This window comes from Nonomuraea mangrovi, assembly GCF_042681425.1.
Taxonomy (GTDB): Bacteria; Actinomycetota; Actinomycetes; order Streptosporangiales; family Streptosporangiaceae; genus Nonomuraea; species Nonomuraea mangrovi.
The window spans coordinates 280,913-337,009 of sequence record NZ_JBHUFV010000015.1; the positions used below are offsets into that span (position 1 = coordinate 280,913).

Below are 56,097 nucleotides of genomic sequence, written 5' to 3' on the forward strand. Positions count from 1 at the left end.
GGCGGGCGCCACCCGGGGGTCGGCGGACGAGGTGGTGAACGGCACGACACCGTCGCCTCCACCACGCGGCGCGTCGTCGATGTCACGTAAGCGATCAGGCTCGGCAGCCTGCCCCCAGTTGAGCAGGCTGTCCATGCTGCGTTGTTCGCTCACCCGGCCTCCGTCCCCCGGCACTCAGTGATCCGCAACAGTAGCCCAAGTCGGGGCACTCCAGGCAGGTGGGAGAGGCGGTCGTTGTTTCCGTTGACTCGAAATCGACAGCCGGGGTCAACGGTGTGCAATTCAACTACCTGCGTGTTTGCCTGCGGGCCACTCTGATGTTATCGATCTGTGATCTGCATACTTGTTAGTTATGTTGCGACAGGGTACCTATGTGCCCTTTGATGTTTGATGCGGTGATCGCTCCCCGTCTGAGGACGGCTGAGGCCGTAACGGGGGTGGCGCCGCGCTTGGACGGAGCCGCACGGCACAGGAGGTACTGGTGGCGGAGTTCTATCAGGCGAGCGCATCTCAGATCGAGCGCGCCAAGATGCTTGTGGTGAAGGCCGAAGAGGAGATCGAGGGCCTGCGTCAGGCTGTCATCCTGACGGGTGAGAACCTCGCGACCGGCTGGGCGGGTGCCGCGGCCAAGTCCTTCGGCCAGGCCATGATCGGCTGGGACGACAACATGAGGGTCGTCCGTGACGACCTCAGGAACGTGGCCGAGAAGCTCGGCGCCAACGCGCAGACCTACGCGGCAGTCGACGACGAGAACAAGGGCGCGTCCTTCGTCCAGAACCTCATCAACCGCTAGGAGATATCGCCATGGCCATTCCGCACAACGATGTTGGCGCCAGCGACCGCGTCAAGGTCAACTTCGGGACGATGGACGTCGTCAGCGGCGACCTCGTCGCGATGGTGAACAGGTTCGAGCAGATCACCACCGACCTCATGCGCGACCTCGCGCTGGTGCTGGGCACCGGGGACGGGGACGACCAGGCAGGCGACCAGAACGCCTGGGGCGGTGGCGCGAAGACCTTCTTCGAGCAGAAGAAGGTCAAGTGGAACCAGCAGGCCGAGCAGATGCGCACGGAGCTGGGGGCCGCCCAGAAGCACGTCAACACGGCCAACGAGAACTACCAGATCGCCGAGCGGCACAACCAGTCCATGTGGACGCAGTTCTGAGGCAGATCCGGCTCACCGGTCACCGCTTCGTGTGGTGGCCGGATTTGTCGTCGTCGTGAGGATGGAAGGGCATCATGGCAGGACCTGACGGCGGATGGCCCGGACTCAACGGTGACGAGAACACCGTCGAGTTCAGTGTCGACAGGATGCGTGCGATCGCCAAGGAGATGCGCGGCATTCTGTCCGTCATGAACGGCAGGGGCATGGGCGGCCCGGCGATCCCCGGTGAGAGGTTCATGACCGGAGCGCTCGAGAGCGTCCAGGGCCACGCCAGGATCAGCCGCGACGAGATCGGCAGTTGGTCGACGGCGGCCAAGTTCGCCCACGCGGTCGGTTCGACCGAAATGGACCCCGGCGGCGTGGTCAGCCTCGAGGGCAATTCCCGTGGCTTTGAGATGGTCTACGCGAAGTTCGTCTCGACGTTCGAGTCGGTCGTGCAGGCACTCGAGGACCACGCGGTGGAGTACGAGAAGAGCAATCGCTTCAACGGCGGCTGACGTCCGCGCATTGGAAGGTTCAGGGTGGCCAGCGAGTCGAACACCTATCAGATCAAGTCCGGCGACGCTCCCGACGCTGGTGCGGTGACGGCGTCCGCCGAGACGATCAAGACGTGGCTGAACGACACCAACGCCCCTGCCGTCGTGAAGGCCGCCGACGCCTACTCCAGCGCCGCCTCGATGATCGGGCTGGCGCGGGAGTCGCTGCTCTCGGCGGCCAAGGGGCTGAGCGAGATGTGGGGCGGGCCCACCGCCGCGCTCTTCCAGGCGAGTCTGCACAAGCTCGACACCACGGGCGACCAGCTGGCCACCAAGATGAAGGCGATGTCGACGGCGCTGAACGCCTACGGCGCCACGCACCTGCCCGAGGCCATCAGGAAGGCGGAGGCCATCGAGACGGCCCCGCCGCCCACCGGCAAGTCGGAGCCGGCCCCGACCCCCACGCTCACCACTCCTCCGAGCCCGACGTCCAAGCCGACCTCGACCTCGACGCCCAAGCCCTCTCCAGGGCCCGCGCCGTACCCGCCCGGCACCGACCCGGTGGCGGAGGCCAAGGCCCGGCGGGACCAGCAGGCGCGGCAGATCCTGGACGAGCTCAACAAGGAGATCGTCTCCCTCTACAGCCAGGTTCCCGACGAGGTCTCCTACGACCTGGACATCCCCGCCCCGCCCGGCGCGGAGACCGGCTACACGCCGACCACCTACTCCGACCCGGACCGGTACCCGTCCTCCTATCGGGGCGCTCCTCCCGGCACGCCCACCTTCGACTCGGGTGACGGCTCGACCGGCGGTGGTATCAACAGGCCGGGCGGAGACGGGACAGGGCAGACCCCCGGCAGGACCGGCCCGGGCTCGGGTGACACGGGCACCGGCGGTGATGACTCCAACCCGCAGAACCCTGGCAGGCCCGGCACGCCGCCGGGCACGGACCCTCCCGGAGGCGACCCGACCGTTCCCGGCGGGAACGGCGACACGGGCTCCGGCACGGGCACCGGCAGCGGCACGGGTAGCGGAACGGGGAGCGACGGCACCGCGCCGGCGGTGATCGGCCAGGAAGACGGGTCCCGTCAGACGGAGACGGCCTCCTACAGGCCGACCCCGCCCACCAACCCCATGACGACGACGCCCACGACGACGCCGACGACGCCGTACGGGCAGATCCAGACCACCACGCCGCCCACCGTCTACCCCACGCCGGGGCGGCCCAACACCTTCGTCGGTCCGACGAGCGGCCAGCCCGGTACTCCCTCGGTGATCGGCGGCGGCTCCATGAACGGACCGAACGCCATGACCGCGGCGGCTTCGCGGGGCGCGTTCGGCGCGGGCACGCCGGTCCTGCCGCTGGGCGGGATGGGCGCGATCGGTGGCGCGGAAGCGAGCGAGGACAACTCGCGCTCGACCGACCTACGGGAGGATCGCGACCCGTGGACCTCGCCGCACGAGGTGACCACGGAGCTCATCGGCGGAACGAGTGAGTCGTGACGGGCTACCCCAACGCGGGAAACGGTTCCTGGCCGGGAATCCAGCCAGGAGTCCAGAACGCGAACGTGAACCTCACGCCGTCCTCCGGCATCTCCTTCGTCAAGGACAAGCTCAAGACGACGTCGGGCAGCCTCGACGAGGACGCTGAGAAGACCGGCACGCTCGCCACGCGCACGGGCGGCATCAGCATCTACTATCCGCTGGCCATCAGGCAGGTGGCGAGCGCGCACGACCAGGCCCGCGACCGGGACGTCGAGGGCGCCAGAGTGGCCGGGGAGGTGCTCAAGTCCTGGCGGTCCGCGCTGGCGCTGGCCGACGCCAACTATCGCAAGTCCGATGACGACAGCCAGTTCCCGCAGCAGCCCGGCGGCATCCAGCCCGCCGGGCTCGGCGACCTCGGCGGCCTGGGCGACATGGGCGGTCTGGGCAATCTGGGCGGCCCTTCCTCGCTCAACCCCGGCGACGGGGGCCTCAAGACTCCCGGGATCGACCAGCCGGACCTTCAGGGGCCGAAGGTGCCGGGGTTCGACGACCCGAACCTCAGGAACCCCAACCTGCCCAACCCCGATCTCAAGAACCCGGACCTGAGGAATCCCGATCTCAGGAATCCCGACCTCAGGAATCCCGATCTCAGGAATCCGAACCTCAACTATCCGGACCTCAGGAACCCCAACCTCGAGAACGCCGGCCTCAACACGCCGGATCTCAAGACTCCGGATCTGAACACGCCCGACCCCAGGTCGACCGGGCTGGCCGACTACCAGCAGCCGAACCTGCAGACGCCGAACCTGCGCACGCCGGAGACGCCCGTCACCTACACGGGCGACCCCGGCTCGTCGTACGGCAGGGCGGGGGCGGGCACCGGCATGGGCACCGGGACAGGCTCGGGGCTCGGCGGCGCGGGAGCCGCCGGTCTGGGCGCGCGCGGCATCAACGGCGCCGGCGGCGCCCCGATGATGCCCATGATGCCGCCGATGGGCGCCGGCGGCGGTCAGACGGATGACAAGGAGAGGGACAAGGACACCTACGAACTCCGCGAGGAGGAGGGTGTCTGGATGGATCAGGACGGGATCGCCCCGCCGACGCTGACGCACGAGGTGTGATCATGGGACCTACACTGCAGCGGTACCTGATCGCGATCAGCGTCCAGATCGGGGCGGCGATCTGGATCAGGCGTGCGTGGGCGGCGGCGGTTCCGCTGGCGTACGGGGCCATCGCGGCCGACACCGAGCCGATGGACAAGGGCAAGCAGTCCTGGCAGTCGACCGACAAGGGCGGCGAGACGACCGAGATCGCCGCCCTGCGTGAGTCCCTGGCCGACCTCAAGAAGAAGCTGCAGGCAGACGCCCTGTGGGAGGGCGGCACCTGGGATGTCGTCGAGCAGACCATGGAGCAGTTCGGGGTGGAGTGGGAGAAGAAGGGCGACCACCGCAACACCATGGGCGATGCCGCCGCCTCACCCAGGGGGATGGTCGAAGCCGGGTCCTACCTGGCTGTCGCCTCCGCTGTCGCGATGCTCGCTCTCGCGGTGTTCATGCGCGCCACGTGGGCGGCGGGCCCTGTGGGCGTGGCGGCGGGTGAGACGGCCGCGAGCACCGTCGGGCCCCAGATCGGCCGCGCCTCCACCGGAGCGCTCAAGAAGCTGACGATCGTCGGCTTCGCCCTCATGGGGATCTACTCGGGCGCCCAGATGCTGAGCCAGCAGCAGGCCGCGAAGTTCCAGGACATGAAGGCGATGCCGATGCTCGACGGCCTCGGGCTCCAGTACGACAAGGCCTCGGGTCGCCTCACGCCGAAGATGCCGACGAACAAGAACATGCCGGGTGGGCTGGACCTTCCCGACTCGTTCCCCGCGTAGTGGCCTAGCCCGGGATGGTGAGGACCTGCCCGACCCTGAGAACCTTGGGGTCGGGGCCGATCAGGTCGCGGTTGGCGTCGTAGATCTCCCTCCACCGGGAGCCGTCGCCCCACACCTTGTCGGCGACCTCCCACAGGGAGCCCTCGTTCACCGACCAGCTGTCGACGGAGGGCCGCTCCCACGACGGCAGCTGCTCGGGCACCTCGGAGGTGTTCAGCGGACGCCACACCCTGAAGGCGGCCGTCGGCGCGAAGCCCAGTGCCTGCTTCTGCGCGTCCGGTCCGAGCTTGGCCAGCCACGGCAGCTTCGAGGTGGCCCAGTTGCGGGCCGCGACGAAGCCGCCGAAGGCCATGCCGGACTCGCCGACCGCCACGCCGCTCTTGGTGAGGGTGGCCGCCCACGAGGCGGCGGAGCCGCCCTGGAACAGGCCCTTGCTGAAGGGGCCCGCGATCGGCAGGAAGACGCCCGCCAGCGTGGCGGCCGTGGTGATCCGGGCCGCCTGCGCGAACGTCAGCGGGGAGAGGTTGAAGATGCTCTCGCCCTTCATCCCCTGCGCTGCCATCTGGGTGCCGATGACGCCGCCGTAGACCCAGGCGGAGGTTTTGGCGTAGGACTTGAAGCCGGCCGAAGCCAGCTTGGTCATGGTCGTGATGTCGAAGGGCCGCAGGGCGGCCGTCTTGAGCGCGTTCCCGATCTTCGGAACGATCGTCAGGCGGCCGGCGAGCGGGAGCCTGGCCAGGAGGGTGCCCGCCGTCCTGAACAACGCCGCCAGCCGCTGGAGCAGCGTGACCGCGGCCATGACCAGCCTGGTGGTCTTGAGGTAGGCGAGGTAGGCGGCCCAGATGGAGGCGGCGAGCCGCAACGCGAAGAACAGCGCACCCCAGAGCACGGCCGTTCTGACCAGCTCGATGATGGCCTGCTTGGTCATGTTCGTGGCGTTGAGGACCGACTCGAGGACCTCGGCGACGCCCGTACAGCTCTGCCGGAGCGCGGCGCGGGCCTTCGGGTCGACCACCCTGCTCCACGCCGTTCTGAACTGGTCGGCGGCTCCGCCCTGCCAGTCCTGGACGATCTTGGCCACCGCGGGGTCGATCGCCTGGTGCAGCCGCTCCAGATCGGTGTCGAGCCGGCGGTGCGCGGCCGCGGCGCCCATCAGGCGACGCTCGATGGTGTCGTCGAACATCAGGGGCAGCGCGTGCCACATGGAGGAGAGGGTGCTGAACAGCGGGCCTGGATTGAGCACCGTGCCCGGGTTGAAGTCCCATCCCCACGAGGCGGGGTTCCAGTTCCATGTGACGGGGTTGATGCTGGGCTCGCGCGTCACCTGGGCCCCGCCTTCGCGTAGGCCGTCTCGGACTCGGCGAGCGCGGCTGCGATGAACCCCAGCGCCTGCTGCAGGTCGTTGAGGTAGGTGGCGACGCTCTCGTAGCGCCCCGGATCGCCGCAGTAGGCGTCCGCGACATCCTCGGCGCCGGGGGCGAGCCCGAAGTCCCGGCGGTTCAGCGCCGCGGGGGTGAAGACGTGCTGCATGGCGGCCACGTCGTCCACCTGGTCGGCGCACGCCCGCATGGCCCTGCGGAGCGAGTCCGGCAGGTAGGCGAACCCTTGCGAATCCTGCCCCACAAGCACCCCTTATCCCGTTTAGGGGGAGGATAGAAACTCAAGTTAACCGTGGTGAAATATTCGGTGTCAGATTTGAGGAGTTGTTGAGCATGCGGATCCTGCTCGTCGAGGACGACGACAGGTTCGCCGACGCGCTGGCGACCGCTCTGCTGCGGCACGGACACCACGTCGAGCGCGCTCGTTCGGCGGCCGAAGCACTGGCCCTGCCCGAGGTTGCGAGGGCCGAGCTCGTGCTGCTCGACCTCGGCCTGCCCGACCTGGACGGCGTCGACCTCCTGCGCCGCCTGCGCGCCGACTCCCAGATCGGGATCATCGTGGTGACCGCGAGGGGCGAGGAGTCGCAGCGCGTGCGCGGCCTGCGCGCGGGCGCCGACGACTACATCGTCAAACCGTTCGGCGTCGCCGAGCTGGAGGCGCGCATGGAGGCGGTCATGCGCAGGGTGCGCAGCCATCGCCCCTCCGCGCGTGGCACCAGCACGTACGGCCCGCTGGACGTCGACGAGGTCGGCCGCTCGGTGCGGATGAACGGCACCGACGTCCGCCTCACCCGCAAGGAGTTCGACCTGCTGCACGCCCTGGTGCGGGCCGACGGCGCGGTGATCGGCAGGGATGGGCTGCTGGCCGAGGTCTGGCAGACCACCTGGCAGGGCGGGGCGCGCACGCTCGAGGTGCACATCGCCAGCCTGCGCGCCAAGCTCGGCGACCCCGGCCTGATCGAGACGGTGCGCGGCATGGGCTACCGCATGCGAACGCTCTGACATGCGCCGCCGCCTGCTGATCAGCTACATGTCGCTGCTCGCGCTGTCCTTACTCACGGTCACCGTGCCGCTGGCGGTCAACCTGGCCGTGCGCGAGACGCAGGAGTCGTTCATCGAGCAGCAGGGCGACACCCAGCGCTTCGCCTCGCAGGCGGACCCGGCGCTCGGACCTGCCAAGAACCTGCGGCTGCGGGCCGAGCTGGTCCGCTACCACGAGCTGTTCGGCATCGGCGCCGCCGTACTCGACGGGGAAGGGAAGATCGTCGCGGTGGCCCCGCCCGCGCTGTCGCTCGACCAGGCGAGCAAGCCGATCGAACGGGCCCTGTCGGCCGACCCGCGGCAGCCGGAGACGATCTGGCCGTGGCAGGCCGCGGACCTGGTGGTCGCCGTGCCGGTGATCCAGGAGGGCGAGGTGGTGGGCGCCGCGCTGACGATCGCGCCCACGGGCCCGCTGCGCGCGAGGATCGCGCGCAACTGGGCGGTGCTGTTCGCCGGCTACCTGCTCGCCATGGTGCTGACCTGGCTCGCGGCCAGGTGGCTGGCCCGATGGACGCTTCGCCCCGTGCTCGAACTCGACGCTGTCACCCACGACATCACCCAGGGGAGGCTGGACGCCAGGGTCGCGACGAGGGAGGGGCCGCCCGAGCTCAGACGGCTCGCCCGCTCGTTCAACCGCATGGCCGACACCGTGACCGACCTGCTCGACCGCCAGCAGGCCTTCGTCTCGGACGCCAGCCACCAGCTGCGCACCCCGCTGGGCGTGCTGCGGTTGCGCGTGGAGAACCTGGCAGGCCACCTGGACGAGGGCGGGCGGCGCGAGCACGCGCTCACCGTGGAGGAGACCGACAGGCTCGCCCGCATCCTGGAGGGCCTGCTGGCGCTGGCCACCGCGGAGCGGCGTGACGACCAGGGGATCGTCGCGGTCGACGCTGAGGAGGTCGTGGACGGGCGGGTGGCGGTGTGGCAGGGGCAGGGGGTGGTGCTGCGCCGTACGGGCGGGCTGGGGGCCGCCGTGCTCGCGCTGCCCGAGGCGCTCGACCAGATCCTGGACGCGTTGATCGACAACGCGGTGAAGTTCGGCGCCGGCACGGTCACCGTCCACCTGGAGCGGGTCGACGATCACGCCGTGATCCACGTGATGGACGACGGGCCGGGACTGCCGGAGGAGGAGCTCGCGCGGGCCACGGAACGGTTCTGGCGCTCGGCCAGGCACCAGAACGTGGACGGCACGGGCCTCGGCCTGTCCATCGTGTCCGTGCTTGTCGCCGCCTCCGGCGGCTCGATCGACCTGCTGGCCCGCGAGCCCACGGGCCTCGACGTCAGGATCTGCTTTCCCTGTAGTAGCGGATCGCCCCCTTGTGCAGCGGCACAGGATCGGTGGCGAAGGCGGACCTGACGTTCAGCCTGCGCGCCTCGGGGTGCGCGCGCTCCAGCGCGTCCCTGTCGCTGAACAGCAGGCCGGTCAGCTCGTAGGAGAGGTCCTCGGCCATGTCCTGCCGTACGACGAGGTAGTCGGGCACGCCGATCGAGCCGCACGCGGGCAGGCCGTAGGCGGAGGCGGGGATGGTGCGCGGGCTGTAGAACTCGCCGTGCCTGCGGCGCATCGGCTCGGCGTGGTCGCGCAGGTCCACCAGGCGGACCAGCCGTCGCCCCGCCAGCTCGCTGATCGTCTGCGTGGGCAGGCCGCCGGAGAAGAAGAAGGCGTCGATCGAGCCCGACGCCAGCGCCGCCGCCGACCTGGCCAGGTCGAGCCGTTCGACGGTGTCGGGTTCGAGCCTCGCCAGGGCCAGCAGCCGCCTGGCGATGATCTCGGTGCCCGAGCCGGCCGCTCCGCAGGAGACCCGCTGGCCTCGCAGGTCGCCGAGCGCGACGATGCCGGAGCCCGCGCGGACCACCAGGTGCACGTAGTTGTCGTACAGCCTGGCCAGCGCCCGCACCTCCTGGGGCGCGGCGAAGGGCGCCTCGCCCGCGACGGCCAGCGCGGCCGAGTCGGCCAGCGTGAAGGCCACGTCGGCCCTGCCGCCCGCCACGAGCCTCAGGTTGTCCAGCGACGCTCCCGTGGTGATCACCTCGGGGCGCAGGTCCGGATACTCCGCCGAGATCGCCGCGGCCAGGCCCTCGCCGTAGTCGAAGTACACGCCGCCGCGCTGGCCCGTGGCGATCACCAGTCGCGTCGTCCCGCGCGGCCGCCCGCAACCTGTCGCGGCCACGAGCAGGCCGGTGAGCACCGCCCTGCGGCCGCACAGCGCCCCGCCGCTACTGTCCGGGCGCAAGATGGTCCCGCGCCTTGGCGGCATCGAGCGTGGGGCCCGGCTGGATGGCGTGGAGCAGATGGGTGGGCACCGGTGTCACATCGGCGGGCTGGTAGCCCAGCTTGCCGATCTGGTCGGCCGACTGCAGCGGGAACCTCAGGCCCTGGTCGCTGATGAGCTCGTAGGTGTTGATCGCGCCCAGCTGGCCCTCTCCGGGCAGCAGCCCGGCGAGGGCGGCCCCGCCCGCCGGCAGGATCACCTGGTCGAAGTACTGCTCGCTGCCCGTCACCGTAGGGGGCCGGATGGTGATCGTGCTGCCGATCGTCAGCTTCGCCTTGACCGAGCCCTTGGCGGTGTCGGAGTAGACCGCGCACAGCGGCGACGTCCCCTGCACCGTGATGACCTTGGGCAGAGAGGTGGGCAGGCCGCCCCCCATCAGGTGCCTCTGCGTCTTCGTCAGGTTGCTGTTGGCGGTGGCCGCGTCGATCTCGGTCGGCACGGCGTCGCGGCTGCCGTACACCGCCTTGATCCTGGGGTCCTGGAGTGCCAGGTTCGCCTGGGTCGGGGTGATGGGCGCCAGGCCGTCGGAGACCAGGACATACCACCTGGTCTGGCCGCCCGCGACGCCGGTGGTGGTGTAGATCTGGCCGATTCTCGCGTTCTCGCCGTCGGGCCCCTTCATCCGCGTGCCCATGCCGGAGGGATGCCGCGCGCGGAAGTCCGGGCCGTCAGGGATGGCGTTCAGCCAGGAGGCGGGCACCTGCCTGGGGGCACTCGCCCCGAGCGCCGCGACGCCCTCCGGCTGCACCCGCATCTTCGTGTCATTGAAGATCACGTAGGCGTTGCGCCGGGTGTCGACGACCACCATCGCGTCGCCGCCCACCGGCCTGCCGCCCACGTTGACGCCACCCACCAGCGACACGAACTGCTTGCGTTCGGCGGACGGAGCCGGGTTGTCCATGACACACGCCGACCAGGGGCCCTTGACCAGTTTCTCCGAGGGAGGCAGGGAGTCGGGCAGACCACGGATGCCGACCATCGGACCGCGGTCGAAGCGGGCCAGCGAGGCGGCGGTCACGTTGCGGACCTTGACGTCGGTGCTGTCGAGCAGCAGCCGCCCGGAGACGTAGTTGGCGACGGGCACCAACTTGCCCTGCTCCTGGCTGTAGACGAACGTGGCGCCGGTGTTCTCCTCCACCAGCAGCTGTCCTGGCTCGGTGAGGTTGGTCGCGTTGCCCGGCTTGATCAGACCCCAGATCCCGAACCCCGCGACGATCAGCACCGCGATGAGCAGTCCGCAGAACATCGCGACGTTCTGCCTGCGCATGGGTGACTCGGGGACGTCCGGCTCCGCCTGGAGCAGGGCCATGCCCATGCGCTGCATCATCAGCCGATGGGCTTGGTAGAGATCCTTGCGGGTCTGCATGGAGGCCAGCATAGGAGCCTTATGTCCAACTTCCACACGGCTTGGTCAGGTTCCACTACAGTCGAGATCACGATGACGGAGGTGAGCGAATGGCAGAGCCAAGAGACCCGGTGCCAATCGAGCACAGGTGGCCCGGCCTTGACCCGAAACCGGGGGAGATCGAGTACAGCGCTGACAAGCTCAAAGGCATCGCGAAGGCGCTGAACGACGGCCTCGAACGCCTGACGGGAATGGAGATCGGCTCCATGCAGGATCTCACCTCCCGCGGCATGGTGACCCATCCCGCGCCGAACCAGGGTTGGGAGGCCGGTGATGCCGTGTTCGACACCATCTCCGAGGCGCATCGCTTCATCATGCACGTCTACGGCGAGATCAACTTGAAGTACGGCACAGCCCTGTCGCTCGTCAACGCGGGCGCGGGTGTCTACAACGGGACCGAGCAGATCAACACGGGCACGAAGAGCGTCTGATGGACATCAAGTCGAAGCAGTACCCGGTCAAGGTCGCAGCCGATTTTAACTTGAAGGACACGCCGTCGGTCGCGCAGGCCTCGGCGGTGATGAGCGGGCTGAGCGCGCCGGACGCCCGCCGCAGCGTCGACAAGGCGGCCACCGCCTACAAGAACGCGAGCAAGCTCCTGTCGGACACCCTGACGGTGATCTCGGACGCGGCCTTCGCGATGGCGAAGGTCTGGGGCGACAAGCCGTCCGTGGAGGCGCAGCAGGCCCTGCGGGCGCTGTACATCACCGTGAGGGATCTCTCCGTCAAGACCTCTGCCGTGGGGACGGCCATGGAGCAGATCAGCCAGTCGGTCATGGGCAACATGCCGGACAACGGCAAGGGCTTCGCCGGCTGGGATGACGGTCAGTCGTGGGACGACGGCCTCTGGGACATCACCTTCGACGGAGGGGACTTCATCGAGTCCGACAGGGATCGGGCCAAACGCAATCTGCAGGTGATCAACGACCAGCTTCAGAAGGTTCACAATCTCCTGCCCGAGGAGGTGCGCGAGGACCTTCCTGACATCGGGCCGTCCAACACGCCTCCCCCTCGGATCACCATGCCCACGATCCCCCCGGGAGGAACGAAGACGCCCCCCTTCGTCCCCACTTCCTACGACCCGAACACCGGCGGCTACGGGACGGGGAACGGCGACCTGTCCGGGAAGTGGCCGGACGGCACTTTCCCCGGCGACACCGGCCAGGGCGGCACGGGCTCGGGCGGAACCGGGCGAGGAGACAACGGCACCGGCGGCAACGGGACCAGGTTCCCTGACATCCCCGGCACCGGCGGCGACGGCTCACAGAACCCCCACAACCCTCCGGGCGGCAGCGGAGTGAACAACCCGAGGTTTCCCGGCGACCCCACTTCCGGTATGAACAATCCTGACGCGCGTACCACCAAGTTGGCCGACTTCCACCAGCCGAATGTCGACAACCTGCCGAACAACCAGTCCATCGACGCCAGAACCGGGCTGCCGACCGGCACGAACACCGGCACGAACACCGGCACGAACACCGGTACTAACACCGGCACGAACTCCGGCCACGGCACGGGCACCGGCGTCGTCACGGGCGCAGGGTCCGGCGGCTACGGGACGGCCACCCAGGCCGGCGCGCGGAGCGCCAACGGGTCCGGCATGGGCATGCCGATGGTGCCGATGGGCGGCGCCCCTCCCGGCGGCCAGGAGGAACGGAAGAACGATCACTCGACCTGGCTGCTCGAGGAAGAGGACGTCTGGGGCGGCGCAGACGGCACCGTCACCGACCACACGCTGGGCCAGGCCTAGTCGGGCAGGGCCGCCTGGACGGGGGTCACGGCGCCGAGCGTCACCAGCAGCCCCCGCCCCGGCGGCCCGCCGACCGCGCCACGCGGCAGCCGTACGGTGAACAGGTCGCCGTCCGCGGGACTCTGCACCGACAGCAGCAGCCCCGTGCGCGACTTGCGCGCCTCGGCGACGAAGCCGCGGTAGGCGGTCGCCAGGTCGCCGGTCGCGCCCGCGATGATCAGGCCGTGTTCGCCGTCCCTGCCGGTTCTGAGCGTCTCCTCCATGAGCAGGCCGAGCGGCGAGTCGGGGTTGATCAGCTCGGCGTCGTCCACGACCAGGACGTAGCGCTCGCGGCCGTCGAGCAGCTCGCGCAGGCCCGCGGCGTTGCCGTCGAGGATCGCGAGCGCGCCCCGCAGATCTCGAAGCGGGCTGCGGCGGGGGACGACGGCGACGACCGGCGTGCCGTAGGCGATCAGGGACCGCGCGGCGGTCAGCAGCGCCGAGGAACGGCCCGACCTCGGCGGCCCCGCGATGACGGCACCCGGCCCGTGGGCGAGCAGGTCGACGCCCACGGGAGCCAGCGCGTCGCCGCCCACGCCGAGCAGCGCCCACAGCGGGCCCTTCGGCGCGGGCCCGAGCTCCAGGGCCTGGCCCGCGGTCATGCGCATCGGGAGCGCGTCGACGCGCAGCGGCCGCTCACCCGCGGCTTCGCGGGTGCGGGCCAGCGCCTGCAGCGCGGCCACCTGGGCGGGGCCGGACGGGTCGGGGTCGAGCAGCGCGATCTGGCTCTCCACGACGCCCTGCTCCCTGATCGACAGCGCGCGGCCCTGCGGCATCGAGGCGGGCAGTTCCTTCACCGGCAGCCCGGCCAGGCCGTAGTCGGCGGGATCGGCGAGGCGGAGGACGAGCCGCTCGTCGAAGACCGTGGACACCTGGCCGAGCAGGGCCGAGCGGTCGCCCGTCACCACCGCGCGCAACCCCACGGCGGGGCCCTCCCTCAGCAGCTGGAGCAGCGCCTCGGTGAGCCGACCGTAGTCGTAGCCCTCGAACGCGGCGACGTAGCCCTCCCACCTGTCGAGCATCAGCACCAGCCACGGCAGCCGGTGACCCGCCGCACGGTACTCGGCCAGCGAGGCGTGTCCCGCCTCGGCCAGGAGCTGCTGCCTGCGCCCGACCTCCTCGCGCAGCCTCGTGAGCAGCCGCTCGACCCTGTCGAGCTGGTCGCGCGTGACGACCGCGCCGCAGTGCGGCAGCGCGACCAGCGGCAGCAGCGCGCCCGAGCCGCAGTCGATCGCGTGCAGGTGCACGTCGGCGGGCGAGCGCGCGGCGGCGATGGCGCCCGCGATCGTGCGCAGCGCCGTGGACCTGCCGCTGCGCGCCGCGCCCGCGATCAGCAGGTGACCGCCCCGTTCGAGGTCGAGCGTCAGCGGCCGCCTCTCCTGCGCCCACGGCAGGTCGGTCACCCCGAACGTCAGGCCCTCGGGCGGGTCGAGGACGACCTGCGCGGGCAGCGGCGGCAGCCACGGGCTCGGCTGCTCGGGCACATCAGCCCGTTGCGCCGCCGCTGCGATCGTGTCGGCCAGGATCGCCAGATCGGTGATCGCCGGCCCTTCGGCGGCCTCGGGCGGGGGCGGCAGCGGCCTGCCGAGAGCGGCCCAGCCCAGCTCCACGGTCCGCAGCCGCGCCCGCGCGCCGGAGCCGCGTCCGCCCACCCTCGCCGCCTGTACGGCAACCGCCGCCCCCGCGCCCGACCTGACGTAACACCGGCCGGGCGTCGCCTTGGAGATGTGCGCGGCGTCGGGGACGTCGATCACGTCGGCCGACTCCGCCGCCTCCGTCACCCTGAGCGCGATCCGCAGCGAGGTGTTCGCCTGGATGTCGGCCGTCACCACGCCGGCGGGCCGCTGGGTGGCCAGGATCAGGTGGATGCCGAGCGAACGCCCTCTGCGCGCGATGTCGACGAGCCCCGCCACGAAGTCGGGCAGCTCGGCGACCAGCGCGGCGAACTCGTCGATGACCAGCACCAGGCGCGGGAGCGTGCCCTCGTACTCGTCGAGGTCCTTGGCACCCGCCTCCAGCAGCAGCCGTTCCCTGCGCCTGATCTCGGCGGCGAGCGAGGTGAGAGCGCGCTGGGTGAGGTGCCCGTCGAGGTCGCTGACCATGCCGACGGTGTGCGGGAGCCTGGCGCAGTCCTTGAAAGCCGCCCCGCCCTTGTAGTCGATCAGCACGAACGTGAGCTGGTCCGGCCTGTTCCTGGCGGCCAGCGCGCAGATGAGGGTCTGGAGCAGCTCAGACTTGCCCGCGCCCGTCGTGCCGGCGATCAGCGCGTGCGGGCCGTCCTTGGCGAGGTCGACGGTGAACGGGCCGTCGGGGCCGACCCCCAGCACCGCCTCGGTGCTCGGAGCGTTCCACTGGACGGGCGGGTGCAGCAGGTCGAGCAGGCGTACGGCCTCGGGCAGGCTGCCCGAGGCGTCTTCGCGGGAGACGTCGAGAAGCGGCGACAGCGCCCTGGCCAGGCGTTCGCACCACGACGGCGGCACCCGGTCGGCGATCGCGGCGCCGAGCGCGTCGAGGCCGCCGCCGCGCAGCCGTACCAGGCCGTCGAGGCCGCAGGCGGCCACGGTCTCGCACTCCTCGGGCAGGAGCCGCTGCTCCTCGTCGACGGCGAGGGTGTAGACGCCCGCGCGCGGGCCCTGACGCAGCACCTGCGGCATGCCGGGCAGGCCGCGCAGCACCTGCGCGCCGTCGAGCACCACCAGCACGTCGAAGGGCCGCTCGTCGTAGGAGGGCCGCCCGTCGGCCGTCTCGGGGCCGCCCAGGTCGTCCCAGCCGGTCGGAACCTTCCCGAACTCGGGGATCGAGGTGTTGAGCCGCTCGTCGATCAGCGCGGTCAGCTCCGCCACCCGCCTGCCCGCCGACTCGGGGTCGGCGCCGACCAGCGCCACGCAGTCCTCGCCCCTGTGGGGCACGCAGTGCGGCAACCAGCGCACCCAGCCCCACCGCTCTCGAGCGTCGGCGCTCGCCGAGATCACCACGATCGCCAGGTCGCGCGGGCTGTGCAGCGCGGCGGCCTGGGCGACCAGCCACGACACCAGGCCCGCGGCCTCCTCGCGCGGGCCCGTGACACCCGCCACGCCCAGCCTGCGCATCGGCAGCGCCACCGGCACCTTCTCGCAGACCGGAGCCTCGTACGGCACGTCGAACTCCAGCTCGGCAGGCAGGTCGGCGAGCCCGACGCGGAGCCTGAGCGCGTCTGGATCGTGGATCCTGCGCTCCCACAGCCGCCTGCGCGGTCCCGTCGCGGTCAGCAGCACCTCGGCGGGGTCGGGGGCCGCCGCCCTCCTGGCCCGCTGGTCGCTCCTGCGGGCCCGCTCGACCTCCTCGTGGAAGAGGGCCAGGTCCTCCCTGTACTTCCTGGTCGAGCGCTTGTGCTGCCTGCGCCCGTGACGCCGGTCGCTCCACCACTGGCCGACCATGATGAGCGGCGTCATGAGCGCGATGAGCAGGTAGTACCACTGGCCGGTGACGAGCATCATCGTCACGCCGAGCACGGCGGGAAGGAAGGCGGCCAGCAGCTGCAGCCGTGTCGTCTCCGCGCGCCTGGGCTCCTGCGGGACCTCGAACCTGCGCGCGGTGCCGGGCCGCTTCAGCCGGGGCGGGCGGTTGTAGGCCAGGCCGCCGTCCGGCCGGGGCGCCAGATGGGCGTCGGCCGGCTCGATCGCGGTCAGCGTGAAGAGGGAGGACCCGGCGGTGAGGAGGGCGTGCTCCGGCCAGTCGGCGGGAGCGGTGACGGGCTCGCCGTCCAGGAGGATCTCGGGCGGCTCGCCCGTCGCAGGCGTGTCCCGCAGCGCCAGCTCGTCGAGTTCCTCGGCGTACCTGCCCTTCGCCTTCTTCCTCGGCGGCTCCTGAGTCCTGGCCGGTGGCGGTTCGACGGTGATCGCGGCGGGGGTGACCCTGACGATCGCGGCCTCGGGCGCCAGAGCGGCGTCCCGTACGGCCATCGCGCACGTGGGGTCGGCGCCGATCACATGGACGCCCAGGCCCAGGCGGTGGACGGAGCCCGCGTCAGGACCGCCCACGACCCTGACCTCGGCGACCCCGCCGGGCTCGGCGACGACGGTGAGCCCGGCCAGCCCGGGGCTCAGGGTGATCGTGTCGCCGTTGCGCAGGACGGCTCGCGCGGGTGCTCGCGGGTCGACGGGCTTGCCGTCGCGCCACACCGTCGGTCCCTCGAACCCGAGCCCCGTGCCCGTCGCCCACGCGTCCTCGCCCGCCGGGGGCGCGGCCGCGCGCGCCTCGCCGCGCTGCCGGGGGACGCGGGGCGGGCCGCCGAGGCCGTACGGCGCGCGGCTCCTGGACAGCCGGACCACCTTCGCCAGCGGCTCCCCCGGCGGCTCCGTGAGGGCCTCGGCCACCCCGGCGACCGTGGTGGCCTCGTCGCCCTCGATCACGACGTCACGGTCGCCGCGCTCGTCGAGCACGGTGAGCATGATCCGCATGTGCCGTCTCCTCGGGGTCGGACCGGCCGCCACGCTAACCGTTGACCGGCGTGCGCGCCGCCCGGATGACGACACCGGCATGGATCGCCGCGCCCGGGCGGGCCGCCGGTGATCGTTCCTGGAGGGCGCCTGACCGCATGGCGTCGGCGCGAGAGATTCCTGGGGCGTGAAAGGGGGGCTGTCGTGTCAGGAAGGGGGTTGCTGGTAGGCGCGCGTGCGGTCCCTCAGCTCCTCGGCCTTCTCCTCCAGCAGCCCGGCGTAAGCGTTCACCTCGGCGGTCACCTCCACCAGGTTGGACGCCGCCCGGTGCAGGCCGCCGACCACCCGCGAGGTGGCAGGAGCGCCCGCGACACGCGAGACCCAGCGACGACGGAGCCGGGCCAAGAGCCCGCGGAGCCTGCCCATGCCACCAAGCATCGCATGGTTTGAACAGGTTCAGGTGACGAATCTGTGAATTCTGAGGCGAATGTGGTTGCTATCACTAAATAGGTGGGCATTTCAAGCAGCTTTAATTAACGGGTCTAGTTGACAGCCTCCTACCTGCGAAACGAGCATTGTTCATCGCATTCGGGCCCCGCGCCAGGCCGGTAGATGCACATAATGGCCTGAATTCCCGAAAATTCATCATGGGAGCCCCCCACCTATGAGGACCAGCGAAAAGCCCGCCGTCAACGCGGCGGGGCCCGCAGGCGTGCTCTCCAGCAGCGCGTCCCGCAAGCTCCCCGTGCCGCCACGCGAGCGGAAACCCGCGCTCGCCGCGCTTGCCGTTCTCCTCATTCTCGGTGGCGCGCTGGCCACCACATTGCTGGTCATGCGGAGCGGCGACCGCATTTCCGCGATCAGGGTCGTGCAACAGATCGGGGCGGGTCAGAAGATCTCTCCCAATGCGCTGGAAGAGGTGCAGATAGCCGATACCGGCATCGGATATGTGGCGTGGTCGCGGCGATTCGCGGTGATCGAGACGTACGCGAGCGTGACCCTCCTGCCCGGCACCCTCCTCACCGACGAGATGACCGTCACCGCCAGCAAGGAGCTCGGCCCGGGCAAGGCCAAGGTCGGGCTCGCGCTCAAACCTGGCCAGGCGCCCGCCGGCCTGAAGGAAGGCGACCGTGTGCAGGTCATCCACGTGCCTGGACGGTCGGCGACCGCGCAGAGCAGGGTGCTGGCGCCCAACGCCCTGGTCCACATCGTGGGCGAGCCCACCCGCTCCGGCTCGGCGGGCCTGATCACGGTGATCGTCGACGCGACGGTGTCGCCGCAGATCGCCGCCCACGCCTCCAGCGGCGAGATCGCGGTGGCCGAGCTGCCGGGAGCGCGCTGACGTGGCGCTGATCGTGCTGGCCGCCGACAAGGGCGCGCCGGGCGTCACCACCGCGGCGACCGCGCTCGGCGCCGTCTGGCCGCGTGCCGTCCTGCTGGCCGAATGCGACCCCGCCGGAGGCGACCTCGCCTACCGGCTGCCCGCCATGGACGGCGGCATGCTCAACCCCGGCAGGGGACTGCTCACGCTGGGCGCGACCGCCAGGCGCGGGCTCGAACCGGCCCAGATCCACGAGCACACCCAGAAGATCATCGGCGGGCTCGACGTCCTGGCCGGGCTGACCCACGGCGAGCAGGCGGCCGGCCTCACCTGGATATGGGGACCGCTCGGCCGCGCGCTGTCCGGCCTGCCGCACGCGGACGTGCTGGCCGACTGCGGCAGACTCGGCGCACACCCGCAGGTGAGCGAGCTGATCGCGGAGGCCGAACTGCTCGCGCTGTTCACGAGGGCCAGCCTCGACCACGTCGCCCACCTGCGCGAACGCCTCGCCCTCCTCCCCAAGGGTCCGCAGGTCGCGGTGGTCGTGATCGCCGACCCGCGCACCTACCGCGCCTCCGTCGACGAGGTGCGCAGGATCGTGGGCGGCCAGGCGGCGTTCGTGGCGGGACTCGCGCACGACCCCAAGGGAGCCGAACTGCTGCGCGGCCAGTGGGGAGGACGGCTCGACCGCTCCCTGCTCATCCGTACGGCCCGCGAGCTCGCAGGGCGCCTGTCCTCCCAGGTGAGGGTGTCATGACACTCGACCACTCGCTGGTGAAGCGCTTCCGGCAGGAGGTCGGCGACCGCCTGGCCCACCAGCGCCGCCTCGACCAGGCCAACGGCATGCCCGCGATGACCGGCGAGGACGAGCGGCAGTTCGCCAGGGCGCTGATCTCCCAGGTGCTGGAGGAGTTCGCGCGCGGCGAGATCGGCTCAGGCCGTACGCCGCCGACGCTCGAAGAGGAGGAGGCACTCGCCGCAGGGATCCACGCCGCGCTGTTCGGCGTCGGCCGCCTCCAGCCGCTGCTCGACGACACCGACGTCGAGAACATCGACATCAACGGCTGCGACCGCGTCTTCGTCGGCTACGCCGACGGCCAGGAGCTCACCCACGAGCCCGTCGCCGAGTCCGACGAGGAGCTGATCGAGCTCATCCAGATCCTGGCCGCCTACTCGGGCCTGTCCAGCAGGCCGTTCGACACCGCCAATCCGCAACTCGACCTGCGCCTGCCCGACGGCTCCCGGCTGTCCGCCGTCATGGACGTGACGGTCAGACCCGCCGTGTCGATCCGCCGCGCCAGGCTCGGCAAGGTCTTCCTGTCCGATCTGGTGGGCAACGGCACGCTGACCCCGAACCTGGCCCGCTTCCTCGGCGCCGCCGTCTCCGCCCGCAAGAACATCATGATCGCCGGGTCCACCAACGCAGGCAAGACGACGCTGCTGCGGGCGCTGGCCAACGAGATCCCCGCCGCCGAGCGGCTGATCACCGTCGAGCGGGCGCTCGAACTCGGGCTCGACCAGTTCCCCGAGCTGCACCCGAACGTCGTCGCCTTCGAGCAGCGCCTGCCCAACTCCGAGGGGCAGGGCGAGATCACCATGGCCGAACTGGTGCGCAGATCGCTGCGCATGAACCCGTCCCGCGTGATCGTCGGCGAGGTCCTCGGCGACGAGATCGTCACCATGCTCAACGCCATGACCCAGGGCAACGACGGCTCCCTGTCCACCATCCACGCCAACTCCAGCATGGAGGTCTTCAACCGCATCTCCACCTACGCGCTGCAGGCCGCCGAGCGACTGCCCGTCGACGCCACCCACATGCTCATCGCCGGTGCCATCGACTTCGTCGTCTTCATCGAGAAGCGCAACGACTACGCCTCGGGCGGCACGCTGCGCCGCTTCGTCTCCAGCGTCAGGGAGGTGAACGGCGTCGACGGACGCGTCCTGTCCAGCGAGGTCTTCGCGCCCGGGCCCGACGGCGCCGCCGTGCCGCACGCGCCCGTCTCCTGCCTCGACGAGCTCACCCCGCACGGCTACGTCCCCGGAGGCTGGTGATGATCGGCGTCGACCCCCTCGCCATGCTCGCGGGCGCCGCCGCAGGAGGCGGCCTCTTCCTGCTCTTCCTCTCCCTTCACGGCACGCGCCCCCGCCCCGCCTCGGCGCCTCGCCGACTGCTCAGGACGCTCTCCACGCGCACGGCGGTGGCGGCCGTCCTCGCCACGCTCATCCTCGCCGTGACCCAGTGGCCGGTGATGGCGGTCGGCGCCGCGCTCCTCGTCTTCGCCTGGCGCGGGCTGTCCGGCGGGGCGGCCTCCGAACGGGCGGCCATGGCCCGTCTCGAAGGCCTCGCCGCGTGGACCGAGTCGTTGCGCGACACGATCGCGGGCGCGGCGGGCCTGGAACAGGCCATCCCCTCGTCGATCCGCGCCGCCGCGCCGACGCTGCGCCCGCACCTGCGGGCCATGGTCGACCGGCTCCACACCAGGATGGCGCTGCCCGACGCCCTGCGGCTGTTCGCCGACGAGCTCGACGACCCCTCCGCCGACCTGGTCGTCGCCGCCCTCATCCTCAACGCCAGGCTGCGCGGGCCCGGACTGCGGGACGTGCTCGGGGCGCTGGCGGTCTCGGCCAGGGAGGAACTGGACATGCGCCGCCGCGTCGAAGCGGAACGCCGATCCACCCGCAGATCCGTGCAGATCGTCGTGCTCACCGCGCTCGGCTTCGCGGCGGCGCTCGTGGTGTTCAACCCCTCCTACGTGGCCGAGTACCGGTCGTGGCTCGGGCAGGCCGTCCTCGTGGTGGTGGCGGGGCTGTTCGGCGCGGGATTCGCGTGGATGCGACGGCTGGCCCGCTTCGACAAGCCGACCCGCCTGCTCGCCCTCGACCTCCCCCAACCCCCCGGAGCACCCCATGCATGAGCCGCTCCGCCTGCCGCTCGCCCCCGCGTGGCACGGGCACACGGTCCGCCCGCCCCTCATGGCGGCCGAACAGGCAAGCGCCCACCGGCCGGTCATCCGTTCCGCCGGCCGGCCGGGCTCGCCGTACGGGAAGGGAGGGCCCGATGGTTGAGGGTGTGCTGGCAGGAGGGGTCCTGGGGCTCGGGATCTTCCTCCTGATGCGGGCGCTCTTCCCTGCCCGTCCCGGGCTCGTCGCCCGCCTCATGGCGCTCGACGCCGCCAGGCAGGACGCCGACGCCCCGCGCCTCCAGCTGGTCCTCCCCGACGAGGAGGTCAGCGCGTTCAGACGCGGCCTCGGCGTACGGCTCGCCAGGCTCTACGCCGCGAGAGGCTGGGAGGTCCGCTCCATCAAGGCCGATCTCGCGCTCGTCGGACGCTCGTTCGAGGGGTTCCTGGCCACCAAGGCGCTCCTCGCCGCCTCGGGACTGCTCGCCTTCCCCGTGCTGGCCGGATGGCTGGTGCTGATGGAGTGGGGCGTGTCGCTCACCATCCCGTTCTGGGCGGCGCTGGCCGTGTCGCTGGTGTTCTTCCTCCTGCCCGACCTGCAGATCAGGCGGGACGCGGCGGCGAAAAGGCGCGACTTCCGCCACGTCGTCGGTGCGTTCCTCGATCTGGTCGCCATGAACCTGGCGGGCGGGCGCGGCGTGCCCGAGGCGCTCATGATGGCCGTCTCGGTGAGCGGAGACTCCCCGAACTGGGCGATGTCCCGCATCAGGGAGGCGCTCAGCGGGGCGAGGATCGTCGGCATCACCCCATGGCAGGCGCTCGGCCAGCTCGGCGAGGAGATCAACGTCGACGAGCTGCGCGATCTGTCGGCGGCGCTCGGCCTCGTCGCCGACGACGGCGCGAAGGTGCGCGCCTCGCTGACCGCCCGCGCCGCCACCCTGCGCCGCCGCGAACTCGCCGAGATCGAGGGGCGGGCGGGGGAGCGGTCCCAGTCCATGCTCGTCGCCCAGCTCCTGCTGTGCGCCGGGTTCGTGATCTTTCTCAGTTTTCCCGCCGCTATGAAGATGTTGGGGTCCTGATGAACCACCCATGGATCGTGTACCTGACGGCGTACCTCGGGGTCCGCCTCCACCGCGCCCGCACCGCCCCCTCGCGGGGGGCGTCCGCCGTCGAATGGGTGATCATCACCGCGATCATCGCCGGGGTGGCGCTCGGGCTCGCGACGCTCATCAAGACGCTGGTCGAGCAGAAGCAGGCCGACCTCCAGAACAGCTTCGGCGGGGGCGGCGGCTCCGGCGGCGGCAACGAGTGAACCTCGCCAGCGACCTGTCCCTGCACGACGCCGGTCGTTCGCCGGCCGGCGTCCTGCCGGGCCTCGGCACGCAGCCACCACGGACCTCCCCCGGAGCCACCGGTCGTCGGACGGCCGGCGGTTCCCGGGGAGGTCCGGGGCCTGCCGGTGGTGAGACGGCCGGAGCCTCGGCGGTCGGCCGGCCGCCGGACGGGGAGACACCGCCCGGTGTGGCGAGGGGGCAGCGGGGGGCGACGGTCGTGGAGCTGGCGCTCATCATGCCGGTCGTCCTCGCCGTGATCCTCCTCATCGTGCAGGTCGCGCTGTGGTTCCACGGGCGGCAGGTGGCCGACGCCGCCGCCAGGGAAGGGGCGAGGGTCGCCAGGTCGGCCCCGTTCGACTCGACGAGCTGGCAGGACGAGGCCGTCTCCAGGGCCGAGGACGTCGCCCGCGCCATCGGCCCCCGCATCCTCGACGGCGCCGCCGCGTCGGCCGTACCCAAAGGAGCCGACGAGCGCTGGGTGACGGTGACGGGCAGTGCCGTGCAGGTGATCCCGCTGCTCCCCGACCTGACGTTCACGATCACGGCGACCTCGGGAGGACCGGTGGAGTGCTTCCGCCCCGACAACGGAGGCGACGACTGCGGATGAACGCCGACAGAGGCTCGATGGCCGTCGAGACGGTGATGCTGGCCCCGGTCTTCCTGCTGTTCCTGCTGTTCCTGGCGGGCGCGGGACGGCTGGTCGAGGCGCAGGGCGAGGTGAACGGCGCGGCCATGGACGCGGCGCGGGCCGCCTCGGTCCAGCGCACGCTCGCGGACGCGGAGGGCGCGGCGGAGGACAGCGCGAGGTCGGCGCTGGAGGGGCAGTGCGCCGCGCCGCGGGTCTCGCTGTCGGGCACCAGGTGGGAGGAGGGCGGCCAGGTCCAGGCGGCGGTCACCTGCGAACTCGACCTGGAGTTCCTGGGCTTCGGCGCCTCCAAGCTGATGACGGGCACCTCGGTCGTCCCGCTGGAGCAGTTCAGGAGGGTCGATTGAGCGAGCGCGGGTCGATGTCGGTGTTCACCGTGCTGTTCTCCGTGGTGGTGTTCCTGCTGGCCGGGCTGCTCGTGGACGGCGGCGCGGCGATCAACGCCAGGCTGCGGGCGGCCGACGTGGCCGAGCAGGCGGCCAGGGCGGGCGCGGACCGGATCGACGTGGAACATCTGCGCCAGACGGGCCAGGCCCGCCTGCTCGGCCAGGACGAGGTGTGCGCGCGGGCCACGGAGGTCGTCAACGCCTACTCCTCCGACGACGTACGGCCCGGCGACTGCCGGGTGGGGGACGCCCAGACGCAGGTGACGGTATGGGTCCGGGTGAGCTGGACGGCGTACTTCCTGGGCGCGCTCGGATTCCCAGGCGCGGAGATGGAGGGGCAGGCCACCGCCGCGCCTGACGCCCGTTGAGCCAGACCGAATCGCGTCACTCGCCGGCTCGGCCCGCGGCGGGCGGCGACGCTGGATGTGAAGGAGGGAGAGGCCATGCCGACGCGAGAACCCGCGCGCGCGGACGGTCCCGCACGCCCTGAAGGCGGTGCCGCACGCCAGGCGGGCGGCCCTGCGCCCCCCGTCGATGGCCCCGTGAGACCTGTGGGTGGTCCTGCGACGCCTGCCGGTGGTCCCGTGAGACCTGTGGGTGGTCCCGCGACGCCCGTGGGTCGTCCGGTGAAGGCCACGGGCGGTTCGCAACGGCCCGCAGGGGGGAAGAGGCCCGCCGGTCAGCGGCCCAGGCCCGCGCCCGTGCGGATCCCGTCGAAGCGGACGCCCGGCGACATCCTCGCTGGGCTGGGCGCGCTCATGGTGCTGGTCGCGCTCGTGGGCGGCGTGCCGTACGCGCTGCTGGCGCTGGCGGGCCCGCCGATCTCTCCAGAACTGCTCGACCTCGACCTCGTGACCAGCCAGGTGGGCGCCAGCACGGTCGTGGCGCTGATGGTGCTGCTGGTGTGGCTGGCGTGGTTCCAGCTGTTCGTGTGCGTCGTCGTCGAGGTCTACGGCGGCATCCGCAGGGTGGGGATGCCCGCCCGCGTGCCGCTGTCGGGGGCGACGCAGGCCCTGGCCAACAGGCTGGTGTCGGCGGTGTTGCTGCTGTTCACCGCAGGTGCGGTGGCCGTGCCGATCGCGGGGTTGAGCGCGCCGCCCGCGCGTCCCGCCATGACGACCGTGGCTTACGCGGCGCCGGTGTTCGAGGAGGAGGCGACCGTCTACAAGGCGAGGAAGGTCTACACCGTTCAGCCGCCGCACGGCAGGCACCACGAGAGCCTGTGGGAGATCGCGGAGAAGTGCCTGGGAGACGGGCGGAGATATCCGGAGATCTTCCGGCTGAACCAGCACAAGGAGCAGCCTGACGGGGCCCGCCTGCGGATGGCCGACCTGATCAGGCCAGGGTGGGTGCTGGACATGCCGGACGACGCGGTCAACGTGCACATCGTGCCTGCCGGGCAGTCGAGAGAGACGATCCTGCGCGAGCATCCTGGCCCGCCGGCGGCGTCGGACCAGGAGCCTGGCAGGCCCGCTCGGCCCGCCCCGGCGAAGGAGCAGGCCGACCCGGCTCGCCAGGACCCGAAGGCCGAGGAGTCGCACCGCTCCGACTCCGCGAAACGCGCGGAGGAAGCGGCCAAGCACGCGGAAGAAGCCAAGCGCGCGGCGGAGGCGAAGCGCGCGCAAGAGGCGAAGCGCGCGGAGGCGACAAAGCGTGCAGAGGAGGCCAAGCGTACGGAGGCCGACCGTGCGGAGGCGGCGGCCAAGCGTGCGGAGGCGGCCAAGCGTGCGGAGGCGGCCGAGCGCGCTGAAGAAGCCAGGCGCGCGGAAGAAGCCACACGCGCGGAGGGGACAAGGCGTCCGGAGGAAGGGGCGAGGTCCGGGGAGGCAGGCGCCGAGGCAGGGCGCGCGGTGGCGGACGCGCCCGCAAGCCAGGACGGCGCCGCCGAGCAGAATCCCGGGCTCGATCTCGTCGACTACCTCGCGGGCGCGTCGCTGGCCGCCGCTGGCCTGCTCGTGGTCCTCGGGGGCAGGCGGCGCCGCCAGCTCTGGCGCCGTGCCTTCGGCCACCGCATCGCCCGCCCTCGCGACGACGCCGCCAAGGCAGAGGTGGCGCTTCGCCTGGGGGCCGACGCGCCAGGCGCCCGCATGCTCGACATCGGTCTGCGCGTGCTCGGCGCCGAGCTGGCCGCCCAGAAGCGCGTCCCTCCCACGGTCTACGCCGCTCACCTGTCGGCCAGGACCCTCGACCTGTGGATCCATCCGCCCAGCGCGGACGCGCCCGAGCCGTGGGAGGCGCAGGACGGCGGGCAGGTCTGGCGGCTGGCCGCCCACGAGGGCAGGCTCCTGGAGGAGCAGGCGGGCGGCGCGCCGTACCCGGGTCTGGTCTCGCTGGGCACCGACGGCGGCGGTCGCGTCCTCGTCGACCTGGAGGCCGCCCACGGCCTGATCAACATCCGCGGCCCGCACACCACCGCCGCGCTCGCCGCCCTGGCCGTCGAGCTGGCCACCAACAGGTGGTCGGACGAGATGCGCGTCACGCTGGTCGGGTTCGGCGAGGAGTTGACCACGATCGCGCCAGGCCGGGTCAGGTCCGTGGGCAGCCTGTCGGAGGTGCTGCCCGAGCTGGAGACGGCGGCCGCGCCCCGCCAGGAGGTGCTGACCGGGCGGGTCAACGGCCAGTCCAGGCTGGCCCACTATCTGCTCAGCGCCGTCGCGCCCACCCTGGAGGAGGCCCGGCGCCTGGCGTTGCTCGCCAGGAAGGGCACGGCGGGGTTCGTGCTCACGGGGGAGGTGCCGCACGCCACCTGGACCGTGGAGATCACCGAGGACGGCCGCGCCCGCGTCCCCGAGCTGGGCTTCGAGGTGGCGGCGCAGCTGCTGCCCCGCCGCCACTACCAGGCGCTGCTGGACCTGTTCGACACGGCCGAGCGCCACGAGGGCGAGGCCATGCCGGAGCCCGAACCGCTGGAGGAGCTCCACCCGCCCGCCGTCGAGATCAGGCTGCTCGGCCCCATCGAGGTCAGCGGCCCCGAGCCGATGGAGGAGGGGCGGATGGAGCTGGCCACCGAGCTGCTGGTCTACCTGGCCACGCATCCGGGAGGCGTCCATCCCGTCGTGCTCGGCGGCGTGCTGTGGCCGCGCGGCGTGCAGGCGCTGGTGCGTGATGCCACCATCGCGCGGGTCGCGCACTGGCTCGGCGAGGAGCACCTGCACACCGACGAGGCGGGACGGCTCAGGCTCGGCCCCGGCGTGCGGACCGACTGGGTGCTCTTCCGCGAGCTGGTCAGGCGCTCACACGACGACCAGACCGCGCGGGCGGTCCTGCTGGAGAGGGCGCTCGGGCTGGTCAGGGGTCCGCTGCTGGCCGGCAGGCCGGGCGCCAGGTACGCGTGGCTGGCCGCCGACGAGCTGGAGTACGACGTGGCGGCGGCCGTCGCTGACGCCGCCCACCGATTGTGCGAGGTCAGGCTGGCCCACGGCGACGCGGACGCGGCGGTGGCCGCGGTCCGCGCGGGTCTGCTGCTGGCCGCCGACGACGAGGGCCTGTGGCGCGACCTGCTGCGCGCCACGCACGCCACCGGCGACCAGGTACGGCTGCGCGCCGTCGTCGAGGGCCTGACCCGCAGGTCGGCATCGCACCCGTACGGCGGCGGCATGGCCCCCGAGACCGAGGCGCTCATCGACGAGCTGCTGCCGTCATGGCGGATCCACGTGGTCAGGGAGTCTTCCGCGTGATTCATACCGAAAGGCGCACATCAATGGCTCCCGGAAGACAGGGAGACCTAGCGTGATCCGCATGCGAGGGCTGATCGCACCGGTGGTCGCCGCCGCCCTGCTCGGCGCCGGTTGCGCGGCCGCCGGCGCCGATCGGCCCTTCACGCCGCGCCAGGCGGTCGCGCCCACTCCCGCGGCCGCCGGCGCCCCCTCGACCGAGACGATCCTCGTGGGGCCGAGGACGAAGGTGCTCGTCGAACGGCCCGCCACCACCGACCCGCGGCAGGCGGCGCTGCTCAGAGCGTTCACCGACGTCTACGCGGGAATGTGGAAGGCCGTCGTCACCGGCGACGACTCCTATCTCGCCAGGATGGCCGATCCCGGCGGGCGCGAGGCCGTCGACTGGGTGCTGAGCTTCGACGGCCTGTCGGTGCGCGGCACCGCGCGGATCTACGCGATGAACGTCACCGCGGTCATGGGCGGGGGAGCCGAGGTCGGCGCCTGTGTGGACGAGACTCGCCTGAGGGTGCTGAAGGGCAGGGGCGGCACGGCCGTCTCCACCCAACCCGCGTGGACGCGGGCCGCCTACCTGCAGGCCATGGTGCTCGCCGAGGGCGAGGACGGCGTGTGGCGGGTCAAGGACTTCAGACACGGCAAGGAAGGGTGTGCCCGTTGAACCCCCTGCTCTCGGCCGCCGTCGCCGGCCTGCTGCTGCTCGACCCCGGAGGCCCGCGCGGCGACGGCTTCCAGGACGGCCGTACGGCGGGCGTCCGCCTCGAGAACTCCAAGATCGTGATCACCGGCAACGGGGCGAGGGGCGGGAAGGGTGACGGCTACCAGCTCAAACGCCCCTGCTGGTACGAGCCGGGCCCGGACGCCACCGAGATGCTCAAGACCCAGGAGGACGTCAGGGCCTACTGGTTCAGGATGAACCCTGACGGCACGGAGGAGCAGTTCCAGGCCTTCCTCAAGCAGTTCAAGGACAAGATCGGGCAGCTGGGCCGCTGGTGGACCCCCGCCTACAACGAGGCGGACGCGAGGGGCAGGGCCTGCTGGGGCGGGCTCGACCAGTTCGTGTGGGTGCCGCCCGGCACGACGCCCCCGGCGGGCATCACGCTGGCGGAGCTGGTGGAGATCGCCAGGGCCGCGCTGACGGTGCCGGAGCCGCAGGTGAGGCTGAACCCCGACGCCAAGAGTTACGTCAACCTGCCGACCTGGGTGTGGCTGGGCGGGGTCGGGCAGGCGACGCGTTCTGTCACCGCGTCCATCCCCGGCATCATGAGCGCGACCGTCACCGCGTCGCTCCAGGACATCAAGATCGACGCCGGCACGTCGCCGGATCGGGCCGAGGTGCGCGAGGACTGCGGGGCCTCGGGCCGGCCGTACCGGAAGGGCGGCGAGTTCACCTGCGGCGTGCGGTACCTGCGCGCCTCCGTCGACCAGCCGCGTGAGATGTACGTGCTGACGGTCACCACGGTGTGGCCCGTCGAGGTGGAGGACGACGTGGTGCCCTTCGCCTACGATCCCGTCGAGGTGGGCGCCACTCGTGACGTGCCCGTCGGCGAGGTGCAGAGCACGGTCAGACGTCGCTGACGAGCTTCTGGAGCAGCTCGCGCAGTTCGTCCTCGGGCTGGGGGCCGCCGAGGAGCTCGCGTACCCGCGCCTGGAGCGCGATCTGCGCCTCGCTGACCGCCTCGAGCCGCCGCCTGCCGAGGTCGGTGAGCTCCAGCGCGTAGCGGCGGCGGTCGTGCGGGTCCCTGCCGCGCGCCACCAGGCCGGCTCTCACCAGCTCGTTGACGGCTTCGGCCGCGGCGGGTTCGGTGATCCGCAGGTGGTCGGCGAGCCGGTGCTGCGGGCACGGCGCGAGCTCGTCGAGCGCGGCGAGCGGGCCGAAGTGCCTGGTCCGCAACCCGGTCTCGGCCAGCAGGGCGTCGCCGAGCCTGCGCAGCCGGTAGTGCGCCTGGGAGATCAGGTACACGGTGCTCTGGACCTGCGCGGGCTCGGGGAGCAACAGGGTCAGCAGTTCGTTGAGCCTGTCGCGCTCGCCGGGCGTCAGGGGCGCGGTGACCTCCGTGTCGCGGGCGGCGGCGGCCTCGCGCATGCTCGCCAGGGCCTCGCGACCCGCAGGGGTCAGTCGCAGCACGTTGGACCGGCGGTTGTGGAGGTTGCGGGTCCTGATGACGTGGCCGTGCGCCTCCAGGCCGTCGATGAGCTTCACCATGATCGTCCGATTGATGCCGAGCCGTTCCGACAGGTCGTGCTGTGAGCAGCCGTCGTGCTCGGCCAGCACGTCGAGCAGGACGAACTCTCGCCATCGGGACTCGCCGGTGAACCGCGTGGACACCTGGCGCAGCAGGTTCCCGAGGGAGCGCTTCAGCAGATCAGGCAGGGTCGAGGTCACCCTCCAATCGTACCAGGCATTGATAGTTGGAATATTGACAGTTGGAGAGATGGCGCTTTAGCTTTCTCGCATGACGTATCAACTCGACATGACGATGATGTTCACGGTGCACGACGCCCTCCGGCGGGACGCGGAGCGCATCGCCCGCATCACCGCCCGCATGGACGACGACCCGGGACGGCTGCTGGGCGCGGCCGTGGGCTGGGAGATGTTCAAGGCCTACCTGCGGGTCCACCACACCACCGAGGACGACCTGCTGTGGCCCGTGATGGAGCGGACGCTGGCCGACCGGCCCGACGAACTCGCGCTGCTCGCCGCGATGGAGGCCGAGCACGCGCTCATCGACCCCCTCCTGGAGGCCTTCGACGCGGCGATCGCCGACCCCGACACGGGTCACGAACGGCTCGGCGACCTTTCCGACACCCTGACCGGCGTCCTCGGCGGGCACCTCAAGCACGAGGAGAGCGAGGCGCTCGCGGTGATCGACCTGAGCGTCACGCCCGAGCAGTGGCAGGCCTTCGGTCAGGAGCACGGCAAGCGGAACGGCGCCGACTCCACCCGCTACCTGCCATGGGTGCTGGACAGCGCGAGCGAGGAGCGGACCGCGCTGATCCTCAGCCGCATGCCCGAGCACATCCAGGCGGCCTACCGCGACGAGTGGCGCGCGGCCTACGACGCGATGAACGTCTGGGGCCGAACCGAAAGGTCTTGATCGTCGGCACTCGCCCGCACCCCTACGATGATCACCGGTTGGTGTTGGTTCGTCCTTGGGGGAACGGTCCCGTTGTCGCCTCAGCAACGCGTGCGCGTGGTCCTCGAGACTCCGCTCGTCCAGCGAGCGATCATCGTCGTCATCGTGGTCAACGCGGTGACGATCGGCTGCGAGACCAGCTCCTTCCTGATGGAACGGGCCGGAGGGCTGCTGCACGCCGTCGACAGGATCGCGCTGGCGATCTTCGCGGCCGAGATCGTCGCGCGCCTGTACGCCTACGGCAGGAAGTTCTTCGCCGACCCGTGGAACTGGTTCGACACCGTGATCGTGGTGATCGCGCTGGTGCCCGCCTCCGGACCCACCTCGGTGCTGAGGGCGCTGCGCATCCTCAGGGCACTGCGCCTGGTGTCGGCGGTGCCCAGCATGCGCCGTGTGGTCGGCGCGCTGCTGGCCGCGGTGCCGGGGATGGCCTCCATCATCGGCCTGCTGGTGCTGATGGTCTACATCGCCGCGGTGATCGCCACCAAGCTCTTCGGCGAGATCGTGCCCGAGCGTTTCGACGAGCTGCCCCGATCGCTGTTCACGCTCTTCCAGATCATGACGGGCGACGACTGGGGCAACGTCGCGCAGGAGGTGATGAAGGAGAAGCCGTGGGCGTGGCTGTTCTTCATCGCCTACATCCTGATGTCGACCTTCGTCGCGCTCAACCTGTTCATCGCGGTCGTGGTCAACGCCATGAACGACACCGAGCCGTCCACCGCGGAGGCACGGACACAGGCCGAGCTCGCGGAGGTGAAGGAGGACCTCGCCGCGCTGCACGCCAAGCTCGACCAGCTCCTGCTACGGCAGGAACGCGAGGCCGCCGTGCCCGCGGGCCGTCAGCCGTCGGAGAGCGCCAACCCCTGACGGTCGCCGAAGGCGATGCGCGTCAGCCGGTCGGCGCCCGCGCGGTCGAGCACGTGCGCGCCCTTCGCGGGATTCGGATCGCCGGCCCGCACCTGGCCGAGCAGCGCGTGCCAGTGTCGCCGGTGGCGGGTGAAGGTCGTGGTCGCCACGACCCTGCCCCTGGCGTACTGCCCGGCGAGCGCGACGTCCGGTGGCGCGTCGAGGAGCAGCAGGTGCAGCTCCGCGCGGTGACGCCGGGCCAGCCACGCGAACGCTCGCAGCACGCGGGGCCCGCAGCCCCTGTTGTGCGCGATCACGGGACCGCCCACGCTCAGGCCGCGCCTGATCCGCCACACGTGCGTGGCGAACACCACGCCGGTGCGCACCGGCTTGGGCGCCCAGCGCAGCCGACCGGTCCATCGGGCACGCGACTGCTGGGAGTCGATCACCGTCACCCGGCCCGCCGTGAACGGGACGCTCTCGGTGCCGTCCATGCCGTACAGGCGGCGCAGGAGAGTCGTTTTGCCCGCGCCTGGCAGGCCCGTGACGATCACCAGTGAGTTGGCGGGATAGCGCAGGGTCTCGATCGCCCCTTGGACGGTCATGCGCGCCAGCATACGTCCCGCGATCAGGAACCGGCTCCGGACCTTGATCGTTGTGGCCTGAGGTGCACCATCCAACTCGACAGGGAGAACAAGCCGTGGTCTTCAAGCGGATGCTGGGCGCGTTCGGCGTCGGCGCCCCCACAGTGGACACCGTCCTCACCACCCCGCGGATCCAGCCGGGCGGGCGGCTGTCCGGTGAAGTACGGCTCAAGGGCGGCGACTTCGACGCCGAGATCGAGCACGTCACGCTCGGCCTGGTCGCCAGGGTCGAGATCGAGCACGGCGAGGGCGAGGGGAGCGGCGTCGGCGAGTTCTTCCGCACGACGGTGTCAGGGCCCTTCACACTGGCCAAGGGCGAGGACAGGACGCTCGCGTTCACGGTGGCGGTGCCGTGGGAGACCCCGCTCACCGAGGTGGGCGGCCGTCCGCTGACGGGCATGGCCGTGGGGGTGCGCACGGAGTTGGCCATCGCCAAGGCCGTCGACAAGGGCGACCTCGACCCGGTCGCGGTCGAGCCGCTGCCCTCCCAGCTGCGCGTGCTGGAGGCGTTCCCGCAGCTCGGCTTCCAGTTCAGGTCCGCCGACCTCGAGGTCGGCAGCCTGTACGGCGTGCGCCAGGAGCTGCCCTTCTACCAGGAGATCGAGTTCTACGCCCCAGGCGGCGGCGAGGCCGAGCTGACCTTCGTCGCCGACGAGGGCGGCCTCGAGATCGTCCTGGAGTCAGGGGGCCGCTCGGGAGATGCGATCGGCCGCTTCCACGTCACCCACGAGGAGGCCCTGCGCACCGACTGGGCAGGGGAGATCGACCGCTGGATGGCCCAGCTGTCGCAGTCCTCCCACCATGGCCACCATGGTCATCACGGTTACGACCACGACGACCACGGTCATGGCGGTCCCGGCTTCGGGGCCGTGGCAGCGGGCGCCGCCGCCGGCGTGGTCGGCGGGCTCGTCATGGGCGAGGCCATCGAGGAGATCTTCGAAGGCGACGAGGGCGACGGGGGCGACGGCGACTGGTGACCCGGCTCTGACGCCCCGGCTCGGATCGCCGCCGAGCCGGGGCCGGCGGCTCACGCCCTGCCGGACTCGTGCGCCAGCAGCCACTCCTTGACCGGCACGCCGTAGTAGTAGCCACCGAATCCGCCCGTGCTCGGCAGCACCCTGTGGCAGGGCACGAACGGGGCGATCAGGTTCTGGGCGCAGGCCGAACCCGCCGCCCGCGCCGCGGTCCTCGGCATGCCCGCCCGCTCGGCCAGCTCCGCGTACGACACCGTGGTCCCAGGCTTGACCTCCCGCAGAGTCTGGTGCAGCCGCTTGCGGGTGGGGGTGCCAGGCTGCTCGACAGGGACGGCGTCGAGCGCCTCGAGGTCGCCCGCCAGGTAGGCCCGCACCGCTTCCGCGGGCGCGCCCAGGTCCTCCACGACGTCGAGGCCGAGCTCCCGCAGCTCGGGCGAGAGCCGTACGAACATGTCGGTGGGGTCGGCGGTGAACCCCGCGGCGACGATCACGCCGTCGCGCGCCAGCAGCGCGAGCGGGCCGACAGGGGTGGGCAGCAGCTGCGCTTCGATCATGAAGAGCTCCAGAGGTGAAGGGCGGCGTAGGCCCGCCAGGGCCGCCACCGCTCGAGGTGGTCCTGAGGGATGCCGAGCGCGGCCATGCGCTTGACCAGGACGAGGTCGCCCGAAGGCCATGCGTCGGGGTCGCGCAGCGCGCGCAGCGAGATGTAGCCGGCGGTCCACGGGCCGATGCCCGGCACCTTGAGCAGGTCGGCGACCGCGTCGGCGGGATCCTGCCCGCCGTCGAGGTCGATGTCGCCCGCGGCGACCCGGCCCGCCAGGTCCCGTAGCGTGGCCACCCGCCTGGTGGTCATGCCGAGCCCCGACAGGTCCATGTCCGCCATCTGCGCGGCCGAGGGGAAACCGGCCGCCCTGTCCACGATCCTGCCCAGCAGCGTCCTGGCGCCCGCGACCGAGATCTGCTGTCCGACGATCGCCCTGACGGCCAGCTCGAACCCGTCGAACGCGCCTGGGACGCGCAGCCCCGGCCGCGCGGCCACCAGCGGGGCCAGCGACGTCGAGCCGAGCGCCTCGCTGATCGCGGCGGGATCGGCGTCGAGGTCGAGCAGCCTGCGGCAGCGCGCCACGACCCTGGCCAGATGCCTGGTGTCGTCGAGCGAGGCGTCGAGCAGGACGTGCCCGTCGCCGGGCGTCAGCGTGATCGAGCCGCCCTGCACCACCCGGTGGTAGGACCCGTTCTCGATCCGCTCCAGCCCGGGGATCGCACGCGCGGCCAGGAACGCGAACAACCCCTCCACGTCGTACGGTTCCCGCCAGTTCAGCCTGAGCCTGAGCGCGGCGGGGGCGCCCGGCCGGTGCGCGGTGGCGCGCATCTCCGACGGCGTGAAGCCGTACGTCTCCTGCATGGTGGCGTTGAACTGCCGCACGCTGCCGAACCCCGCCGCGAACGCCACCTCCGTCACGGGGAGCGCCGTCTCCGTCAACAGCTGCTTGGCCAGCAGCAGCCGCTTGGTGCGGGCCACCGCCAGCGGCCCGACGCCCAGCTCGCCGACGAACAGCCGGTGCAGGTGCCGCTCGGTGATGTGCAGCCTCGTCGCCAGCCCCGCGACGCCGTGGTCGTCGGCCGCGCCGTCGTCGATCAGCCGCAGCGCCCGCCCCACCAGGTCGCCGCGCACGTCCCAGCCGGGGTCACCGGGCGACAGCTCGGGGCGGCACCGCTTGCACGGCCTGAACCCCGCGGCCTCGGCGGAGGCGGCGTGCCGGTAGAAGCGTACGTTGCGGGACGCGGGGGTGCGCGCGGGGCAGATCGGCCTGCAGTAGATGCCTGTCGTCTTCACCGCCGTGTAGAAGCGCCCGTCGAACCTGGCGTCGCGCGCGGACACCGCGCGGTAGCAGGCGTCGAAGTCCAACGTTTCCATGCCACGACGCTATCGCCTGCTGGACACCCCCAACTGGCGGATTTCGGACCTCACCGTGATCAGCGGCACCCACGACAGCGCCATCAGGATCGCGCCGGCCCACAGCGTCGCGCGCACCCCCCACAGCTCGCCGACGCCCGCGGCGAGCAGCCCGCCGAGGCCCACCGCGCCCATCAGGATGACCTGCATGATCGAGGTCATCCTGCCGAGCATGTGATCGGGCGTGAGCTGCTGCCTGAAGCTCACCAGCAGCACGTTGTTCACGCCCGTGCGCACGGACTGGACGAAGAGGCCCGCGGCCGCCGCCCAGATCCAGACCCCGTGGTCCAGCAGCGGCACCAGCAGGGAGAACGGGGCGGTCAGCACCCCGAGCAGCCACACCGCGCGGCCCTGCCCGAGCCACCTGGCGAACAGGTGCGCGCACGCCGACCCCACGAGCGACCCCACGCCACTGGCCGCGAGGAACGCGCCGAACACCCACTCGGGGAAGGCGAGCTCCCGGATCAGCAGCACCGGCAGCAACACCGTGGCCAGCGGGAACCCGAGGTTCACCATCGCGCCCTGCGCCGCGATCGACACCAGCACCCTGTTCCCGAACAGGAACCGCAACCCTTCACGAAGCTGCCGTACGACCGGCTCCCGTACGGCCGGCGGCGGCTCCACCGCCCTGATCCCCCGCAGCCACCACGCCGACCACACGTACGTCACCGCGTCGAGCAGCAGGACCAGCGGAGCCCCCAGCACCTGGGTGAGCACGCCGGAGACGCTGCGCCCCGTGATGTACATCGCCGAGTTCGTCCCCACGAGCAACGAGTTCGCGGAGGTCAGCCGGTCACGGCCGACCAGGGCGGGCACCATGCTGTGCGAGGCCACGTCGAAGAACAGGGTGCCGATGCCCGACACGATCGCGACCAGGTAGAGCTGCTCCATCGTCAGCGCGTCCAGCCACCAGGCGGCCGCGACGGTGGCCAGCGCAGCCGCGCGCACCACGTCCATCGTCACCATGACGGGGCGCCGCCGTACCCGGTCGACCCACACCCCGGCGGGCAGGCCCATGACCAGCACGACCAGCGTCGCCAGCGAGCTGAGCAGGCCGACCTCGCCCGGGCTCGCGTCGAGCGCGGTCACGGCCAGCAGCGGCAGCGCGACGTAGGAGAGTTGCGTGCCGAACTGGCTGCCGAACGCGGCCACGTACAGCCGTCGGAAGTCGGGGTTCATGCCTGGCACGATGCCGGTCGGGATGGTCTAATGGCGACGAATTAAGGAGAGAGCTAATCGAACTGACCTTTACCGTCCAGGACATCGCGAACACGCGCTTCGCCCTCTCGCCGTTGTGGGAGGTCGTCGCCAGCGTCAGGGTGGTGAAGGAGCCCACGGGGATCAACCGCCGCTGGGCCGGCCAGGTACGCCGCCGGCTGGCGGACGTGGACTGGCGGCTGCTGTCCGATCTCGTGCCCGTGCCCACGATCTCGCTCGTCGCCTTCATCGCGCCGCCGCCCACCACGTCGCTGCCCGACCTGGAACTGGAGCTGGCGGGCATGCTCTCGCGCGCCGCCGACGTCCGCGCCGAACTCGACGCGTGGGACGTCGCCCGCACCCCGCGGCTGCAGGCGCTCCACGACGACCCTGAGGCGGGGCTCGTACGTCTGGCCGACGAGATCAGGGCGTACTGGGCGGCGGCCATCGAACCGTACTGGCCGCGCATCCGCGCGCTCCTGGAAGGCGACCTGCTCTACCGCGCCCGCGTCCTGGCCGAAGGAGGGGTGCACGGCATGCTGGCCGATCTCGACGCGAACGTGAGCTGGCAGGGCGAGCGGCTCCGTCTCGCGCACCGCTTCTGCCAGGGCGTCAGGCCCCTCGACGGGCGCGGGCTGCTGCTGGTGCCCTCCGTCTTCGTGTGGCCGCGCATCTTCTCGATCACGGTGCCGCCGTTCCAGCCGACGCTGCGCTACCCGCCTCGGGGGATCGCGACGCTGTGGGAGAGCGAGCGGAGGGACCCGCCTGCGGCGCTGGCGGCGGTGCTCGGGTCGACCAGGGCCAGGCTGCTGGCCGAGTTGGACCAGCCCGCGTCGACCCGGGACCTCGCGGCCAGGGCCGGGCTGTCGGAACCGGGAGCGAACCAGCACCTGACGGCCCTGAAGAAGGCGGGCCTGTGCAGCTCGCACCGCACGGGCCGCTACGTCCTGTACGCCCGCACCGCCGTCGCCGAGGCCCTCCTGAACCCCACCTGACCGGTGTCCCCCGGGACGCGTCCGGCTCGACTCGAAACCCCAAGCCCAGCCAGGTGGCCGGGCTGGGTTCGGGACGACCCCGGCCGGAGTCCGGTGTGTCCTCCGACTCCGGCCGGGGAAGCGCGTCATGCTCCCGTCAGGACCTCCTCCCGCTCCACCGGCGCGGGAGCCGCCGTGGGAGGGACCCGCCGCAGCAGCGTCACCGCCAGCACCGCCGCGCCCACAGTGAGCACCGCCGCGACCGCCCCTGCCACGTTCAGCCCGCTGGTGAAAGCCGCCCGCGCCGCCTCGGCGAGCGCCGCACCCTCCGCCGAGGGCAGGTCCGAGGCCGCCGCGAGCGCACCCGAGATGGTGTCGGCAGACCCCGCGGGCATCTCGCTCCGGTAGACGACCGTGCCGATGGTGCCCAGCAGCGCGATCCCGAGCGAGACGCCGAGGTCGCTGGCCGTCGTGTTCACCGCCGATGCGGCGCCTGCCTTCTCGGGAGGAGCGGCGCCGATCACCAGGTTCGTGGTCAGCGCCATCGTGGGCGCGATGCCCGGGTAGAGGATGTAGAACCCGGTGATGAGCAGCGGCAGCCCCGACACGCTGCCCACCTGGGTCAGCACCAGGTACCCGAGCGCCGACAGCAGCGCCCCCGCCGCCACGACGTACGCGGGCCGAACCCGGCGCGCGATCACCGGCGACAGCGTCGAGACCACCACGAGCGCCAGCGCGGCGGGCAGGATCCACAGGCCCGCCTGCAGCGGCGACAGCTGGGCCACGAGCTGCAGATACTGGGTGAAGAGCAGGTAGACCCCGCCGAGCGCGATCGCCGAGAGCAGGAAGACGCCCAGCGCGCCGCTGAAGGTGCGGTTGGCGAACAGGCGCATGTCGAGCAGCGGGTTGTCGAGACGGAGCTGGCGGCGGGCGAAGACCGTCGCGAAGACGAGGCCCGCGACGAGCGACACGAGCGCGGCCGCCGACAGGCCGGCCTTGGCCAACTCCTTCACCCCGTAGACGATCGGCAGCAGCGTCGCCATCGACAGCAGCACGCTCGGCACGTCGGCCCTGCCCGCGCGCGGCGCCCGGTACTCGGGCACCAGGGCGGGCGCGGCGATCAGCACGACGGCCATGACGGGCACGCCCGCCAGCAGCGCGGCACCCCACCAGTACGACTCCAGGAGCAGCCCGCCGACGAGCGGGCCGACGGCGACGCCGACCGAGACGGAGGCGGCCCACATGCCGATCGCGCTCGCCCGCTGCCTGTCGTCCCTGAACATGTTGCTGATCAGCGAGAGCGTGGACGGCATGACGGCCGCGGCGCCGATTCCCATCACCGCGCGGGCGGCGATCAACAGCTCGGCGCCGGGCGCGAACGCCGCGGCGGCGGAGGCGACGCCGAACGCGGCGGCGCCGAACAGCAGCACCTTGCGCCGGCCGATCCTGTCGCCGACGGTGCCCATGGCCACCAGCAGTCCGGCCATCATGAACCCGTAGATGTCATTGATCCACAGCAACTCGGCGCTACTGGGCCGCAGGTCGGCCGCGATGTGCGGGGTGGCCAGGAACAGCACCGTCATCGCCAGGAACAGCAGCACGGTGGGCAGGAGCAGCACGGCGAGGCCGAGCCACTGCCTGGCCCCCGCACGGGGAGTGGGCACAGACATGATCACTTCTCTCTCTTCAGAAGGGACAACACGCGGTCGGCCGAGCCGCGCCGGCCGTACCTGATGACCTCGTTCACGGTCACCGCGAAGACGGGCCGCAGCCGGGCGGCGGCGCCCTGGTCGTCGTCGCGGCCGGCGAAGGCCGCGGGCCTGGCCCGCCACTGCGGCGCGTACCAGGTGGCCAGCGAGTCGGGGAAGCACGCGGGGCGCACCACCACGAACGCGTCGGCCGCGGCCAGCCACGGCAGCAGATCGCGTACGGCAGGCGGCGTCGGCACCTCGCTCGAGCACACCTCGGGCAACCCCGCCACCTCGAGGTCGAGCAGGTCCACCTCGAAGCCGTGCGGGCAGGCGAGATGCCACAGCCATTCGGCCACTTCCAGCCCGTCGGCCCCGCCGCCGATGATGAACGCGAGTCGCATGTCCCACACCTTGCGGCGAAGGACTCCAGAAACCCTTCGGACAGGCTTTGGGTACTGTTTGCGGCATGCGCTTCGGGGTGCTCGGTCCGCTGGCCGTGTGGACGTCAGAGAGCAGGCCGGTCAGGATCCCCGAGCTGAAGGTCCGCGCGCTGCTGGCCGAGCTGATCGTGTCGGCGGGCACGGTGGTGCCCGCGGACCGGCTGATCGACCACCTGTGGGGCGAGAGCCTCCCCGTGAACCCGTCGGCGTCGCTGCAGACCAGGGTCTCCCAGCTGCGCAGGGTGCTGGAGGACGCCGAGGAGGGGGCGCGGCGGCTGGTGGTCTCCCGCGCGCCCGGCTACCTGCTCGACGTGCGGCCCGACGCCGTCGACACGGGCCGCTTCCAGGCCCTCGTCGCCCGGTCCCGTACGGCGGGCACCCCACGCGCCCGCGCCGACCTGCTGGGCGACGCGCTCGCGCTGTGGCGGGGACCGGCGCTGATCGAGTTCGCCGACGAGGACTTCGCAGGACCGGAGATCGCCAGGCTGGACGAGCTGCGCCTCGCGGCGATGGAGGAGCGGGCCGAGGCCAGGCTGGAGCTGGGCGAGCACGCCGTCCTGGCGGGCGAGCTCGGCGACCTGGTGACCCGCCATCCGCTGCGCGAGCGGCTGTGCGCCGTCCACCTGCGGGCCCTCTACCGGTCGGGACGGCAGAGCGAGGCCCTGGACGGCTTCCGCGACCTGCGCGAACGCCTCGCCGACGAGCTGGGCGTCGACCCGAGCCGCGAGCTGGCGACGCTCCACCAGGCCATGCTCAGGCAGGATCCTTCGCTGGACGCGGTGCCCGCCGCGCCGCCGCCCACCAACCTGCCCGCCCCGCTCAGCGACCTGGTCGGACGGGCGCAGGCGCTCACCGAGGTGGCGACGCTGCTCGACAAGGGTCGCATGGTGACGCTGACCGGGCCTGGCGGCGTGGGCAAGACCAGCCTCGCGCTGGAGACGGCGAGGCGGCTGGCGGGTTCCTTCGCCGATGGCGCCTGGCTGGTCGAGCTCGGCTCGCTGCCCGCCCTGACGTCGGACGACGCCGCCTGCCGTACGCGCAGGGTCGAGGAGGCGGTGGCGGCCGTGCTCGGGGTGCGCGACGAGAGCGGCACGCTCAGCCTGGCCGAGTCGCTGCGCGGCAGGCAGATGCTGCTCGTTCTCGACAACTGCGAGCACGTGCTCGCTCCCGTGGCCGAGCTGGCGGGGAGACTGCTGCGGGCCGTGCAGGGGCTGCGGGTCGTGGCCACCAGCAGGAGGCCGCTGGGCGTCGCGGGCGAGCGGCTGTGGCAGGTCCCGCCGCTGGCCACGCCCAGCGCGGTGCGGCTGTTCGAGGCACGGGCGATGGCGCGCACGCCGGGCTTCGCCGTCGACGAGGGCAACGAGAAGGCGGTCGCCGCCATCTGCGAGCGGCTGGACGGGATCCCGCTCGCGCTGGAGCTGGCGGCCACCAGGGTGCGCGCGCTCGGCGTCCACGAGCTCGCCGCGCGCCTGGGCGTGCTCACCCCGGGGCGGGACGGCGCGCGCGGCACGCGACCTCGGACGCTCGACGGGTTCAAGGTGCTGGCCGAGGGCGGGAACGACGCGCCCGCCAGGCAGCGGACGTTGCGCGCGGTCATCGACTGGAGCTGGGACCTGCTCGGTGACGCCGAGCGGGCGGTGCTCCGCAGGCTGGCCGTCCACGCGGGCGGGTGCACGCTGCGCGCCGCGGAGGCCGTCGGCGGCGGCGCAGGGCTGGATGTCGTCGACCTGATGGCGGGCCTGGTCGACCACTCCCTGGTCACGGTCTCGACCGGCGCGGAGCCGCGCTACCGGCTCCTCGAATCGGTGGCCGCCTACTGCCGTGAACGCCTGGCGGAGGCGGGCGAGCTGGAGGAGATCGAGCGGCGGCACCTGCGTCACTACACCGAGCTGGCCGTCTCGGCCGAGCCGTACCTGAGGGGGCCCGAGCAGCGGGAGTGGCTGGCCAGGCTGGACGCCGAGAGCGCCAACCTGCGCGCCGCCCTCGACGCCGCCGTACGGCACGGCGGCGCGCCGCGCCTGGTCAACGCGCTGGCCTGGTACTGGGTACTGCGCGGGCGCCTGGGCGAGGGCCGCAGGTGGCTGGCCGCGGCCGTGGCGGCGGGCGGTCCCGGCGACGAGACGGGCACCACTCGCGTCTGGCTGAGCGCGTTCGCGCTGCGCATGGGCGAGGTGCTGGCCACCGGGACCGGCGAGCGGCCCGGCGACCTCGAAGGGCTGGCCGGGCGGGCCAGAGCCGAGTGGTTCCTCGCGCTGACCAGGCTCGGGGTGGGTGACGCCAAGCAGGGCGAGGACGAGATCGAGCGGATCCTCGACCTGTTCCGCGCCATCGGCGACGACTGGGGCGTGGCGGCCGCGCTCAGCACCCGCTCCAGGCAGGCGCTCGTGCGCGGCGACCTGCGGGCGATGGAGGCCGACGGCAGGCGGAGCATGACCATGTTCACCGCGCTCGGCGACCGGTGGGGCCGGCTGCACAACACGCTGACGCTGGGCGCGCACGCCGAGTACGTCGGCGACTACCCGCGCGCGGCGAGCACCCACACGGACGGCCTGCGCATCGCCGAGGAGCTCGGCCTGTGGAGCGAGGTCGCGGACAAACTGTCGGAGCTCGGCAGGATCGCACTGCTGGAAGGCGAGCACGCCAGGGCCGACGACCTGCACGAGCGGGCCGGCCGCCTGGCGAAGGAGCAGGGCTACACGATCGGTGAGGAGTACGCCGCGCTCGGACTCGCCCTCGGCGCCCGCCGCCAGGGCAGGCTGGAGGTGGCGGAGGCGCACCTGCGCACGTGGCTGGCGTGGAACCGTCAGGTCGACTCGGCCATCGCGATGGCGCTGATCCTGGCCGAGCTCGGCTTCGTCGCCGAACTGCGCGGCGACCTGGACGCCGCGCTCGCCCTGCATCTCGAAGGGCTCGCCGCCGCACGCGAGAGCGGCGGCTCACGCAGCGTCGCCCTCGCCTACGAGGGGCTGGCGGGCGCGCACGCGGCCAAGGGCCGCCCAGCGGAGGCGGCCCGCCTGCTCGGCGCGGCGGCGGCGATCAGGGAGTCGGTGGGCGCGCCGCTGCCCCCGGCCGAGCGTGGCGACGTCGACAGGATCACCGCCGCCGCGGTGGCGGCGCTCGGGCAGGAGCGCTTCGGCCTGGAGTACGAGACGTCGCGCGCCGACCTGCCCGCGGCCCTCAGTGGCGAGGGCCTCTACTTGGAGGAGACCCCCACGCCCAGGTCGAACTCGCGGTAGACGCGCGCCCAGAACCCGTCGCGCAGCCACACCCGTGCCTCAGGGTAGGGCCGCAGCGAGTGGCCGAGCTCCTTCTCCGCCTCGATGAGCAGTTCGGTGTCGATGACCGTCGGCAGGATCGGCCCCGGAAGCAGGTCCCTGATGTTGTCGCGACCGCGGGTGAGTATCCACTTCTGTGCCACGTGCTCGCCGACGTCCTCCACCCTGGGCCTGGACGGCCCGAGCTTGGCCACCTGGCCGGGCTTGACGTGCGGCTTCGGCGCGGCCGTACGGCCGGCGAAGACCTGCGCGGGCGACGGGGCCGTGACCGGCGGTACCACCGCCACGGGCTGCGGCGCACGGCTGAAAAACGGCCTCAGGAAGTCAGCGGAGATCACTTCGACGGTGTCGGACTCCCACACCAGGCGCTCGGCCTGGTTGGTGCCGTACGGCGGCTCGACGCCCCACAGGTGGATCCGCACGCCGTAGGCCTGGGCGGCCTCGACCGCGGGCACCATGTCCTCATCGCCCGCCAGCAGGATCGTGTCCGTCACCGCGTGATGCCTGGCCAGCGCCTCAAGGTCGCTCCTGATCTGGGCGTCAACGCCTTTCTGCTGGCCACGCGCGTTCAGATTGCCAAGCCGTACCTTCACCCAGGGAAGCTGGGCGATGACCCGCTGGTCAACGGTGGGCACACGGTCACGGGCGGCGTCATACCAATAGATCCGCAGGAGTTCGCCAGAAATACGTTGCTCCGCATGCTTCTGCAACGATTGGATGAGCTCATCGGCGGCAACCCGGTATTCCTTGCGCTCCTTGGCGCCGAGCAGTACTTCACCTGCCGCGGCATAGAGATAACCGACGTCCACAAGGACGGCGTACTTCGCCGCGACAGGGTGCGGCGTGAGGTCTGGGATGGCCATGTCGTCCTCCAGGCCGCGGTGCTCGTTGATCGGCTGACTATATACGCCTACTTTTCTAGATAGTCCCAACTCCCGGCGAACTTGACACCCGTTTCTCAGGATCCTCTAGGGCAAGGCGCTGTTTCGCCACGCCGACTTCCCAGGTACGAGCGGTTTACGCATGGTTCTGACCGGGTTTCGCCACGATTGGCGTTGTGGCTCCGGACGAAGATCCGGCTCGGCGTGTCGGGAAGCCAGAACCACCACCAGAGCCGCGATCTCCTCGGCGGTCGCGTTACCGCGAATAATTCGCAGATGAGACGTCATAGCGGGATGTTCCCATGTTTCTTCGGGGGCAGCGACGCCCGCTTGTTCCGCAGCGCGCGCAGCGCCCTGATGACCTGGACCCTGGTATCGGACGGCCGGATCACGGCGTCGACGTAGCCGCGCTCGGCGGCGAGGAACGGGTTGGCCAGAGTGTCCTCGTACTCGGTGACCAATCTGGCGCGCTCGGCGTCAGGGTCGTCGGCCCCGGCCAGCTCCCGCCGGTAGAGGATGTTGACCGCGCCCTGCGCGCCCATGACCGCGATCTGCGCGGTGGGCCAGGCCAAGTTGATGTCGGCGCCGAGGTGTTTGGAGCCCATGACGTCGTAGGCGCCGCCGTAAGCCTTGCGGGTGATGACCGTGACCAGCGGCACGGTGGCCTCGGCGTACGCATACAGCAGCTTGGCGCCCCGCCTGATGATTCCGTTCCATTCCTGGTCGGTGCCCGGCAGGAAACCCGGAACATCGACAAATGTCAACACGGGGATATTGAAAGCATCACAAGTGCGTACGAATCTTGCGGCCTTTTCGGATGCGGCAATATCGAGCGTTCCAGCGAAACTCATCGGCTGGTTGGCGACGATCCCGACCGAGCGGCCCTCGACCCTGCCGAAACCCACCACGATGTTCGGCGCGAACAGGGCGTGGACCTCAAGGAACTCGCCCTCGTCGAGCACGTGCTCGACGACCGTGCGCATGTCGTAGGGCTGGTTGGCCGAGTCGGGGATCAGCGTGTCGAGCTCGCGGTCCTCCTCGCTGACCTCCAGCTCGGCGTCGGCCTCGTAGGCCGGCGCCTCGTCCAGGTTGTTGGACGGCAGGTAGGACAGCAGCGCCCTGGCCAGGTCGAGGCAGTCGGCCTCGTCGGCCGCCTCGAAGTGCGCGACGCCCGACTTGGAGTTGTGCGTGTGGGCCCCGCCGAGCTCCTCGAAGCTCACCTCCTCGCCCGTGACCGTCTTGATCACGTCGGGGCCGGTGATGAACATGTGCGACTTCTCCTGAACCATCAGGATGAAGTCGGTCAGAGCAGGGGAGTAGACCGCCCCGCCCGCGCAGGGACCCATGACCAGGGAGATCTGCGGGACCACGCCCGAAGCGTGCACGTTGCGCTTGAAGATCTCGGCGAACAGGCCGAGCGCGACCACGCCCTCCTGGATCCTGGCCCCTCCGCCGTCGTTGATGCCGACGATCGGGCAGCCGACCTTGAGCGCGTGGTCCATGACCTTGACGATCTTCTCGCCGTAGACCTCGCCGAGCGAGCCGCCGAAGACCGTGAAGTCCTGGCTGTAGACGGCCACGGGCCGGCCGTCCACGGTGCCGTGGCCGGTGACCACCCCGTCGCCGTACGGCCTGTTGTTCTCGATCCCGAAGGCCGTCGCCCGGTGCCTGGCGAACTCGTCGAACTCGACGAAGGACCCCTCGTCGAGGAAGGCCGCCAGGCGCTCGCGGGCGGTCATCTTGCCCTTGGCGTGCTGCTTCTCCACGGCGCGGGCCGAGCCGGCGTGCACGGCCTCGTCCTGCCGCCGCTCGAAGTCGGCGAGCTTGCCCGCGGTGGTGTGGATGTCGATCTCTGGGGGCTCGGACGGCAGTGCGGCACTCATGTCCGTAAGACTAGTCCTGGGATCAAGACTCCTTCAGGCCGAACGGTCGCACCACTCGCGCATGGACCGCTCGGGCCGCCGTGCGACCACTGTCTCCACAAGGGAGCACTCACCTCATAAGCGGTCCGAGCCGTGCGCAACAGTGCCAAAAAGCACCAGACTGGTTCTCATGACGGAGGCAGTGCGCACAGAAGGCCTGTTCAAACGGTTCGGACAGCAGGTGGCGGTGGCGGGGGTGAACTTCACCGTGCCCGCGGGCAGCTTCGCGGGCCTGGTCGGCCCCAACGGCGCCGGCAAGACGACCACGCTCAGCATGATCACCGGCCTGCTCCGTCCCGACGGCGGCCTCGCCCAGGTCGGCGGCGTCGACGTGTGGCGCGACCCCGTCCAGATCAAGGCCCGCATCGGGGTGCTGCCCGAGGGGCTGCGGCTGTTCGAACGACTGTCGGGCCGCGAGCTGCTGCAGTACAACGGCCGCCTGCGCGGCATCCCCAAGGCCGAGGTCGAGCAGCGCGCAGAGGAACTGCTACGCGTCATGGACCTGGCCGACTCGGCCGACAAGCTCGTCGTCGACTACTCCACCGGCATGCGCAAGAAGATCGGCCTGGCCGCCGCGCTCCTGCACAACCCTTCCGTGCTCTTCCTCGACGAGCCCTTCGAGGGCGTCGACCCCGTCAGCGCCAACACGCTCACCGAGGTGCTCCAGCGCTACACCGCCTCCGGTTCCACGGTCATCTTCTCCAGCCACGTCATGGACCTGGTCGAGCGGCTGTGCGACTGGGTGTCGGTGATGAGCGGCGGCCACATCGTCGCCCAGGGCCCCATCGACGAGGTCCGGGCCGGACGCAGCCTCAACCAGGCCTTCCTCGACCTCGTCGGCGTACGGCAGGGCGGAGAGGAGGGGCTGACGTGGTTGGGCTCTTCGTCGCACTGAAGATCAGGCTGATCGCCGGAGGCCTGCGCGGCGACACCCAGCGCATCCTCGGCTTCGTCTTCTCCCTGCTCGCCGCGCTCGTCGTGGCGGCCGGCGGCTTCCTGCTGCTGACACTGCTCCGACTGGCCTCACCGCAGGTCGCCGCCGACGTCGGGATGATCGCCTTCACCGGCCTGCTGGTCTGCTGGGCGACCGTGCCGCTGCTGGCCTTCGGGCTCGACGACACCCTCGACCCTGCCAGGCTCGCCCTGTTCCCGCTGCGCACGGGACAGCTGGCGACCGGCATGTTCGCCGCCTCGGTCACCGGCGTGTGGCCGATCGTCTCGCTCGTCGTCACGGCGGGCGCGCTCGTCGGTCTCGCGAGAGGGGCAGGCGGCTTCCTGCTCGGCGTCGTCGCGGTGATCCTGCAGTTCGCGCTCTGCATCGTCACCTCCCGGCTCATCACGACCGCGCTGTCGGGGCTGCTGCGCTCGCGCAGGGGCCGCGACCTGCTGGCCGTCGCCGTCATCGTGGTCGTGCTGATGGCCCAGCTGCCCAACCTGATCGTCAACCGCGGCCTGAGCGGCGACCCCCTCGCGATGCTGCACAGCCTCGCCTCCGTGCTGCGCTGGACGCCGCCCGGCTGGGCCGCCCACGCCATCAGCGACGGCGGCGCGACCGGCGCGCTCGAACTGGCCGCGCTCGCCGTGCTCGTCCTCCTGCTCGGCTGGCTGTGGATCAGGGCGCTCGGCCGCGCCCTCGTCACGACCGACGCCTCCACCCAGGCGGCCTCGGTGCGCAGGTCCAGCGGCGTGCTCGACCGGTTCCTGCCCGACGGCCAGGTCGCGGCCGTGGTGTCGAAGGAGCTGAAGTACGCCAGGCGCGACCCGCGCGGGCGCGTCGGCTGGTTCGCCTCCATCGCGGTGACATGCGTACTGGCCTTCTCCATCAACGGCGACGGCTCGGCCGGCGGCGCCGGCGCCGCGATCGGCCCCGCCTGCGTCGGCGCGCTGCTGATCGGCATGCAGCAGTGCAACAGCTTCGGCATCGACGGCCGCTCCCTGTGGATGAACGCCGTCGTCTACGGCGACAGCCGTGACCTGCGCGGCGACCTGGCGGGCCGCCACCTGGCCGTGGCGATCATCGCGGTCCCTCTCCTGGTGGCGCTCGGCGTCATCGGCGGGGTGTTCGCCGGCAGCATGGCCTGGGCCGTGCCCGCCGTCCTGACCGCGTGGGGCGTGCTCGGCATCGGGCTCGGCGTCGGCGCGGTGACCAGCGTGCTCGTGCCGTACACGGTGCCCGACCGGCTCAACGCCTTCACCGGCGCCGCGCCGGGCCAGGGCGGGGTGGCCTTCGTGGCCTCGTTCGGCGCCATGATCGTCACCGCGCTGCTTGCGCTGCCTGTCGCGCTGCCCGTGCTCCTGGGCGTCGGCTGGATGAGCGCGGTGGCGCTGCCGTACGGCTTCGCGCTGGCGTGGGCGGGCAGGCGGCTGGCGGGCATGTGGGGCTACCCGCGCATGCCCGAGCTCCTCGCCGCGGTCTCCAGGCCCACCTAATGGTCTAGTCCATTTGGTGAGACCGGTCTCCAGTCGCGCGAGACGAGTAGATATCGTGCGAGACATGATTGACCAGGCCATCCCGCGCCACAGTGCCGTCAGCGAGATGCCCGACGAGCTCCGCCGCGACGTGCGGCTGCTCGGCGAGCTGCTGGGCCAGGTGATCGCCGAGCAGGGCGGTCCCGGGCTCCTGGAGGATGTCGAACGCCTGCGCAAAGCGGTCATCGGCGCACGCCGCCGCGAGGTGTCCCACGAACAGGTGGAACGCCTCGTGGGCGAGTGGGAGATCGACAGGGCGGTCCAGATCGCCCGGGCGTTCACCTGCTACTTCCACCTGGCCAACCTGGCCGAGGAGCACTACCGCATCCGCACCCTGCGCGAGCGCGACGCCGGCGCCGCCGTCCAGCGCGAGTCGCTGGCCTCCGCCGTCGAGGAGCTGGGCAAGGAGCGCGTCGCCGAGCTGGTCGAGGACCTCGAACTGCACCCCGTGCTGACCGCGCACCCCACAGAGGCGCGCAGGCGCGCGGTCGTCACGGCCATCCAGCGCATCAGCGGACAGCTGACCGAGTTCAACACACCGGGCCGCGGCTCCTCCGAACGTGCGGAGAGCAGGCGCAGGCTCCTGGAAGAGATCGACATCCTCTGGCGTACGGCCCAGCTGCGCAACACCAAGCTCGACCCGCTCGACGAGGTGCGCACCGCGATGGCCGCCTTCGACGAGACGCTCTTCCGCGTCGTCCCGCAGGTCTACCGCTCCCTCGACGCCGCCCTCGACGAGGGCACGGGCACCCGCGCGCCGCTGGCCAGGCCGTTCATCCGCTACGGGTCGTGGATCGGCGGCGACCGCGACGGCAACCCCAACGTCACCGCCAAGGTCACCAGAGAGGCCGTCCTCATCCAGGCCGAGCACGTGCTGACCGCGCTGGAGACCGCCACCTCCCGCATCGCCCGCACGCTCACCGCAGCCGCCCAGTTCACACCGCCCTCCACCGAGCTGCGCAAGGCGCTGGCCGCCGCCCAGGACGCCAACCCCGACCTGGTGTCCGAGCTGGCCACCCGCTCGCCTGCCGAGCCGCACCGGCAGTGGCTGCTGTTCGTCGCCGCCCGCATCGGCGCCACCCGCAGACGCGACCTCGACCTGGCCTACCGCGCGCCGTCCGACCTGCTGTCCGACCTGCGCCTGGCGCAGGAGTCGCTGGCCCAGGCGGGCGCCGGCAGGCAGGCCTACGGCGAGCTGCAGCACCTCATCTGGCAGGTGGAGACGTTCGGCTTCCACCTCGCCGAACTCGAGGTGCGCCAGCACTCCCAGGTCCACGCCGCCGCGCTCGAAGAGATCCGCGCGGGCGGGACGCTGTCGGAGCGGACCGAGGAGGTCCTGGCCACGATCAGGGTCATCGCCTGGATCCAGGAGCGCTTCGGCGTCACCGCCTGCTCGCGCTACGTCGTGTCCTTCACCCGCAGCGCCGACGACATCGCCGCCGTCCACGAGCTGGCCTTCCACGCGCTGGGCGAGCGCGCGCCCGTCCTCGACGTGGTGCCGCTCTTCGAGTCCGGACAGGACCTCGACAACTCGGCCGGCGTGCTCGCCGGCATGCTCGACCTGCCGCAGGTGCAACGCCGCCTGGCCGACAACGACCGCCGCGTGGAGGTCATGCTCGGCTACTCCGACTCCGCCAAGGAGCTCGGCCCCGCCGCGGCGACGATGAAGCTGTACGAGGCGCAGGAACGGCTGACCGCGTGGGCGGTGGCCAACGACGTCAAGCTCAGGCTCTTCCACGGCCGCGGCGGCGCGCTCGGCCGCGGCGGCGGTCCCGCCAACAGGGCCGTCCTCGCCCAGGCGCCCGGATCGGTCGCGGGCCGCTTCAAGGTGACCGAGCAGGGCGAGGTCATCTTCGCCCGCTACGGCCACCAGGCCATCGCCCGCCGCCACATGGAGCAGGTCGCCAACGCGGTGCTGCTCGCCTCCTCCCCGATCATCGGCGAACGCACCGCGACCGCCGCCGCCCGCTTCAGAGGCCTGGCCTCCCGGGTGGCCAACGCCTCCGAGCAGGCCTACCGCGCTCTCACCGAGGCTCCCGGTTTCCCCGAGTGGTTCGCGCTGGTCAGCCCGCTGGAGGAGATCGGCTCGCTGCGCCTCGGCTCCCGCCCCGCGCGGCGCGGGCTGGGCGCGCCCCGCTCCCTCGACGACCTGCGCGCCATCCCGTGGGTGTTCGCCTGGGCGCAGACGCGGGTCAACCTGCCCGGCTGGTACGGCCTGGGCAGCGGGCTCGCCTCCGTCGAGGACATCGGTGAGCTGCAGGCCGCCTACAAGGAGTGGCCGCTGTTCGCCTCCCTGCTCGACAACGTCGAGATGTCACTCGCCAAGACCGACCGGTCCATCGCCGCCCGCTATCTCGGCCTCGGGGGCAGGCCCGACTTCGAGGCGCAGGTGCTGGAGGAGTACGACAGGACCAGACGGCTCGTGCTGACGGTGACCGGGCACTCCAGGCTGCTGGAGAACAGGAAGGTGCTCTCGCGGGCCGTACAGCTGCGCGACCCCTACGTGGACGCCCTGTCCCACCTGCAGCTGCGCGCGCTCACCGCGTTGCGGACCACCGAGAACCTCACCGACGACGAACGCGAACGGCTGTCGACACTGCTGCTGCTGTCAGTGAACGGCGTCGCCGCGGGATTGCAGAACACCGGATGATCAGACTCGCTCGCGCCGAGGATCTGCCCACGATCGAGAAGATCGTCGCCGAGGCGTACCAGCCGTGGGCGGAGATCATCGGCATCCGCCCCAAGCCGATGGACGACGACTACGCCGCGCACCTGGCCGCCGGGCACGTGTTCGTCCTCGACGACCTGCGCGGGCTGATCGTGCTGGTGCCCGAGGACGGCGTGCTGTACGTGGACAACGTGGCGGTCCGGCCCGACCAGCACGGCCAGGGTCTGGGCAGGCGGCTGCTCGCCTTCGCCGAGGCGCGGGCGGCGGAGCTGGGCCTGCCCGCGCTGCGGCTCATCACCAACGCCAAGATGACCCCGAACATCGCGCTCTACCAGCGGCTCGGCTACACCGTCACCACGGTGGAGCGGATCGGCGGGCGCGAGGTGGTCTTCATGCGCAAGGAGCTGTAGCTCAACACAGAGTTACCGAAATGTCGTGAAAGGTGGCAACACTTCGCGGCTGCGGGACCACAATGTCAGTGAGCGCCCGTACGTCAGGGCGCTGTCCGCGCGTGCCCCAGGCCCTTCCCCCTCGCCCGGGGCCCGCGCGGCCCTCTTCGCGCGGGCCGGTCACCTCAGGTTCGTCAGGGCGCGCAGGGCGTACTCGATGGGGCCGTAACGGTGGTCGCGCAGCCACCACGCGCTCAGCGCCGCCAGCACCGCGTAGATCAGCACGGCCACGCCCATGACCGCGACCGGCGCGAGCTTGCCGCCCAGCGCCAGGCCGTACCCGGTGAAGACCAGGCACATCAGCACCGACTGGCCGATGTAGTTGGAGGCCGCCACCCGGCCGGGGTTGGACAGCACCGCTCCGACCGCGGGGAAACGCCTGACCAGCTGGAGCAGCGTGACCACGTAGGCGGCGGACAGGAGCAGCGAGGCGATGTCGTTGACCGCCAGGCCGACCAGCTGCCAGGAGCCGGAGGCGGTGTTGGACCAGGTGAAGAACACCGCGGCGGGCAGTCCGACGCCGAAGCCCACCAGCTGGACGCGCGGCACGAGGTGCGCCCAGCGCTCGCGCTCCTCGAACAGGCGCGACTTGCCCGCCGCCATCCCGAACAGGAACAGGGCCATCGCCATCGGGCCCTGCCCGAGCCAGACGAACGCCGCGAGCGTCGGGTAGGTCTCGAACTGGTAGGTGAGGAAGTCCAGCGGGCTCCCTGTGACCAGTGTCTCCGCCCTCGCGACCGCCGCGTGGTCGACGGCGGCGGCCGTACCCGCGGCGGGGTCGAGCAGGGTCAGCCCGGCCAGCGCCACCCAGACAACCGTGAGCACGCCGATGATCGCTGACCCGGTGATGACGGCGGTCCGCGGGCGGACGTTGCGCATGGCCAGCAGGATCAGGCCGAGGGCGGCGTAGAGGGTCAGGATGTCGCCGATCCACAGCAGGAACCCCTGCGCCACGCCCAGCGCGAACAGGCCGAGACAGCGGCGCAGCATCCTCCCCTTGACCTTGTCGCCCCACGAGCGCATCTGCAGCGTGAAGGAGTAGCCGAACAGGAAGGAGAAGATCACGTAGAACTTCGTGAGGACCAGGGTGCTGACGAGGGCCGCGACGGGGCCCTCGGTGATCGGCATCGCGCCGCTGCCCGTGGCGTAGCCGGGGTCGGCGAAGAAACCGATGTTCGCCAGCAGGATGCCGGCGAGGGCGAAGCCGCGGACGGCGTCGATCTCGTGGATGCGCCTGGTCGGGGGTGCCACGGTCTGCGTCATGACCTCGACGCTAGAGATCGTCTACGGCCCGCGCATCGAACCTCGGACGCTCCCGCATCCGACCAAAGTCGCCGTTCGGTTCGTTCTTAGGACCGTGGCGCCCTCGGTGCTCCCGAGCCGCCGCCCACATCGCGCCCTCGGGTCCCCGGCCCGGCGTCCACGTCGAGTCTCCGGTTGCCCGGCCCGGCGTCCACGCCGGGCCCTCGGTGCTCCCGAGGTGCTCCGGGTCGGCCCGCGGAAGACCTCATGGCCCGGCACGCGGGGGACCCCGGACACGCGGAGGACCCCGGACACGCGGAGGACCCCGGACACGAGGTGTCCGGGGTCCCGGGTGGGTCAGAGGGCGGCGAAGAACGCCCTGACGTCCTCGACGAACGCCTCGGGCTGCTCGAGCGGCAGGAAGTTCCCGCCCCGCTCGAGTTCCGTCCACCGCACCACCGGAGCGTCCCGCTCGGCGAACCGGCGGATCGTGATGTCGGTGCCCTTGGCCAGCGCCACTGCCGTCGGGACGGTGCTGCGCTCCTTCGGCGCCCATGCGGCGGGGTCGTGCGCGTTCTCGTAGTAGAGGTTCGCCGACGAGCCCGCGGTCCCCGTGAACCAGTACACGCTCACGTTGGTCAGCAGGTTGTCCAGCCCGACCGCGTCCTCGGGCAGCTCCGCCGCCGGGTCCGTCCACTCCTTGAACTTCTCGACTATCCACGCGAGCTGCCCCACCGGCGAGTCGTGCAGGCCGTACGCGACCGTCTGCGGCCTGGTCGACTGCTGGACGTTGAAGCCCATCATGTCGTCCCTGAAGTGCTGCAACTTGGCCAGCCGCGCCTGCTCGTCCTCCGTCAGCCCCGCGAAGTCCTGCGGGTCGTCGGAGGGGAAGGTGACGTATCCGTTGACGTGGGCGCCGATCACACGCTCGGGAGCCTGGCGCCCCATCTCGATCGCGTACCAGGCGCCGCCGCCCTGGCCCTGCACGCCGTACCTGTCGTAGCCGAGCCGGTCCATCAGCTCGACGAACGCGGTCGAGATCTTGCCGGTGCTCCAGCCGGGACCGGCCAGCGGTCCCGAGAAGCCGACGCCGGGGGCGTTGGCCGCGACCACGTGGAAGTCGCGGGAGAGCTCCTCGATCACCTCGACGAACGCCACGAACGAGGCGGGCCAGTCGTGCAGGAGCAGCAGCGGCGTAGCCTCCGGGTCGGCGGAGCGGACGTGCGCGAAGTGGATGTTCTGGCCGTCGATCTCGGTGGTGAACTGCGGGAAGCGGTTCAGCCGCGCCTCCTGCGCGCGCCAGTCGAATCCGTCGGCCCAGTAGGCGGCCAGCTGCTTCAGGTAGCCGGCGGGCACCCCGCGGCTCCAGCCCTGGCCGGGGATCTCCCCGCTCCATCGGGTACGGCGCAGCCGCTCGCGCAGGTCGTCGACGTCGGCCTGGGGGATCTCGATGCGGAAGGGGTGAATCATGACGGGTCCTTTCAGGGAGGTGTCGGTCCAGCGGGGCGGGAGCGTGGTCAGTGCACGAACTCGGTGTCGGTACGGCCCTGCTTGGGCAGCATCAGGCCCACGAGGAAGGTCGCCGCGATCATCACGGCCGCCACCGCGAGGGTGGTCTCCACACTGTTGGTGCCGAAGTAGACGGTGCCGAGGACGGCCAGGCCGAGCGCGTTGCCGACCTGCTGGATGGCGGTGAGGGTGCCCGAGGCCGAGCCGGTCTCCTGCGGGTCGACGGCGGCCATCACGATGGTGAAGTAGGGGCCCATGATCAGCCCGCTGCCCAGGCCGACGAAGGCGAGCGCGGGGGCGAGCTGCCACGGGGTGACGCCGGGCTCGGCGATGACCAGCAGGGCCAGCACGGCCAGGCCCATGACGACCGCGCCAGCGAGCAGGACCTTGCGTCCGTACTTCTGGGTGGCCTGCGCGACGCCCATGCCGGCGATCATTCCGATGGAGGACGGCACGCCGGTCAGCGCCGCCTTCAGGGGAGAGAAGCCGAGGCCGAGCTGGGTGTAGAGGCCGATGACCAGGAACACGCCGCCGAACGCGGCGAAGTAGATGGCGCCGACGGCCAGGCCGGAGACGAACGCGGGCTTGCGGAACAGCGAGGGGGCGATCAGTGGGTCGCGGCCGAGGCGGCCATCATCGCGAACGTCCAGATCGGCCAGCCGTGCTCGCCGCCCTGGACCAGCGGGAAGACGATCAGGACGGTGCCGAGGGAGGCGAGGATCGCGCCGGGCAGGTCGAGCTTGACGCCGCCCGCGGGAGGGGAGGAGGGCAGGAAGCGGGCCGCCGCGATGACGGCCGCGATGCCGACCGGGAGGTTGATCAGGAAGATCATCCGCCAGCCGGTGCCGAACAGGTCGGCGCTGACCAGCCAGCCGGCGAGGATCGGACCGCCGATCGCCGACAGGCCCATGACCGGGCCGAACAGCCCGAATGCCGCCTGTAGTTCCTTCGGCGGGAACATCTCCTTCATGAGCCCGAGCCCCTGCGGGATCATGGCCGCGCCGAACAGGCCCTGCAGGACCCTGGCGGCGATCATCGTCTCGGGGGAGACGGCGACCGCGCAGAACATCGAGCCGATCGTGAAGCCGGTGACGCCGATGAGGAACATCCGCTTGCGACCGGCGATGTCCCCGAGCCTGCCGCCGATCAGCAGGCCCGCGGTCATGGCCAGCGTGTAGGCGGCGCCGAGCCACTGGATCAGCGAGGTGCCGCCGCCGAGCTCGGTGCGCATGGTGGGGCCCGCGATGTGGGTGACGGTGGCGTCGAGCAGTTCCATCACCGAGCCGGCGAGGATCACGAACAGCGCGGGCCAGCGCCGGCGGTAGGCGACGTTCTCCTGGGGGGTCGTCACCACGGGGCGGGTGTCGAGGGCAGTCATCGCAGGCCTCCTGCATTGGAACGGCTTGTTCTGTTCCAGAATAGCAGAACGGAATGCTTCATTCCATAGAAGAGCCAGGATCCTTTGTGATGGGCGCGGTCGGGGTGGGGCATGCGAACGGCCCGGCATCGTGAGCACGATGCCGGGCCGTCGATCGCCCTTGTCAGGAGTGGGTCTTGACCCTGAACTCCTGGTCGGTGCCGCAGGACGGGCCGTTCGGGCCGCCGATGCGAACAGAGCTGAAGAAGTCGCGGTAGGTGCTGAAGAAGTTGCCCTTGCCGCCCGGGGTGGTCACGGCAGAACAACCGCCGAAGTCGGCTTCGGAGTAGAGGTGGATGTAGGAGCCGGTCCTGTTCCAGTCGGACTTGGCCCTGTCGTCCATGTTCAACGCGGCCAGAGAAGGCGTGCTGGCCTGGATCTCGATGATGTCACCCGTGCCATCGAGGCCCGAGAACATGCAGTAGTAGCCGGCGTGGCAACGGTCGTAGCCATCGGCGGCATGGGCGGGAGCGGTCGGCAGGATGGACAGCGCAACGGCCGCGATCGGTAACGCCAGCATGTGAAGCTTCTTGTCCACTACCTCTCCTTTAGTGAAACTTTTCTTCGACGGACTTTACGAAGATACATGACTCGATCTTGCTGGTGAAGAGGGCGTGAACGGCTACAGAGCGATGCGCTCCCTGCCCGAGTAGACGTTGCACCGCTCCTCGCGCAGGAACCCGACCAGCGTCATCCCGAACTCCCTGGCCAGGTCGACCGCCAGCGACGACGGGGCCGACACCGCGCACACCATCGGGATGCCCGCGGCCAGCGCCTTCTGCATGATCTCGTAGCTGGCCCTGCCGCTGACCATCAGCGCGTGCCCGGCGAGCGGCTTCCC

General features: G+C 71.4%; 54 protein-coding genes (2 of these 54 only partly in view). 31 read left to right on the top strand and 23 right to left on the bottom strand.

Translation table 11 applies throughout. The features are described 5' to 3' along the window. Window positions 1-153, bottom strand: the start of a protein-coding gene (locus ACFSKW_RS08775; protein WP_379571011.1) for a hypothetical protein. It extends 1,176 nt beyond the left edge of the window; 153 of the gene's 1,329 nt are visible here — the first part of the coding sequence; the start codon lies at window positions 151-153; its stop codon lies beyond the left edge, outside the window. A gap of 328 nt (window positions 154-481) precedes the next feature. Between ACFSKW_RS08775 and ACFSKW_RS08780 the strand changes: the two genes are divergently transcribed. The 6 genes from ACFSKW_RS08780 to ACFSKW_RS08805 all read left to right on the top strand — a co-directional run bounded on the left by ACFSKW_RS08780 (window position 482) and on the right by ACFSKW_RS08805 (window position 5,001). Then, a complete protein-coding gene (locus ACFSKW_RS08780; RefSeq protein ID WP_379571013.1) occupies window positions 482-793 on the top strand; it encodes a WXG100 family type VII secretion target in 312 nt (103 codons plus the stop codon). A gap of 11 nt (window positions 794-804) precedes the next feature. Further along, window positions 805-1,164 (top strand): WXG100 family type VII secretion target, encoded by a 360-nt coding sequence (locus ACFSKW_RS08785; protein ID WP_379571015.1) that lies wholly within the window; start codon window positions 805-807, stop codon window positions 1,162-1,164. Window positions 1,165-1,238: 74 nt separating this feature from the next. Continuing rightward, window positions 1,239-1,661, top strand: coding sequence for a hypothetical protein (locus ACFSKW_RS08790; protein WP_379571017.1), 423 nt, complete (start codon window positions 1,239-1,241; stop codon window positions 1,659-1,661). Between the two features lie 24 nt (window positions 1,662-1,685). After that, window positions 1,686-3,143, top strand: coding sequence for a hypothetical protein (locus ACFSKW_RS08795; protein WP_379571019.1), 1,458 nt, complete (start codon window positions 1,686-1,688; stop codon window positions 3,141-3,143). Continuing rightward, the gene (locus tag ACFSKW_RS08800) at window positions 3,140-4,246 is read left to right on the top strand and encodes a pentapeptide repeat-containing protein (RefSeq protein WP_379571021.1); all 1,107 of its coding nucleotides are present in this window, start codon (window positions 3,140-3,142) and stop codon (window positions 4,244-4,246) included. The genes ACFSKW_RS08795 and ACFSKW_RS08800 overlap by 4 nt, the downstream gene beginning before the upstream one ends. A gap of 2 nt (window positions 4,247-4,248) precedes the next feature. After that, window positions 4,249-5,001, top strand: coding sequence for a hypothetical protein (locus ACFSKW_RS08805; RefSeq protein WP_379571023.1), 753 nt, complete (start codon window positions 4,249-4,251; stop codon window positions 4,999-5,001). A gap of 4 nt (window positions 5,002-5,005) precedes the next feature. Here the strand turns inward: ACFSKW_RS08805 and ACFSKW_RS08810 are convergent, their stop codons facing one another. Together ACFSKW_RS08810 and ACFSKW_RS08815 are read right to left on the bottom strand one after the other, a co-directional pair. Further along, entirely contained in the window at window positions 5,006-6,325 is a 1,320-nt protein-coding gene (locus ACFSKW_RS08810; RefSeq protein ID WP_379571025.1) for a hypothetical protein, read from the bottom strand. Continuing rightward, window positions 6,322-6,624: a hypothetical protein gene (locus ACFSKW_RS08815; protein ID WP_379571027.1), complete on the bottom strand. Its 303-nt coding sequence runs from the start codon at window positions 6,622-6,624 to the stop codon at window positions 6,322-6,324. The genes ACFSKW_RS08810 and ACFSKW_RS08815 overlap by 4 nt, the downstream gene beginning before the upstream one ends. An 89-nt stretch (window positions 6,625-6,713) precedes the next feature. On the opposite strand from ACFSKW_RS08815, the gene ACFSKW_RS08820 reads away from it, so the two are divergent. Together ACFSKW_RS08820 and ACFSKW_RS08825 are read left to right on the top strand one after the other, a co-directional pair. Further along, window positions 6,714-7,382: a response regulator transcription factor gene (locus ACFSKW_RS08820; RefSeq protein ID WP_379571029.1), complete on the top strand. Its 669-nt coding sequence runs from the start codon at window positions 6,714-6,716 to the stop codon at window positions 7,380-7,382. 1 nt (window position 7,383) lies between these two features. Then, window positions 7,384-8,778, top strand: coding sequence for a sensor histidine kinase (locus tag ACFSKW_RS08825; protein WP_379571031.1), 1,395 nt, complete (start codon window positions 7,384-7,386; stop codon window positions 8,776-8,778). Here ACFSKW_RS08825 and ACFSKW_RS08830 read toward each other — a convergent pair. Both ACFSKW_RS08830 and eccB read right to left on the bottom strand, forming a co-directional pair. Then, a complete protein-coding gene (locus ACFSKW_RS08830; RefSeq protein ID WP_379571033.1) occupies window positions 8,702-9,655 on the bottom strand; it encodes a TAXI family TRAP transporter solute-binding subunit in 954 nt (317 codons plus the stop codon). The two genes, ACFSKW_RS08825 and ACFSKW_RS08830, sit on opposite strands and share 77 nt — an antisense overlap. Then, window positions 9,639-11,060, bottom strand: coding sequence for a type VII secretion protein EccB (eccB, locus tag ACFSKW_RS08835; protein WP_379571035.1), 1,422 nt, complete (start codon window positions 11,058-11,060; stop codon window positions 9,639-9,641). Before eccB ends, ACFSKW_RS08830 begins: the two co-directional genes overlap by 17 nt. A 110-nt stretch (window positions 11,061-11,170) precedes the next feature. Here eccB and ACFSKW_RS08840 point away from each other — a divergent pair, with 110 nt between their 5' ends. Both ACFSKW_RS08840 and ACFSKW_RS08845 read left to right on the top strand, forming a co-directional pair. Further along, complete coding sequence (locus ACFSKW_RS08840; RefSeq protein WP_379571037.1) at window positions 11,171-11,530, top strand: hypothetical protein; 360 nt, start codon at window positions 11,171-11,173, stop codon at window positions 11,528-11,530. Further along, window positions 11,530-12,849 carry a hypothetical protein gene (locus tag ACFSKW_RS08845; RefSeq protein ID WP_379571039.1) on the top strand — a complete coding sequence of 440 codons (1,320 nt, stop codon included), beginning with the start codon at window positions 11,530-11,532 and terminating at the stop codon, window positions 12,847-12,849. Before ACFSKW_RS08840 ends, ACFSKW_RS08845 begins: the two co-directional genes overlap by 1 nt. Here the strand turns inward: ACFSKW_RS08845 and ACFSKW_RS08850 are convergent. Together ACFSKW_RS08850 and ACFSKW_RS08855 are read right to left on the bottom strand one after the other, a co-directional pair. After that, window positions 12,846-17,327, bottom strand: coding sequence for an FtsK/SpoIIIE domain-containing protein (locus tag ACFSKW_RS08850; protein WP_379571041.1), 4,482 nt, complete (start codon window positions 17,325-17,327; stop codon window positions 12,846-12,848). The two genes, ACFSKW_RS08845 and ACFSKW_RS08850, sit on opposite strands and share 4 nt — an antisense overlap. A gap of 186 nt (window positions 17,328-17,513) precedes the next feature. Continuing rightward, on the bottom strand, window positions 17,514-17,732 hold the full coding sequence (locus ACFSKW_RS08855) for a hypothetical protein (RefSeq protein WP_379571043.1): 219 nt from the start codon (window positions 17,730-17,732) through the stop codon (window positions 17,514-17,516). A gap of 238 nt (window positions 17,733-17,970) precedes the next feature. Between ACFSKW_RS08855 and ACFSKW_RS08860 the strand changes: the two genes are divergently transcribed. The 12 genes from ACFSKW_RS08860 (at window position 17,971) to ACFSKW_RS08915 (ending at window position 29,142) form a co-directional block, all read left to right on the top strand. After that, window positions 17,971-18,648, top strand: a complete 678-nt coding sequence (locus tag ACFSKW_RS08860) for a hypothetical protein (protein ID WP_379571044.1) — start codon at window positions 17,971-17,973, stop codon at window positions 18,646-18,648. A gap of 1 nt (window position 18,649) precedes the next feature. Further along, complete coding sequence (locus ACFSKW_RS08865; RefSeq protein ID WP_379571046.1) at window positions 18,650-19,384, top strand: hypothetical protein; 735 nt, start codon at window positions 18,650-18,652, stop codon at window positions 19,382-19,384. After that, a complete protein-coding gene (locus ACFSKW_RS08870; RefSeq protein ID WP_379571048.1) occupies window positions 19,381-20,679 on the top strand; it encodes a CpaF family protein in 1,299 nt (432 codons plus the stop codon). Before ACFSKW_RS08865 ends, ACFSKW_RS08870 begins: the two co-directional genes overlap by 4 nt. Beyond that, window positions 20,679-21,542 carry a type II secretion system F family protein gene (locus tag ACFSKW_RS08875; RefSeq protein ID WP_379571050.1) on the top strand — a complete coding sequence of 288 codons (864 nt, stop codon included), beginning with the start codon at window positions 20,679-20,681 and terminating at the stop codon, window positions 21,540-21,542. Before ACFSKW_RS08870 ends, ACFSKW_RS08875 begins: the two co-directional genes overlap by 1 nt. Before the next feature lie 143 nt (window positions 21,543-21,685). After that, entirely contained in the window at window positions 21,686-22,606 is a 921-nt protein-coding gene (locus ACFSKW_RS08880; RefSeq protein ID WP_379571052.1) for a type II secretion system F family protein, read from the top strand. After that, window positions 22,606-22,839 (top strand): hypothetical protein, encoded by a 234-nt coding sequence (locus ACFSKW_RS08885; protein WP_379571054.1) that lies wholly within the window; start codon window positions 22,606-22,608, stop codon window positions 22,837-22,839. Before ACFSKW_RS08880 ends, ACFSKW_RS08885 begins: the two co-directional genes overlap by 1 nt. Window positions 22,840-23,048: 209 nt before the next feature. Further along, window positions 23,049-23,468, top strand: a complete 420-nt coding sequence (locus ACFSKW_RS08890; RefSeq protein WP_379571056.1) for a TadE/TadG family type IV pilus assembly protein — start codon at window positions 23,049-23,051, stop codon at window positions 23,466-23,468. Continuing rightward, complete coding sequence (locus tag ACFSKW_RS08895) at window positions 23,465-23,854, top strand: TadE/TadG family type IV pilus assembly protein (RefSeq protein WP_379571058.1); 390 nt, start codon at window positions 23,465-23,467, stop codon at window positions 23,852-23,854. Before ACFSKW_RS08890 ends, ACFSKW_RS08895 begins: the two co-directional genes overlap by 4 nt. Next, a complete protein-coding gene (locus tag ACFSKW_RS08900; protein WP_379571060.1) occupies window positions 23,851-24,261 on the top strand; it encodes a flp pilus-assembly TadE/G-like family protein in 411 nt (136 codons plus the stop codon). The genes ACFSKW_RS08895 and ACFSKW_RS08900 overlap by 4 nt, the downstream gene beginning before the upstream one ends. A gap of 333 nt (window positions 24,262-24,594) precedes the next feature. After that, the gene (locus ACFSKW_RS08905; RefSeq protein WP_379571062.1) at window positions 24,595-27,570 is read left to right on the top strand and encodes a BTAD domain-containing putative transcriptional regulator; all 2,976 of its coding nucleotides are present in this window, start codon (window positions 24,595-24,597) and stop codon (window positions 27,568-27,570) included. Between the two features lie 52 nt (window positions 27,571-27,622). Then, window positions 27,623-28,225, top strand: a complete 603-nt coding sequence (locus ACFSKW_RS08910) for a hypothetical protein (protein ID WP_379571064.1) — start codon at window positions 27,623-27,625, stop codon at window positions 28,223-28,225. Further along, window positions 28,222-29,142 carry a hypothetical protein gene (locus ACFSKW_RS08915; protein WP_379571066.1) on the top strand — a complete coding sequence of 307 codons (921 nt, stop codon included), beginning with the start codon at window positions 28,222-28,224 and terminating at the stop codon, window positions 29,140-29,142. The genes ACFSKW_RS08910 and ACFSKW_RS08915 overlap by 4 nt, the downstream gene beginning before the upstream one ends. Here the strand turns inward: ACFSKW_RS08915 and ACFSKW_RS08920 are convergent. Then, a complete protein-coding gene (locus ACFSKW_RS08920; protein ID WP_379571068.1) occupies window positions 29,129-29,950 on the bottom strand; it encodes a MarR family winged helix-turn-helix transcriptional regulator in 822 nt (273 codons plus the stop codon). The two genes, ACFSKW_RS08915 and ACFSKW_RS08920, sit on opposite strands and share 14 nt — an antisense overlap. Before the next feature lie 70 nt (window positions 29,951-30,020). Here ACFSKW_RS08920 and ACFSKW_RS08925 point away from each other — a divergent pair, with 70 nt between their 5' ends. Then, window positions 30,021-30,662: a hemerythrin domain-containing protein gene (locus ACFSKW_RS08925; protein ID WP_379571070.1), complete on the top strand. Its 642-nt coding sequence runs from the start codon at window positions 30,021-30,023 to the stop codon at window positions 30,660-30,662. Between the two features lie 96 nt (window positions 30,663-30,758). Then, window positions 30,759-31,568 (top strand): ion transporter, encoded by an 810-nt coding sequence (locus tag ACFSKW_RS08930; RefSeq protein ID WP_379571072.1) that lies wholly within the window; start codon window positions 30,759-30,761, stop codon window positions 31,566-31,568. Here the strand turns inward: ACFSKW_RS08930 and ACFSKW_RS08935 are convergent. Further along, entirely contained in the window at window positions 31,541-32,152 is a 612-nt protein-coding gene (locus ACFSKW_RS08935) for an AAA family ATPase (RefSeq protein ID WP_379571074.1), read from the bottom strand. The two genes, ACFSKW_RS08930 and ACFSKW_RS08935, sit on opposite strands and share 28 nt — an antisense overlap. Window positions 32,153-32,247: 95 nt before the next feature. On the opposite strand from ACFSKW_RS08935, the gene ACFSKW_RS08940 reads away from it, so the two are divergent. After that, window positions 32,248-33,168: a sporulation protein gene (locus ACFSKW_RS08940; protein ID WP_379571076.1), complete on the top strand. Its 921-nt coding sequence runs from the start codon at window positions 32,248-32,250 to the stop codon at window positions 33,166-33,168. A 50-nt stretch (window positions 33,169-33,218) separates the two neighbouring features. Here the strand turns inward: ACFSKW_RS08940 and ACFSKW_RS08945 are convergent, their stop codons facing one another. Genes ACFSKW_RS08945 through ACFSKW_RS08955 form a run of 3 tightly spaced genes read right to left on the bottom strand, consistent with a single transcriptional unit; the run spans window position 33,219 to window position 36,301 of the window. Continuing rightward, window positions 33,219-33,719 (bottom strand): methylated-DNA--[protein]-cysteine S-methyltransferase, encoded by a 501-nt coding sequence (locus ACFSKW_RS08945; protein ID WP_379571078.1) that lies wholly within the window; start codon window positions 33,717-33,719, stop codon window positions 33,219-33,221. Next, window positions 33,716-35,083: a DNA-3-methyladenine glycosylase 2 family protein gene (locus tag ACFSKW_RS08950; RefSeq protein WP_379571080.1), complete on the bottom strand. Its 1,368-nt coding sequence runs from the start codon at window positions 35,081-35,083 to the stop codon at window positions 33,716-33,718. Before ACFSKW_RS08950 ends, ACFSKW_RS08945 begins: the two co-directional genes overlap by 4 nt. Before the next feature lie 9 nt (window positions 35,084-35,092). After that, window positions 35,093-36,301, bottom strand: coding sequence for an MFS transporter (locus tag ACFSKW_RS08955; protein WP_379571082.1), 1,209 nt, complete (start codon window positions 36,299-36,301; stop codon window positions 35,093-35,095). 143 nt (window positions 36,302-36,444) lie between these two features. Between ACFSKW_RS08955 and ACFSKW_RS08960 the strand changes: the two genes are divergently transcribed. Then, window positions 36,445-37,314, top strand: coding sequence for an ArsR/SmtB family transcription factor (locus ACFSKW_RS08960; RefSeq protein WP_379571084.1), 870 nt, complete (start codon window positions 36,445-36,447; stop codon window positions 37,312-37,314). Window positions 37,315-37,439: 125 nt separating this feature from the next. On the opposite strand, the gene ACFSKW_RS08965 is transcribed toward ACFSKW_RS08960, so the two are convergent. Together ACFSKW_RS08965 and ACFSKW_RS08970 are read right to left on the bottom strand one after the other, a co-directional pair. Continuing rightward, window positions 37,440-38,963: an MFS transporter gene (locus tag ACFSKW_RS08965; protein WP_379571086.1), complete on the bottom strand. Its 1,524-nt coding sequence runs from the start codon at window positions 38,961-38,963 to the stop codon at window positions 37,440-37,442. A gap of 2 nt (window positions 38,964-38,965) precedes the next feature. Continuing rightward, complete coding sequence (locus ACFSKW_RS08970) at window positions 38,966-39,385, bottom strand: NAD(P)H-dependent oxidoreductase (protein WP_379571088.1); 420 nt, start codon at window positions 39,383-39,385, stop codon at window positions 38,966-38,968. Between the two features lie 65 nt (window positions 39,386-39,450). On the opposite strand from ACFSKW_RS08970, the gene ACFSKW_RS08975 reads away from it, so the two are divergent. Then, window positions 39,451-42,660, top strand: a complete 3,210-nt coding sequence (locus tag ACFSKW_RS08975; RefSeq protein ID WP_379571090.1) for an AfsR/SARP family transcriptional regulator — start codon at window positions 39,451-39,453, stop codon at window positions 42,658-42,660. Here ACFSKW_RS08975 and ACFSKW_RS08980 read toward each other — a convergent pair. From ACFSKW_RS08980 to ACFSKW_RS08990, 3 genes are all read right to left on the bottom strand, one after another. Continuing rightward, complete coding sequence (locus ACFSKW_RS08980; protein WP_354906116.1) at window positions 42,618-43,562, bottom strand: NYN domain-containing protein; 945 nt, start codon at window positions 43,560-43,562, stop codon at window positions 42,618-42,620. The two genes, ACFSKW_RS08975 and ACFSKW_RS08980, sit on opposite strands and share 43 nt — an antisense overlap. Window positions 43,563-43,667: 105 nt before the next feature. Then, entirely contained in the window at window positions 43,668-43,868 is a 201-nt protein-coding gene (locus ACFSKW_RS08985; RefSeq protein WP_379571092.1) for an acyl-CoA carboxylase subunit epsilon, read from the bottom strand. Next, window positions 43,865-45,463: an acyl-CoA carboxylase subunit beta gene (locus ACFSKW_RS08990; RefSeq protein ID WP_379571094.1), complete on the bottom strand. Its 1,599-nt coding sequence runs from the start codon at window positions 45,461-45,463 to the stop codon at window positions 43,865-43,867. Before ACFSKW_RS08990 ends, ACFSKW_RS08985 begins: the two co-directional genes overlap by 4 nt. A gap of 169 nt (window positions 45,464-45,632) precedes the next feature. On the opposite strand from ACFSKW_RS08990, the gene ACFSKW_RS08995 reads away from it, so the two are divergent. From ACFSKW_RS08995 to ACFSKW_RS09010, 4 genes are all read left to right on the top strand, one after another. Further along, window positions 45,633-46,397 carry an ABC transporter ATP-binding protein gene (locus ACFSKW_RS08995; protein WP_379571096.1) on the top strand — a complete coding sequence of 255 codons (765 nt, stop codon included), beginning with the start codon at window positions 45,633-45,635 and terminating at the stop codon, window positions 46,395-46,397. Next, entirely contained in the window at window positions 46,373-47,932 is a 1,560-nt protein-coding gene (locus ACFSKW_RS09000; RefSeq protein ID WP_379571098.1) for a hypothetical protein, read from the top strand. Before ACFSKW_RS08995 ends, ACFSKW_RS09000 begins: the two co-directional genes overlap by 25 nt. A 64-nt stretch (window positions 47,933-47,996) precedes the next feature. After that, entirely contained in the window at window positions 47,997-50,621 is a 2,625-nt protein-coding gene (locus ACFSKW_RS09005; protein WP_379571100.1) for a phosphoenolpyruvate carboxylase, read from the top strand. Then, the gene (locus ACFSKW_RS09010) at window positions 50,618-51,049 is read left to right on the top strand and encodes a GNAT family N-acetyltransferase (RefSeq protein ID WP_379571102.1); all 432 of its coding nucleotides are present in this window, start codon (window positions 50,618-50,620) and stop codon (window positions 51,047-51,049) included. Before ACFSKW_RS09005 ends, ACFSKW_RS09010 begins: the two co-directional genes overlap by 4 nt. A gap of 159 nt (window positions 51,050-51,208) precedes the next feature. On the opposite strand, the gene ACFSKW_RS09015 is transcribed toward ACFSKW_RS09010, so the two are convergent. From ACFSKW_RS09015 to fdhD, 6 genes are all read right to left on the bottom strand, one after another. After that, window positions 51,209-52,351: a DUF418 domain-containing protein gene (locus tag ACFSKW_RS09015; RefSeq protein ID WP_379571104.1), complete on the bottom strand. Its 1,143-nt coding sequence runs from the start codon at window positions 52,349-52,351 to the stop codon at window positions 51,209-51,211. A 336-nt stretch (window positions 52,352-52,687) separates the two neighbouring features. Further along, window positions 52,688-53,800, bottom strand: coding sequence for an epoxide hydrolase family protein (locus tag ACFSKW_RS09020; RefSeq protein ID WP_379571106.1), 1,113 nt, complete (start codon window positions 53,798-53,800; stop codon window positions 52,688-52,690). A 47-nt stretch (window positions 53,801-53,847) separates the two neighbouring features. Further along, on the bottom strand, window positions 53,848-54,498 hold the full coding sequence (locus ACFSKW_RS09025) for an MFS transporter (RefSeq protein WP_379571519.1): 651 nt from the start codon (window positions 54,496-54,498) through the stop codon (window positions 53,848-53,850). Then, complete coding sequence (locus ACFSKW_RS09030) at window positions 54,447-55,217, bottom strand: MFS transporter (protein ID WP_379571108.1); 771 nt, start codon at window positions 55,215-55,217, stop codon at window positions 54,447-54,449. The genes ACFSKW_RS09025 and ACFSKW_RS09030 overlap by 52 nt, the downstream gene beginning before the upstream one ends. 163 nt (window positions 55,218-55,380) lie before the next feature. Next, window positions 55,381-55,794 carry a peptidase inhibitor family I36 protein gene (locus ACFSKW_RS09035; RefSeq protein ID WP_379571110.1) on the bottom strand — a complete coding sequence of 138 codons (414 nt, stop codon included), beginning with the start codon at window positions 55,792-55,794 and terminating at the stop codon, window positions 55,381-55,383. A gap of 84 nt (window positions 55,795-55,878) precedes the next feature. Continuing rightward, window positions 55,879-56,097, bottom strand: partial view of a formate dehydrogenase accessory sulfurtransferase FdhD gene (gene fdhD, locus ACFSKW_RS09040; RefSeq protein WP_379571112.1) — the 3' portion only. 609 nt of this gene lie beyond the right edge of the window; 219 of the gene's 828 nt are visible here — the last part of the coding sequence; the start codon falls outside the window, past its right edge; its stop codon occupies window positions 55,879-55,881.

Bases quoted from the DNA above. Each gene is read 5' to 3' on its own strand.
- ACFSKW_RS08955 (WP_379571082.1), bottom strand. From the start codon at position 36,301: ATGAACCCCGACTTCCGACGGCTGTACGTGGCCGCGTTCGGCAGCCAG.
- ACFSKW_RS08875 (WP_379571050.1), top strand. From the start codon at position 20,679: ATGATCGGCGTCGACCCCCTCGCCATGCTCGCGGGCGCCGCCGCAGGA.
- ACFSKW_RS08975 (WP_379571090.1), top strand. From the start codon at position 39,451: ATGCGCTTCGGGGTGCTCGGTCCGCTGGCCGTGTGGACGTCAGAGAGC.
- ACFSKW_RS08825 (WP_379571031.1), top strand. From the start codon at position 7,384: ATGCGCCGCCGCCTGCTGATCAGCTACATGTCGCTGCTCGCGCTGTCC.
- ACFSKW_RS08950 (WP_379571080.1), bottom strand. From the start codon at position 35,083: ATGGAAACGTTGGACTTCGACGCCTGCTACCGCGCGGTGTCCGCGCGC.
- ACFSKW_RS08995 (WP_379571096.1), top strand. From the start codon at position 45,633: ATGACGGAGGCAGTGCGCACAGAAGGCCTGTTCAAACGGTTCGGACAG.
- ACFSKW_RS09015 (WP_379571104.1), bottom strand. From the start codon at position 52,351: ATGACGCAGACCGTGGCACCCCCGACCAGGCGCATCCACGAGATCGAC.
- ACFSKW_RS08965 (WP_379571086.1), bottom strand. From the start codon at position 38,963: ATGTCTGTGCCCACTCCCCGTGCGGGGGCCAGGCAGTGGCTCGGCCTC.
- ACFSKW_RS09030 (WP_379571108.1), bottom strand. From the start codon at position 55,217: ATGACTGCCCTCGACACCCGCCCCGTGGTGACGACCCCCCAGGAGAAC.
- ACFSKW_RS08925 (WP_379571070.1), top strand. From the start codon at position 30,021: ATGACGTATCAACTCGACATGACGATGATGTTCACGGTGCACGACGCC.
- ACFSKW_RS08880 (WP_379571052.1), top strand. From the start codon at position 21,686: ATGGTTGAGGGTGTGCTGGCAGGAGGGGTCCTGGGGCTCGGGATCTTC.
- eccB (WP_379571035.1), bottom strand. From the start codon at position 11,060: ATGCAGACCCGCAAGGATCTCTACCAAGCCCATCGGCTGATGATGCAG.
- ACFSKW_RS09020 (WP_379571106.1), bottom strand. From the start codon at position 53,800: ATGATTCACCCCTTCCGCATCGAGATCCCCCAGGCCGACGTCGACGAC.
- ACFSKW_RS09010 (WP_379571102.1), top strand. From the start codon at position 50,618: ATGATCAGACTCGCTCGCGCCGAGGATCTGCCCACGATCGAGAAGATC.
- ACFSKW_RS08790 (WP_379571017.1), top strand. From the start codon at position 1,239: ATGGCAGGACCTGACGGCGGATGGCCCGGACTCAACGGTGACGAGAAC.
- ACFSKW_RS08970 (WP_379571088.1), bottom strand. From the start codon at position 39,385: ATGCGACTCGCGTTCATCATCGGCGGCGGGGCCGACGGGCTGGAAGTG.
- ACFSKW_RS08885 (WP_379571054.1), top strand. From the start codon at position 22,606: ATGAACCACCCATGGATCGTGTACCTGACGGCGTACCTCGGGGTCCGC.
- ACFSKW_RS08870 (WP_379571048.1), top strand. From the start codon at position 19,381: ATGACACTCGACCACTCGCTGGTGAAGCGCTTCCGGCAGGAGGTCGGC.
- ACFSKW_RS08935 (WP_379571074.1), bottom strand. From the start codon at position 32,152: ATGACCGTCCAAGGGGCGATCGAGACCCTGCGCTATCCCGCCAACTCA.
- ACFSKW_RS08990 (WP_379571094.1), bottom strand. From the start codon at position 45,463: ATGAGTGCCGCACTGCCGTCCGAGCCCCCAGAGATCGACATCCACACC.
- ACFSKW_RS08895 (WP_379571058.1), top strand. From the start codon at position 23,465: ATGAACGCCGACAGAGGCTCGATGGCCGTCGAGACGGTGATGCTGGCC.
- ACFSKW_RS08845 (WP_379571039.1), top strand. From the start codon at position 11,530: ATGGACATCAAGTCGAAGCAGTACCCGGTCAAGGTCGCAGCCGATTTT.
- ACFSKW_RS09005 (WP_379571100.1), top strand. From the start codon at position 47,997: ATGATTGACCAGGCCATCCCGCGCCACAGTGCCGTCAGCGAGATGCCC.
- ACFSKW_RS08820 (WP_379571029.1), top strand. From the start codon at position 6,714: ATGCGGATCCTGCTCGTCGAGGACGACGACAGGTTCGCCGACGCGCTG.
- ACFSKW_RS08945 (WP_379571078.1), bottom strand. From the start codon at position 33,719: ATGATCGAAGCGCAGCTGCTGCCCACCCCTGTCGGCCCGCTCGCGCTG.
- ACFSKW_RS08855 (WP_379571043.1), bottom strand. From the start codon at position 17,732: ATGGGCAGGCTCCGCGGGCTCTTGGCCCGGCTCCGTCGTCGCTGGGTC.
- ACFSKW_RS08860 (WP_379571044.1), top strand. From the start codon at position 17,971: ATGAGGACCAGCGAAAAGCCCGCCGTCAACGCGGCGGGGCCCGCAGGC.
- ACFSKW_RS08805 (WP_379571023.1), top strand. From the start codon at position 4,249: ATGGGACCTACACTGCAGCGGTACCTGATCGCGATCAGCGTCCAGATC.
- ACFSKW_RS08980 (WP_354906116.1), bottom strand. From the start codon at position 43,562: ATGGCCATCCCAGACCTCACGCCGCACCCTGTCGCGGCGAAGTACGCC.
- ACFSKW_RS08850 (WP_379571041.1), bottom strand. From the start codon at position 17,327: ATGCGGATCATGCTCACCGTGCTCGACGAGCGCGGCGACCGTGACGTC.
- ACFSKW_RS08785 (WP_379571015.1), top strand. From the start codon at position 805: ATGGCCATTCCGCACAACGATGTTGGCGCCAGCGACCGCGTCAAGGTC.
- ACFSKW_RS08985 (WP_379571092.1), bottom strand. From the start codon at position 43,868: ATGACGTCTCATCTGCGAATTATTCGCGGTAACGCGACCGCCGAGGAG.